Source organism: Microcoleus sp. FACHB-831 (assembly GCF_014695585.1).
Lineage (GTDB): Bacteria > Cyanobacteriota > Cyanobacteriia > Cyanobacteriales > FACHB-T130 > FACHB-831.
Genome location: NZ_JACJON010000084.1, coordinates 1 through 57,671, shown reverse-complemented (window position 1 = coordinate 57,671; position 57,671 = coordinate 1). Strand labels below are relative to the sequence as shown.

Here is a 57,671-nt window from a genome sequence, read left to right as displayed (position 1 = left end):
TCGGATGATTTCTGCCAGACGCGCTCCTCGGAGTTCGCCAGTGAATACTATGTCTTTATTGTTTGCCGCCATGTCGGTTAGCTGCGAAGTGAACTGAGCAGTATCGCTGTTGCCACCGACAAGGGCGAGTTTCCATCCCTGGGGCTGGAGTTTTTGGAAAGCTTTAATGAGTAGATCCGGACACTTTTCGGGCACCAATCTGCCGAGGAATACTATGTAGCGCCCTTGGTTCAAGCCTAGCGACGTGCCCGTCGAAAATTTGGGCTCTGACTCACCCAGGCTAGACGGGGCGTTAGGAATGTAGAGCGTCTCTCTGCCATAGGTTTGCTTAAAGTAGGAGCGCAGATCCTCTGAAACGACTATTATTTCATCAGCAAAGCGTACTGCCGCGCGTTCACCTAGACGTATTAGGTAGCTAGAAGCTTTGCTCCATTTGGCACGTTGCCAGTCTAGGCCATGACAGGTAACAACAATTTTTGCCTTGGTGGTAATTCTTGGTAGCCAGCTAAACAGAGCCGGACCAATAGCATGAAAATGAATTATGTCATAACGTGTGCCACTCGATGCGATCGCTCCGAGTGCGGAACTCAGCAGAGCATCCATCCCCTTTAGATTCAAGCAAGGCAGAGAGACAACGCGAACGCCCTTAACGTCATAATGATGGAGTGCAATAGAGTCTGTATACGAGGAACGAGCAAACAAATCCACAGAATGGCCCTGTTCAACTATACGGGAGTAAATTTCTTCACAGTGGTGTTCGATACCGCCTTGTTTTGCGGGCAACCCCTTCGCACCAATTACAGCAATTTTCATGGTGATACACCTGTAAAAGTTTTAGAACCAATTTGGCTAATAGATAAAGAGTTCCGCTGCTGCCAGCGGTCTAGCATATCGTTGTAAATAGCACCCACTACAGTGCGGGCACTAAAAGGTTCGGCTGCCTTAACGCATGCCTCGATTGGATAATCGCTGGGATTCAGCAGTACCTTTTGCAGGGCATCTGCAACTGCAACTGGCGTGCGCTCCTGACAGACCACCCCACTCTCAGCAGACAGTAAGTTTGGCGTTTCACCGCATCGGGTCGTTACTACTGGTGTACCGCAGGCCAGTGCTTCAAGAACGACTAAAGGGAGACCCTCATAGGCGCTGGTTAGTACGAAGACACTGCAAACGCGCTGCAACTGTGCCAGTTCCGCCTGGGCTACCGGCCCAAGCATCGTTACCTGTTCGGACAGGCCAAGGCGGCCAATCTCAGAACGTATCTCATCCCTTAAATCTCCATCTCCCGCTATTATGAGGTGAACTTTTGGATCGTTTAGAGCGGCGATGGAGCGGAGCAGCAGGATGGGGTCTTTCTGTAAATGCAGACGACCCGCAAATAGAACAAAACGTGTATCCTCTGCCAAACCCATCTGTTGTGCAAGGATGCGCCTACCCTCCTCGCGTTTGTCTAAAGTTAAGGGGTAGCAAATTTCGTTGTCTACTGTGTTTCTGACGTAGGAAACGCGCTCCGCAAGCGCTGGGTAACGCTGTTTGTAAAGCTGAGCCGATTCGGTGTTGCACGAGAAGATTTGGTCAAACTGGCTAACTAGCAAGCGTTCGACAGCATAATACGCTGCTGGGAAACGCCGCCACAGGATCGCATTTTTATTGCCAGCGGCGTTCATCTGCTTGTGAATATCATTGTGAATAAAAAGAGTCTTCTCTCCAGGCCAGTTCATGGTTGCCAGAGCTGGTTCAAGCCTGTGAAAGTGCATGAAGTCAGAGGCGAGGGAACGACCCAACAGGGAAGCAGTATATTTAAGTGTGGTGGGTACCAGCCTTCTAACATTATCGTTTTCTAACACGAATAGAGGCATAAAGCGAATGGCTCGACCCGCAAATTCAGCTTCTTGCCATGCACCTATAGGCATCTGCGGATCGTTTCCTGTCCCTACCAATCGCAACTCAAACTCATCCGGAGCATATTTGACAAAGGTGCGGATGACTGTTTGAATTCCCCCAATGCTACTGCGCCAAGGGTTAAACTGGTAGAAGATAGTCAAAACAGGCTTACGCATAAAAAATGTGTAATTTTATTTAGCAAAGAGCATTTCGGTCAAGCTAAGAGGTGGATACCGCCGAACTTATGCAGCTTAATGAGGGAAAAATTGGCCTTTGTAAAGTCCTCACCCTGAATCGTTATCTTCAAATCATATTTGTATAATTAGCAATAATACGGAATATTTTTGGTAAACCTATAAAAATTTGATGAAGCTTAGATGCATTTTTTTGAATTTTTAGTGAAGCATAGCGGAAACCTGAGTAATTCTATTTATATTTAAGTGAACTAGACCACCAGCTCCTTAGCTTGGATCTGAGTTTGCTGGGTAGATGTGGTCGATGCGATGGCCCGATCCCTGTTATGCTGCATCGCTATTGAGGGTGCGCTCGTACCAGCCCAAGCATCGTTGTTGGCTTTATTGCTCACTTAGCATACTATATTAAGCAGCAACCAAGACTTATGGCGGGTAGACGATTACGACTATCTGTGAATTAGAGGGGTAACATATTTTTAAGCCTTCGCCTATTTCCAAACCCTGCCTCCCACGTCCGTGCCATCGGCAAGACTGTCCATCTAAGACCATGTTCATGCTAACGGTATTGGGGAACAATACTGAGGGTTAAGTGTCAATCAGCGCTATATAACCTGATTAGCGCCAATTTTTTCCCTTTGCTCTGATTAAAGAGCAGGTTTTTTCTTAAATCCTTTACTTCCCTTGGGAAGTCTGTCCCGGAAGTAGACAAACGGCTGTTTATTTTTAATCCCACATCTGTGGCGATCGCGGTAAAGTGTTATGTGAAATCTCGGAAATTATTCCTAGATGCAACCCCTGGCAATATTCAAAACTTATGACTTCTGGGAAAAGTATCTAATAAATACAATTGATACTACAATACAAGCATTCTAGTTCCACGACTCGCCCAAGCGCGTGCTGTTGAGCAAACTATCAACTTGCTTTAGCTTTGTAAATTTTCCGTTCGTTTGTATTAGGCTAGTAGCTTGCAGCTAGAGGAAATTAGCTATACTAACAACCGCCACCATAAGCCGGATGATACATCTAGAGCAACAGATTCCTGATATTCGCTATTAGGGCGACGCAAACAAGCAGGATGCAAGTGACTCGATTGTGTGGTGTATACTTTGTTTCTTACACAGTCCGAGGTGTCACCGCATTGCCGCCCATAAAATGAGCAACTACACTCTATAGGCAGAGTAAGCCCATCGCACAGGCTCCATTAATAAAGTCTGATTGAATAAGAATGTACCATTAAAAGTAAAAGCTGTAAAATAGCGCCAAAGGCCAAATACACAAAACCCTAAGACCACAAGCTAGCTATCAGACTGTTTCGACGGGAGTTAGAAAGCTCAACGGGAGTTAGAAAGCTTTAAGGCTTCGTAAAAAAAACACGGAAGGCGCAAAACTGATGTTTTTAGATAGCTTATCCGCAAACTCAAAGCTAAGACGGGAAATTCAAAGAGTTCGATGCTCATTGCTTGAATTTCTCTAAAATTCCTTATCCCGCCAACCCAGCGCTGGTATAGCGAAAATTCCCTTTTGGAGACTTATATGGAACCTAAAGAAAACACGGAAGATATAGATTTTAAAAAATACTGGCTTATTCTAAAACGGCGCTGGCTACCCGCATCAAGTATTTTTTTGCTTACTGTTATACTTGCAACTGCCGTCGCGTTTGTGAAAAAACCCACCTATGAAGCACAAGGAAGGCTTCTGTTTAAAAAGAAAAATGTAACTTCTTCCCTGACGCAAGCTGGAGAAAAAATAGGTGAGCTGGATACCCTAAATATGATGAATACTCCTCTGGATACAGAGGCAGAAGTAGTCCGTTCTATCCCGCTCATCCAAAAGACCATAGCTGCACTAAAACTAAAAGACAAAAAAACTGATACCCTTTTACCGCCTGAGGCTTTCTTAAACCAGCTGACTCTGAAACCTCTTAAAGGAACAGATGTTTTGCAGATTTCCTATAAAAGCAAGGATCCTAATGAAGCGGCGGCGGTAGTCAACCAGCTAATGAGTCTCTATATCGAGAACAATATACTCGCCAACCGAGCTGAGGCTGCGGCGGCGAGGGAATTTATTAGCAAGGAGCTACCTCAAATCCAGGACAGGGTGCGTAAAGCAGAAGCAGCTTTACGCAGTTTTAAAGAACAGAATAACGTTGTAGCACTAGAAGAGGAAGCAAAATCGGCTGTAAGTGCTATTGCACAGCTAGACAGCACAATGGCTCAAACTCAGGCGAAGCTTGAGGATGCAATTGCTCGGGGCAAGGAACTCCAGAACAAGATAGGTCTAAATTCGCAGCAAGCCATAGCCCTTAATTCCCTCAGCCAGTCTCCTGCGGTTCAACAGGCGCTTAAAGAATTTCAACAAGTAGAAGACCAGTTGGCTGTCCAGCGAACCCGCTACCAGGAAGAACACCCCGTAGTTGTTAACCTGAAACGTAAAGAAACAGCTTTAAAGGCGCTACTACAGGAGCGGGTAGATCAAGTTCTTGGCACTAAGCAGCAAGTTCCTGACAACAATTTGCAGATTGGGGAGCTGCAACAAAAACTGACGGGAGATCTTGTCGGTGCGGAGGTTGAACGCTTAGGTTTGGCTAATCAAGTAGCTTATCTATATCGCACCCAGTCCGCCTACAAAAAACGGGCTAATATCCTACCCAGATTGCAACAGGGTCAGCGGGATCTAGATCGTCAAGTGGAAGCAGCGCAATCTACTTACCAAATTCTTTTAAAAAATCTCCAAGAAGTACAAATTGCAGAAAATCAAAATGTGGGCAACGCCCGCGTGATTGCATCTGCTCTGGTTCCAGGAAAACCTGTTGGACCTGGAAAGAATTTAATAATAGGCGGGGGAGTTGCGGCTGGCGCACTGCTTTATATAGTGGCTGCTTTCCTTGTAGACCTTAGAGACCCATCCATCAAAACTGCCAAAGATCTAAGGCAGCTATTTAACTATACTGTGTTAGGAATGATCCCTTCGTTGAGGAAAAAAGTCACCCCTCGCCGGAGAAAATTACAGTCATTTGTTCCGCAACTGCCTGTTCGAGACACTCCTCATGCCGTTATCAGTGAAGCATACCGGATGCTTCAGGCTAACCTAAAATTTCTCAGCCCAGATCGAGAATTGAAAGTTATTGTGGTGACAAGTTCTGTTCCTAAAGAGGGCAAGTCTACAGTTTCGGCTAATTTGGCTATAGCTATGTCTCAATTGGGACGCCGGGTATTGTTAGTAGATGGAGATCTACACCAGCCGTTGCAACACCATATATGGGACTTAACCAATGCAGTTGGATTGAGCGATGTTATCGTTAATCAAGCTGAGTTCAAGATGGCTGTGAGAGAAGTTATGGATAACCTAGATGTTCTTCCATCTGGGGTAATACCTCCCAATCCCCTTGCTCTTCTAGACTCCCAGCGGATGGCATCATTAATTGATGATTTTTCTAAGAGCTATGATTTTGTAATTGTAGATACGCCCCCTCTTGTACTTGTGGCTGATGCTCTTAGTGTAGGGAAGATAACTGATGGTATTTTATTGGTAGCCAGACCAGGCGTGGTTGATACAGTTAGCGCAGCTGCTTCTAAAGCATTTTTGAAGCAATCAGGTCAGAAGGTTTTGGGTATAGTAGTCAATGGTGTAATTGTTGAAAACGAACCTGATAGTTACTTCCACCATGCAAAGGCATACTACCAGGGTTCTGCAACTGCGAAAGTGGCTAGATCTAAAAGTGAAAAATTTTCTAACCGTTCTTAAACGAGCTTGGGTGCAGAATTGTATGCTGAAGCGACGTAGTATTTGGAAAAATCATCTATCAGCTACTATGGTGCTGATGGTTGGCTCGATGATGCTCCAGCCCCCTACTTTTGCAAGAAAACCGCCTGCTTCAGTTAATAAGGTTACGGCTCCTAACTATTACATAGGTCCGGGTGACCAAATCCAGATCGCAGTGTTCGGATATGAAGAGTATACCGGGCAGCAGCTAGTTTTATCGGATGGAACAATCACTTTGCCACTTATTGGCACGGTCATAGCAGCAAATCGCACGCCGGGTCAGCTGACTAAAGAACTGACACTACGTCTGCGGCGCTATCTAGTAGACCCTGTTGTTAACATCAGCCTTGTTAACCTCCGACCAATAATTATTAATGTAGGAGGTGAAGTGCAACGGCCTGGAACTATTCAGTTACGCAGCGTTACCAATTTTGCTAGCAATTTTACCAATCCTACCGCTACTAATGCTGGGGTTAACTCTCTTCAAGCACCTACTGTGAGTTCGGCGTTATTGGAAGCGGGAGGAGTAAGCCGGAATGCAGACATTCGTAGAGTTGTTCTTAAACGTTATAGTCCTACGGGGAATTCTCCTACTATCACTATTAATCTATGGAACGCTATCTTTTCTGAAAATGCACCACGCGACCTAATCTTGCAAGATGGGGACTCGATTTTTGTTCCTAAGGTACGACCGGGTGATGCTCTTGACCGCCGACTGGTAGCACGGTCTACATTTGCGCCCAGAACTGTGCGAGTCCGGGTAGTTGGAGAAGTTAAAAAGCCGGGAGAGGTGGATGTACCGCCGAATAGTTCTCTTTCAAGTGCGGTAGCGATCGCTGGCGGGCCTACAGATAAAGCTAAACTTAGCCAAGTGATATTTGTCCGTTTGAATGATGATGGCCGTATTAACGAGCAAACCATAAATCTCAGCAATTTGAATGATAACTACCAAATACAGCAAGGAGATGTGCTTATAGTGCCTAAAAGTAAGACATCTACAGCCTTGGATTTCATGGGCAATTTGGGGGGACCTTTGGGTGTTTTGCTCAATATCTTCAGATGATAAAGTATCAAAGGGAATTTATAGATTTTTTGTAAGTCTTAAAGCGCTAAGGATGCCTTGCAATGATGTATAAAATAAAGATTGCTTTAATGTGGTTTTACAGCTTTTTAGAAAAAGATTTCTTTAAAATATGCTGGCTCGGCTCTACCTCCTAAAAGAATTCAGGAGTATATTTACCCGTTGGCTGTACTCCTCTGCCCCTAAAGACCTCCACAGCTAGCTCGCTGAATATTTTCTTAACCAAAAAGCCATTTTTCTAGAAGTCTCAGTTATAGAGCAGGAAGGTTTTATCCCTAATATTTGCTACTTCGAGGAACAAGCATGAGCCTGAAAACACAAGTCATGCGTGGCGGTGTCTACCTAGTACTGCGTCAGGGACTGGGAGTATTCATCAGTCTGGCAGGAGTGATGCTAGTTACCAAGGTCATCGGACCAGAGAAATACGGACTATATGCTGCCACCATCAGTATATTTTTGTATGTTCAGATGCTCAGCCAGTTGGGAATTGAGGTTTATTTGGTGCGGCGGGAAGGGGAAGAGGAACTAGGAGTATATCACCAAGCTTTCACCCTGCTGCTGCTGCAAGCAGCAGCAGGAATGCTTTTAGCTTTTTTGGCGCTTCCCTTAATAGAAAGCTGGGTGCGTCTGGAAGGGTTTCGCCCAGTGGCGCAAGTCTTGTTTCTGGGGCTTCCCGTCGTTCTGTTAAGTCAAGTACCGATGGCTCAGCTTGAGCGGAACCTGGACTATAAGCGGGTAGCTTTAATTGAACTTCTCGGGCAATTATTTTACTACGTGATTGCTTTCCCAATGGCTTTTCAGGGAGCCGGAGTCTGGGCGCTGGTGGCTGGATGGTGGTTACAACAACTCCAGTCTCTAGCACTACTCTATTGGAGTACGAAGTATCGTCCCCGTTTTGCTTGGGATTGGGTTTTAGTTAAGCATATGCTGGGATACAGTCTAGGATTTTCTACCTCAGTCTGGGTGTGGCAACTGCGTACCCTGATCAACCCCCTGCTAGTAGGTAGGTACGCTGGTGCCGAGGCAGTGGGATATGTAGCCTTAGCCATCCGCATCATCGACATTCTCAGTTTCGTAAAAACCGCAACCTGGCGGATTTCGATTGCCACCTTGGGACGCTTGCAGGGAGATCGAGAGCGGTTACAAAGGGCTGTCACTGAGGGCATGGGTCTTCAAATATTAGCTGTAGGGCCCCTGCTAGTAGTAGTCAGCTGGGCTTTGCCTGTGCTTATTCCTTTGGTATTTGGCGATCGCTGGCTTCCTGTAGTGGCGGTCTATCCTTATATCGCCTTGAGCAATCTGATCAACTCCATGTTTAATATGCACTCCTCAACCCTCTACGTTTTGCGGCGAAACTGGGAAGTTACAGCTTTTCACGTCGTGTATATGGCTCTTTTTGTAGGAGCAGCATTAGTGCTGTTACCCCGTTTGGAATTAGTGGGGTACGGCTGGGCTGAGATGGCCACTCTGGCGAGTTATATTGTCATCCACTTCTATCTAGTGCGGGACATTGGCAGTCCTGACTATCGGCTGGCTGGCTTGTGGTGTGCCACCTGTGGAATAGCTTTGTTTGCTTACCAGTTAGGATGGTGGGTAGTTTTGGGCTTAGTAGTGGTGGCATTTTTGCCCAGTACTCGGCTGAAGCTGAGAGATTATATTAAAAGTATCAAAGGAGTAAAGCAGGAAAAATCATCCGAAGCTTAACGCCATCATCAACAAAAACTTCATAATACTAGAAACTTGTCAAGAGTCCTTTTTCACCCCTCATCCCACTGAAAAGACATAGACTTGAGATTAATTCTAGATACTTTTACCAACCACTAAAGTCGTGAATCCACTCCTAAATTTTGCTGAAAAGAGATTTTCGGTTCTTGCGTTGCTAGTGTTTTCAGGATTATTAAACTTTGCTAGCTTAAATAATGCATCGGAGGGAACAGGCGGTTACGGTGTTTATATTCCTTCCGTGTTTGACCGGATAGTATCGCTGTTACAGTTAGGAGTCTATGCAGGTACAATTTTTCTAATTATTGCTCGGTTCAAAACTGTTGTTCGTCCAGCTTTGAGAGACTTTTTCTTATGGGGTTTAGTCGCAACGATCCTAATCTCATTTTTTTGGTCGGATTTCCCGTCTATTTCTAGAAAAGCTGGCACCAATGTGCTACAAACAACCTTGTTTGGACTGTATTTGGCTTCGCGCTATACCTTGAAAGAGCAAGTACGCATAATAGCGTGGGCGCTGGGTATAGGAGCAGTAATTACCTTAATGTACACCCTAGCTTTCCGGGGAGGCGGAATAGAAAGTGGAACTCATGCAGGAGCTTGGCGGGGACCTTTGTTACACAAAAACCTCTTGGCTCGCTTCATGCTACTACCGGCATTGTCTACTTTACTTGTGGCTCTGAACGTTCGCACAAATCGTTACTTGGTATGGGCTGTCTGTGGTATTAGCGTTGGCGTGATTGTACTTACAACTTCAAAAACTGCTTTAATTATTTTCCTAACTTTAATAGTTCTCTTGCCTTTCTATAGGGCTTTAAGGTGGAGCGACAACTTGGCTATTCCCTTCTTCATTACATTGATATTAATAGGTGGAAGTATAGCTACATGGGGCGTGGCAAGTTGGGATAATTTGTTATTCAGTTTAGGGAAAGATCCTACCCTCAGCGGTCGTACAGACATTTGGGATGCTGTGATAGAGAAAATTTGGGAGCGCCCTTGGTTAGGCTATGGTTATCAGGGATTTTGGCTAGAGGGAGGGGAGGCAGAATTTGTTTGGCGTGCAATTCGCTATAAGGTATACCACGCTCACAATGGCTTTATAAACTTGACGGTTGATCTCGGCTTTGTAGGGCTGTTTTTCTTTACGCTTAGTATTCTTTTCACCTACTTTAGAGCCATAAAATGGGTGAGGTCTACTAAAGAAACAGAAGATTTATGGCCCATAGCCTACGTGACGTTTTTACTAATGTATAACTATACCGAAAGCACAATTGTAGAACCGCACTCTCTGTTTTGGATATTATATGTATCAGCAACTTTATCATTGAAGCACCTCCCAATGTCGAATGCTAGGCCATTTGAGGAAGAGGTAAGAAACGAAGGATTAGTTGAATCAACCTAGTAAAGTTAGCAATGAATTTACCAATTTTTTTTCAATCAACCCCTATCCTAATTCCCCCCAGATAGGGGGAACGGGGGAATAGCAGTATCTTCAACCTCAAATAAAAAAATGTCTAGTCTAACAATTTTCCTCACGTCCCTATCTGGCGGTGGCGCTGAGAAAGTTCTGGTTAATTTGGCGCGTGGTTTTGTCGAGCAAGGCTTAAGCGTAGACTTAGTTTTAGTTACGGTGGAAGGACCTTACCTGTCTCTAGTACCGCCAGAGGTGAGAATTGTGGACTTGAAAGGTAAGCGGTTGTTATCAAGTCTCCCCGCCTTAGTACGCTATCTGAAAGAAAATAAACCTACAGCTTTGCTTTCGGCTTTGGAAGATACGAATATAGTAGCTTTGTGGGGTCGAAAGCTGGCTGGTGTATCTACAAGAGTGGTAGTGAGCGTACATAACACTCTGTCGCAGGAGTCGCAAAACTCTAAGCAGATCAAAAGGCGAATTTCACCTTACTTGGTACGCTCGTTTTACCCTTGGGCTGATGCAGTTGTTACCGTGTCTCAAGGGGCGGCTGATGATTTGGTGCATCTGGGATTACCAAAAGAGCAAATCAAAGTTATTTACAACCCAGTTGTTACCCCGGATCTGTTCAAAAAAGCCACTGAACTTGTCGAACATCCTTGGTTTGAGCCGGGACAGCCTCCAGTGATTTTGGGAGTGGGACGCCTAGAAAAGCAAAAAGACTTTCCTACTTTAATTCGCGCCTTTGCTCAAGTGCAGCAACAGCGTCCGGCGCGACTGATGATTTTAGGGGAAGGGACGGAGCGATCCCAGCTTGAGGCCTTGGTGCAGGAATTGGGTATAGCATCGAATGTGGCTTTACCTGGGTTTGTGGCAAATCCCTATGCTTATATGGCATCTTCAGCAGTATTCGTCCTATCTTCTTTATATGAAGGATTGCCTACTGTACTAATTGAGGCGATCGCTGCGGGAACCAAGGTAGTTTCTTGCGACTGCCCTAGCGGACCCGCAGAAATTTTAGCAAACGGGCAGTACGGTAAGCTAGTGCCTGTAGGCAATGCCAAGGCTTTAGCAGAAGCGATCGCTAGTACCTTAGATGAGCCTGTTGACTTGGAAGCACAGCGGCTCAGAGCTGATGAGTTCTCCTTGGAAAAGTCTGTAGCACAGTATCGGCAAGTATTGCGTGTGGATTAATACTAATCGTGTTCTTCCGAAGCTTACTGCTATAACTGGATCTGCTCAAACCAAACGCTCATAACAACATTAAAAGCATGAACAGCAATCCTAAAGTTAGCATCGCCATTAATAACTACAATTATGCTCGTTTCCTTCCAGAGGCAATTGATAGCGCCCTAAACCAAAATTATCCCCACGTCGAGGTAATTGTGGTGGATGATGGTTCTACTGATAATTCACGAGAAGTTCTTGCCAGTTATGGCGATAAAATTATCGCTGTGCTAAAGGAAAATGGCGGACAGGCTTCGGCTTTTAATGCAGGCTTTGCTGCGAGTACAGGGGATATTGTTTGTTTTTTGGATGCCGACGATACTTTTGTTTCTGAGAAAGCTGCAAGAGTAGTAGATGCATTAGGCGATCGCTCAGATTTAGGTTGGTGTTTTCATCCTCTTAAATTTGTGGACGAAAAGCTAGTAGAAATAAATACTAAAGAATCTACTAAAAGCGATCCCGATTTATTCCGCGAGTACGATTTGAGAGAGCTAACTAAAAGTGGTAGATTCTACAAAAACTTCCCCTACCCCTCTACATCCGGTCTTTGTTTAAAACGCTCGCTTTTACAACAAATCTTGCCAATGCCCGATAAAGCAGGAAGCACTTTGCTCAATGATGCTTTTTTAATCTATAGCTCGTTAGGGCTGAATAAAGGTATTGTCTTGGATCGGGAATTAAGTCTTTATCGGGTACATGGTAAGAACGCCAATGCTATTGGGAAAGAATCTAAGGGAAAATCAAAGGCCTACCAGCAAAGAACAGCCAAAATTAACATCCTTTTAGGCTATTGGATAGGAGTCAAATTTCCATCATTTTATGAGTTTTCTAACCACATGATAGCGACAGGAATGGGCGTGTATCTGCGTAATGGAAGAATGGATGCGGAGTTTGAAAAACTTGTTAAAACTCATTTATCTACTCGAAAACAGATAGATAAACTAAAAATCTATATTAGAGCTTTATATAATTTTGTAAAAAACCCTAAATATTAAAATTAGGCAATATAACTTCTCGCGCCCCATCACTTTGCTGGAAAGTAAATAGGGGATGAACAGAGACTTACACAAATAATTTATTGGGATTCATCAGCGTTGCTCTTTGGTTAAAAATTATGAAAATACCAAAATTTATCGCTTTGACAGGGTTGCCTGTTTTAGTGGGAATTATTGCTGGGTGTGCCACCAGCAACCAACAACTAGAAGCAAACAAAAGCCTTGGCATAGCATCTGTAGCCGCAGCGCCAATCTACTCGATTGGGGGAAATGGATATCGCTGGGCTAACGTTTCTATAGGTGGAGGCGGGTTTGTTACGGGTGTCTACCCCCATCCTTTAGAAAAGGATCTTGTTTATATCAGAACTGACGTTGGTGGTTTTTATCGCTGGAATGCAGCAGATAAAAGTTGGATTCCTTTAAATGACAGCTTTCCACTTGCCCAAAAAACTTATTACGGGGGAGAAGCACTAGCCGTCGATCCAAATGATGCGAATATTGTCTACATGGCGGCAGGTAAATACTCCGAGTGGGAGCCGAAAGGGTCAATTTTTAAGTCTACAGATCGAGGCAAAACTTGGACTAAGTTAAAGATAGACTTAGGGATGGACAGCAACTCCGAACAGCGATGGGCAGGAGAAAGGTTAGCTGTCGATCCATCTAACTCTAAAGTAATCTTTTTTGGTTCGCGGCACGATGGGTTGTGGAAGTCGTCGGACGCGGGGGCGACATGGGCTAGGGTTGCGTCTTTTTCCCCAAAGCTGGCAAAGGGGATTGGAATTTTAGGCATCGAATTTGACAAGCGATCGCCCGGTTTAGTCTACGCTAATGTCTATGGAGATGGAATATATAAATCTACTGACACGGGTGTTACTTGGAGTAAAATCCAGGGAAGTCCGACACAGGCGCAGCGAATGGCTGTTGCTAACAACGGCGTTCTCTATGTAACGCACATGGCTGGGATTAGCAAATATGCTAACGAATGGAGTAATATCACTCCAGGTGGCAAGTCTGTGTTTTTCAATGCCTTGGGTGTTAACCCAACTAATCCCAATCATTTAGTAGTAGCTTTAGGTCAAACAACTAGCAAAATCCTCTATAGTTCCTTAGATGGGGGAGCTAATTGGACAGAGAAACAGGCAAATATAAACCACACTGTTTCTTGGTGGCATGATGCCATGTTTGAATCATGGGTTTCAGCCATTGAATTCGACCCAAAAGTGCCAGGAAAAGTTTGGTTGACTAATGGTTCTGGAATTTGGCAAACAGACAATATCAACGCCAATCCAGTTACTTGGAATAATTATCAGCAAGGACAAGAAGAGATAGTCGCTTTCGCCCTAGCTGCACCTCCAAAAGGTGCTGTGTTATTGAGTGGCGTAGCTGATGTAGACGGTTTCAATCACAACAATGGACTTAATTCTTATCCATTGAAAAGGATGGGCGGTATAGGCCCTTGGCCTCAGCATACTTACGGTATTGCCTACTCCGAAAGCAACCCCTTGAACGTGGTGCGGGTTGGTGGTGTGGAGTGGGAACCAATTCACAATGGCGGAACAACTTCTACAGACGGCGGATTAACTTGGAAAAAGTTTGGGTCGTTTCCAGCAAAGGCGATGCCGTTGCGAGTGGCTGTATCGGCAAACAACCCCAGTAATTTTGTCATAACTCTCAGCGAGGCTCAGCCTTTGCAAACAACTGATGGCGGCGCTTCATGGAGTGCAGTGTCAGGGCTACCTAATGGGGCTAAAGGCCCCTGGTATTGGGGTGAGCCGTTGGTCGCAGATAAAGTAGATGGCAACACGTTTTACTACTACAGCGAAGGCAAAGTTTATCGCAGTACTGATAGAGGTGCATCGTTTGGCGTTGTCAACTCATCGATTAAAAGCGAGTATTGGGCAGATTTGTGGTGCAGGCTGAAAACAGTTCCAGGTGTGAAAGATGAGGTGTGGCTTAGTCTGGATTGGAATGGTTTGTACCGTTCAACAGACGGTGGCCAGACTATGACTAAGTTGCCTTCAGTAGAGAGGGCGCATTTGTTTGCCTTCGGCAAACCGCCGGATGGCAGCACCACACCAGCCCTTTATCTCTATGGCAAAGTTGCTGGTATGGGCGAGGGAATTTTTCGTTCTCTTGACAGAGGGCAAACTTGGGCGAGCATTGGCTCTCCCCAGAATCCTATCGGTGGTGAGCCAAATGTGATGGAGGCGAGTTGGCAGCAGTTTGGGTTGGTCTTCATTGGCACCAATGGGAGGGGGATTTACTACGGAACTCCAGACGGCACCCAGGGGCAGGCTGCTTCAGATTCCACCCAGCGGCGCGCGGTGGGTCGCTGAAAGCCTTTTGTCGCCCTTGCCTCTCGAAAACCAGCTAATATGATTCGTCTTTCACGTTTATGATACTTTTCATCAGAGCAAGAATCGCGCCGTAGTGGCGGCGCACGTCAAAGCGTTCTTTGGTCATGGGGCGGTATGCAGCAGCCGTCGCGCCTCGTCTCGTCATCGCCAGAAAGTGCGATCGCGACGGCTTGAGAGCGCAACGCGCCCAAATATGTAGCGATAATCGGCAGATGTGGGTTTGGATATAGAAGGCAAGTTGCTAGAAGTCGCCCAAAACCATTGAGATGCAGTTTTGAAGATAGTTACAGTCTGAATGCGTGGGATTTGTTTTCAGAGGGCTGAGGAGACGCGATCGCACGCTGCCCATTTTTTTAGTCTATTGACAAATACTGATACATATCTAGTAAACCCAATATTAAGAGCGATCGCTTCTATTCAAAAGCGGTGCGATAGCGCGATCGCTCCCCCTCAAAAGGGAATATCGTCGTAGCCGTCGTCATCCTGGAAAAAGTTATCATCATCCCCTGGCTGGTTCGGGCTTTCCAAATCCATTTGCATATCTATCCAACCCCTCGCCAGCAGTAGCGCTTCTTCCTCTGTCTTGGCGTTGTGGACGGGAATAACGCATTCGCCACCTGCGTTCCAAACCTGAACGCAGAACACTGGCCTTGCTTCAATGAGCCAACCCTTATATATTTCTGGTGAACTCATAGCTCTACCGTCCAAGCCCCTCAGACAACTTTATCTTTGACCCTAGCACGTCTACCACTGCTAGGGGGATTTTTAAGGTATGTTTTTTTAAAAGCCATTTTAGGGTCAATTATGACTACATCTGTCAACAAACTTTCTAGCTGGAAAAAGCACATCCAGCGCTTAATTATCTCCGTCGCCTTAATGTTTCTAGCAAGCACGGTAGTTGCTTCCCCCGCTAACGCCACTGGTGTTTATGAAATCCCAAAATTAGCCTTGGGCGATCGCACTTGGGTTTTCGATAAAGGCGAAGTCCTCAGCCGCCTCAATGAAGGCACTATTAGCAACGCTTTAGACAATTTAGCCAAAAAAACTGGCAACGAGGTGAGGATGGTCACGCTGCGCCGACTAGACTACGGTGAAACAGTGGAAAGCTTCGCCAAGCAGTTGTTTCAAAAATGGTTCCCCACAGAAGAAGCCGCCGCTAATGAAACCTTGCTGGTAATCGATACCGTCACCAACAACACCGCCATCTTTACTGGCGACAAAGTGAAATCTATCCTACCTGATGAAATTGCCTCAAGCATTGCTAACGAAACCGTACAAGTACCGTTGCGCGACGGTAACAAATACAATCAAGCCTTCTCGGATGCTAGCGATCGCCTGATCGCTGTATTATCCGGTCAACCCGATCCAGGCGCACCTAAAGTCGTTGACAAAGTTAATGTCGCCAGCACCTATAAATCCGCAGAAGAAACCGATACAGGAAACGCCACTATCTGGGTGATTGTCTTGTTAATTGCCGCAACGGTCATTCCAATGGCTACCTATTTCTGGTATGTGAAGTAACTATTTGCCTGCCAAGCTGACAATCATTTAACAACAATCGCTTCAAGATAGAAGATTTTTGTCGTTTCGGTATCGGTGGCACAGGCATCTTGCCTGTGTCCGCCAAATTCGGCTTTAAATGCTATGGCAGCTTAGTCTTGAACGTACTCTAAGCCATTAATTAAAGCAATTTCAGCCCGTAGAAACTCCCGCCCTAGATAAGCTGCATGATCTAGCAATGTTACGGGACAAGGCTGAGTTTCCTCAAAAATATTCACGCAAAGTTGTTTAGCCGTTCTCCCTGTAAACAAAGTGGAGAGATCGCGCTGAACTTTGCCCCGTGCAGGAATTACCTTCCCAGTTTCCGGGTCTACAGCTAAACCGCGATCGTCAATTACATTGGTGAAGTGCTTGGCGCAAATCAACTCAGCCTCCCGATCCAGATAAATAATGAAATAGCCACCTGGATCGAGTTTAATATCACGCCTAGAAAGTCTCTCATCAAGTGTCGCTAGGCTTTCAGCAGTTTGAGTCATCTTGAATTATTTAATTCCACAATATTAATGATACTGTTGCTCAATTGAAGATAGCAGACAAATGTAAATTTAATGCACCTTATCCCACTAGAAGATTAATTTTTTGCTCTCGTTTAGCAAATTAAAAAAGCCGGGTAGGCAATTCTAGGGCAAACAAATAGACTTTTTGGATAAGTAGGGCAAACTCCTATCTTGCACCATTATCAACTGGGCGGTTTAAACCGCGTTCAGACATACAAAACCCTTGATTTCACCTTGGTTCGTGCTGGCGGACTTTGTTTATATAGCCGCGAATTTTATTCGCTAAGCTTGCTGCAAGATGCGAATAAAGGGAAATAGGAAGGGGGAAAAGAATATTTTTCCCTTTCCCCCTTCCTAAGACCGAAATTTATGCTTTTAGTAAGATGCCTAATCAACTGTAGTGAGGCGTAGAGCGATCGCCTGCGATTAATCAATGGCAATTTCTTTGTCGCAATCTTGCTGTTTAAAAGGTAAATCCTGATTAATCGCGTCGATTTCTTCCTGCTCCATATCGTTTATTCGCTCGATATGATTGCAAAGAATCTGGCGCAGGCGCGGATTGTAAAACCGATGCATGCTGTGGTTGGGAGTAGCTGGGAAGCCGCGACGTTTTTTGTGACGCCCGCCAGCACCAGGATCGAACATTTTAATCTTGTTCTGGATCGCCCACTCAATTGGCGTATAGTAACAAGCATCAAAATGCAAGCTGTCAATTTCTTGCATCGATCCCCAATAACGACCGTACAAGCGATCGCCCTTATTTAGACAAAAAGACATCCCTATTGGTTGTCGGTCATTCTGCTCGTGGTAGGCTGCCACAAATAAAACCCGATGGGCATAATTTGGGTGCAGTTGTTCAAAAAAGCGCTTAGTTAAATACTTGCTACCCCACCAGCCAAATTTATCGCAGGTATCGCTGTAGAAGCTATACATCAAAGGAAACAGCGACTTGGGAATTTCTTCACCCGTTAGTGTTTTTATCTGCAAACCAGCTTTTTCTACAGCTTTGCGTTCGCGTTTGATATTTCTACGCTGATTAGCGTTAAAAGCTGCTAAATAATCGTCAAAAGTACTAAAATCATCGTTTTGCCAAATATAACTGTGGTGCAGCCATTTGATGAAGCCGTGACGTTCTAGGACTGGTTGCCAATCTGGGTCAACATAGAGGAAGTGAGCGCCAGAAATGTGGTGGCGATCGCAGAAATGGTCAATCGCCCCCACCATTAATTCTGTTATCTCATCCTCATCTTCACCCGGAGCAATCAAGAAACGATAGCCCTCAGCAGGCGTCATTGGTGACATCCCCAGCAGTTTCGGGTAATACTGCACTCCCAATCGATGAGCCAAATCTGCCCACTGATGATCGAACACAAATTCGCCATAACTATGGCCTTTGAGATATAGTGGCGCAGCAGCAATCAAGTTTCTGTCTCGCCATACCGTCAGATGGTTCGGCAGCCACCCTGCCTTAGCCCCTACACTGCCAGAAGTTTCCATATTGCTAAGCCACGCCCATTCCAGAAATGGCGTCTTTAGTGGCACAGCGAGGGCATCCCACTGAGATTGGTGAATTTCGTTGATATTGTTGACCCACGCGACCGAGTAACGAGGCTTCAGTTGTTCCACCATTGCGGCAATATTGGGGTAGACCTGCAAACTTAATTTAGGTTAATCGAAATTTCTTAATGTTGCAGGCGGTAGTGGAGAAAGACTTCTTGCTCAATAGTCTCGACGGACAATAATTCGAGCCTTGGAGCCAATTGGGGTAAAAAACCACCACCTTCGACTGGTGTTGTTGCTGCGGCGCCGCCCAAAATCAGCGGGCAAATTGTTAGCCAAAATTCGTCAATCAAATTTTCTACGAGTAGAGATGCAACTAATTTCCCCCCCCCGAGGATAGCTAAATTACGCAAACCCAGCGTTGCCAGTTGAGAATAAGCATCCGTCCAATTAATTTCGCCTTTGGGTGTTTCGGCAACAATAATTCGCTCGAATTCCTGTTGTCCTTCCCAGTTTTTAGCACCGCTTGCCCCTGCGATCAACCAACGGGGAACGGATTGACTAAAGAAGCGCAATTGGGGATCGATATTTGCCAAGCGCGAACAAACAATCTGCACTGGCTGGGGTGGTTTGCCTTGGTTTTGGCGCGTTTGGAGTAGAGTCGGGTTAGAAACGCTTAGCGTGGTACCGTAGGCGCGTAGCGTACCAGCACCGAATAAAACTGCATCAGCATTTGCGATCTGTTTTTCCAAGTGTGATTTATCATTTGGGGAAGAGAAGCGTGCGGGTGATGACGTAGCATCGGCAATCTTGCCATCGGCGGTCATTGCCAGAACAACAGTCGCGTGCGGTCGAGTCAAGGGAAAATTGGCGCTCATGGGTGGCGATCGCCCAACAATTGTGGATGTTGAATCTTCTAAGATGGAAATGATATCAAGTACACCTCAAGCGTAGCTCGTTAGTTTCAGGCTCCTATAAATGCTGAAACTGCGTTCAAGGTTAGTTTGGGCAATTTACTTATAATCCAAAATTGATATGAACCTTTATGAAGTAGGCATACAACTACCAGACCACCTCAAGCGTTTGGTAAATTGAGGCTAAACAAAACATCTTGTGTAGTAGTATCCGCTTTTAGCTGCCGATTACCACTAAAAGAAAGTAGGCTAATGATTATCCCCCTTAAGGCAGACTAATTGTTCAGCGATCGCTCTTGGGGTTTAAACTTCCTTTTTAGAGACGTTTTATGGCTAAGCCAGGTCAATCATCCTTTCGCAGCATCCTGCTGTCGCGCATTTTGCTTCTGAGCGTGCCGATTTTACTGATGGGGGTGATTGTTACCTACAGGAAAGCTCACTCTAGCATTCAGGAAACGGCGAGGCAAAATCTCACCGAAAGCGCCGTAAGAAAAGGTGAAAGGATTAGCGAGTCAATTACAGCGCTTTCCACCAACCTAGTCACAGCCAGTGAAACTGCTGTGCTACAGTCTGGTTCCCCAGAAGCCGCGCAAAACTTTTTAACCCAACTGGCAAAGCAATTGCCTACGCAAATTCAGTGCGTTCAATTGATTGAGTTGCAAACTGGGAAAATTCCCGCCAGTACTTGCGGAAATCGGGTCATTAGTGCGATTCCTGCAAATATATGGTCGCAAAAGCCTGCCCAATTGCTGTTAGATCGCTCTGTTGTTCATATAACGGCTCTGCTACCACCAGTCTCAGACTTACCTGAAGAGGAGCAACAGAACGAAACAGAGGGAAATAATTCACAAACACAACTCAGATTAGCCTTAAGTGCGCCAGTTTATGATAAAGACTCTAAACTCCGTTATGCCTTGAGCGTAGAGTCTGGTGTCTTACAGCAAGAGCCTCCCAAACGAGGTTCCCTGGCTGGATCGACTGTAGTGATTGACCAAGAGGGAACGATTTTAGCCCATCCTATAGCCAGCCGACTGGGACGCAAAATTGACTCAGAGGCAGATGGAGATCGGCTCAAAAGCGTGATGAGAAACGCGATAGGCGGCAAACAAAATTTTCTGCACCTATTTTCTTTAGAAAGAAACGGTGTGGAATTTCTAGCTGGATACACCGCGATTGACAGCCCAATTTCTAGCCAACCAAATCACAAATGGATTATTTTGGCAGTTACTCGGCGGGATAATGCCCTTTCTGACCTTAGAGAAATACGCACCGTTCTAGTTATTCTGACGTTTGGCTTGATTGCAGCCAGCATAATGGCAACACTGTATATATCGCGCGTTCTAGCTCGACCATTGGAGAAGTTGACAGACTATGCGCTCAAAACAGGTCACTTGCACTCGGTCGCTAGGGTTCCTCACAATTTCCAAATTCGCGAATTCAACCAACTCTCAGAAGCACTCGATAGTATGGTTGAGCGATTGAAAGCTTGGGCGGAAGAACTAGAAAACGCTTGGAAAGAAGCGCAAGCTGCTAATAAGTCGAAAAATGAATTTTTGGCTACTACTTCCCACGAGTTGAGAACTCCGCTGAATGCTATTATCGGCTGCATTCGCCTGGTACGAGATGACTGCTGCGACGACCGGGAAGAAGAACTAGATTTTTTACAGCGGGCTGACGATGCGGCGATTCACCTGCTGGGAATTATCAATGACGTTTTAGACATTGCCAAAATTGAAGCGGGCAAGCTGACTGTCGTAATGGAGCCAATCGACTTAAGAAAGTTGCTCAAGGATGCGATCGATCTACAATCTGTTCCGAGTCAACAGAAAGGTATACAGTTATATGCACCCGACCTAAGCCAGCCGATCGCTGTCCGTGCAGATCCCGCTAAACTCAGGCAGGTGCTAATAAATGTGCTTGGTAATGCCACTAAATTTACAGAAAAGGGCAGCATCACCGTTAGCGTCCGGGTAGAGGCTAAGCCCCCAGAGTCTTTGAATGGCAGTGGAACGCATCTAGAGAAAGGCCGCAGCCACTCCCGTGTGATAGTGACGGTTAAGGATACGGGGATCGGCATCGACCCGGCTCAACAGCACAAACTCTTTCGCCCCTTTGTGATGATTGATGGCACAACCACGCGGAGGTTTGGTGGCACAGGTTTGGGTCTTGCTCTGTCTCGCAATTTAATGGAACTGATGGACGGTACTATTACCCTTTCCAGCGATGGAGAAGGTAAGGGGACTATGGTTGAAATTTCTTTGCCTATGATTGAGCCGTCGCTGTTGGTACGCATTGAACCAACGCAGTTGAACGGCACTGCTGAGGTTAGCGATGGAAAAATGAAAAATTAAAATTCTTTTTTTACATTTTTCCTTGATGATTTTTAAGTTGTTGCTGGTGGAATTTTAACGGGAATTCCTCCCTGTTGTAGGGATTGTTGACAGCAGCAGAGTATTTGTACTAAAGTCGCGCCTACCCAGCCAGAAGAAATTTGGTCTGGGGTATTTTGGCGGACGCTACTAAGAAAGCGATCGCACACTTGTGCTAATGGTTCTTGAGATTTCAGTTCTATCACTTCACGGCTTAAACCCGTTGGCGTGTAATCACCTGCGCTGCCTAACTCAAAGTACCCTTTCTGTATGGTTAAGGGTGTTGGTTGTAATTCGTCAAAAATCAAGGTTCCCTTATTCCCCACAACGCTTAACCGTCGCTGTTTGTCAGGATTAAGCCAGCAAAGGTGAATAAACGCTTGAAAACCATCCGGGTAAGTAAGAGTAATCATTACTAAGTCAGAAATTGGGGATTGTTCGATTTTGGATTTTGGATTTTGGATTTTGGATTGTAAAGTTTCCCCTCCTTCTCCTCTCCCACTCTCCCCTGACTGCGGACTTTGGACTCCGAACTCCGGACTCCCACTCTCTCCCTGTAGCCAAACTCTTCCCGTTGCTTGCACTTGAAACGGCATTTGCCCCAGCCAGGTGTTGAAAATGTTGATATCGTGGACTGCTAAATCCCATAATGCGTCAACATCAGAGCGCACCGGGCCGAGATGGGTGCGTGAGGCATAGCCATAACGCAAGTTTCCCAGAATCCCTGACTGAATAACCTCTTTACCGCGAGCTACGGCTGGGTGGAATAAGTACGTGTGATCCACCATTAGCTGTCGCTGTTGTTGTTCTGCGAGCCTGCACAGTTCTAAGGCTTCGGCGGCGTCTAGGGTCAAGGGTTTTTCTGCAAGGACGTGCAGCCCCTGCTGGAGGGCGGCGGCAATCAGGGTGTAATGGGTAGCAGCAGGGGTAGCGATCGCCACCGCTTCAACATCCGCCATCTGGATCGCCGACTCCCAATCAGTTGCTAAATATACGCTCTCATCTAGTCCCAGGCGCTCTCTACAAGCCGCCAATCGCTCTGGATGGGGATCTACTACCGCCACCACACGCGCTTGGGGTAGGGCAAGAAAGTTGCGAATTAGATGTACTCCCCAACGCCCAGCTCCCAATACTGCAATTCCCGTCTTCATCTAGTTGTTGGTAATTTGTAATTGAGTCAAACGTCCGCAGGCCGGAGTCCGGAGTCTGGGGAAAAGGGTTGGGGATGAGGGAGATTAAACTCAAAACCCAATCTCTATTTCCCATCACCCAATATCCCTAAAAAAGCCTGTTTGGCAGCGGCTTGTTCGGCAGCTTTTTTAGAGTGTCCTAATCCTACACCCAGTTGCCGATCTTGCAGCCAGACTTCGGCTGTGAAACGTTCGTGAGAACCCGTACTGCGAACCGTTTCCCTGACTCGATAAATGGGCAGAACCTTATAGTGGGCTTGAGTCCATTCCTGGAGGGCATCTTTATAATTCTGAAGAGCTGGATCTAGGCGAATTTCCGCAGCCAGATGTTTGAAGTGTAAGTCCAGCCAAGGTCGCACGAGTTCCAAGGTGTGCGTACTCAAATAGAGCGCACCTAAGACGGCTTCAAAGGCGTCTGCCAGTCGCGATTCAAGACCTGCTTTATCGCCAGCAGCGCTGTCAGAAATTAGTAGGTAGCGATCCAATCCATAGCTATCAGCCAAAGATGCGAGGGTGCGATCGCTCACAATTACCTTACGAATCGCTGAAAATTCACCTACTGAACTCTCCGGATAGGTTTCCATCAAAAACTCCGATGCTGCCAACCTGACTACAGCATCCCCCAAAAACTCTAACTGCTCGTAGTTAGCTGTTGATGAAACTGTCGGATGTGTTAGCGCTAGGTCGAGTAGCTGCCACTTTACGGGCGCTGTCTCTGGCAGCCCTAGTTTTTCAATTAATTTTTGTAGTTGTTTTTTGCGGGGCGGATAACTGATGCTCATCATCTGACATCCTGCTACGAATGTCTACTATAGCAGCAGCCGGGTAGTTCATGGATAGGCCGCCCTAGCTAACTATTCTAATCAAGGCAACTTAACTAATCGAGAAACCTTTTATTAACCTGAAAGCAAGCTTGTACTCATTAAAATCGCCGCTTTTTTGTACAACTTTTTAAAAAATGTAATCTTTAGATTATTCCAACCCCGTATAAGCTAAAGCGATCGCGTTTTATACTTGCTTCCATTATTGTATTTTTTTGTAACCGTTTCTCCTTTATTAACCATAATAAATCTGCCTATCTAGATAAGCAAAAAATGCTGCTAAAACTGTAACTGCTAAAAACTCAAAATTAAACCACTAACAAACATCGCTGGTTTTTAATGTTTAATCGTTGCCTTTTTATTTTTTTATATTTCACCCGCTCCTAGACGGTAGCCTGTTTCATTCCCACGTCTAGGAGAAATCATTGCATCGATTTCTGCTTCAGGAGCCGGAAGTTTTCCGCCAAACTCCAAAGGTGGTTTTGCCAGTGGGGGAACTTTAGAATCAAGTGCTTTTTTTACTGTTCTAGGAACCCCAAGGTTATCGGCTAATTCGCTGTAGAGGTTTTCAACCTGAGCCATCAGTTCTCTTTGAACTGGTAACAGGTGGACTTCATCCATCAATTTTGTATGCAGACTAAGTAAGCGCGTCATTGGTTTACGCAGCTTGCCGATTGTTTGCTCTAGATGCCTAGCACGACGAAGCTGCAACACGACATCACCACTGATCTGAGCTTTTTGTTCGATGATAACAGCTAGCATGCTGGCGATCGCTATCACCGTCTGACCATCCTCTTTATTCCACTGGTTCGGTTCGCTACCCCCAACGGTGACAACACCGTGAATACGCCGACGGCCTTTTATCGGCCCAGCTAGCAGTGTTTTAGCTGTGGGCATCAGAGGCTCGATCTGACCGGAAGATTGCACATCCGCAATCGCAATCACTTTGCCCTGAGTAAAAGCTTGACCGCTAGCTCCCTGACCTAAACACGACATCGGCTTGCCTGTGCTGACGTTCCCGGTTGCTGAAACAAGCATGAACTGATCGCCTTGCAGGTTAAGGGCAATAACGGCATCGGTCGCCCCAAAAATCATCGATAAAATTTGCACTGCATCTCGTAATATGCAGGGCAACGGTTGATACTGTAACAGAACAGCAGAAAATTGATGCAACGTGGAAAGCTGCATTGAACGGCGATGGCTACTAAGTTCCGCTTCTTCCAGTTGCCCCAACATTCGTCTGTTCAGTTCGGCAATGTGAGCGCTTTGAGTAGCGTAGTTCCGCGTTAGTATCGGTTGGTAAAATGTCCCCATTACTTGGGAGATCAGCAACGAAACCCGTTCTATCACTTGCTCGTCGAAGAACCACACCCCATCAAAGGGCTTTGCTCCCGTATTTGTCTTGCTTCCTTCTATTTCTTGAGCCAATAGAGCAGCCCAGAAATCAGAGGTATTAACTAGCAAAAACCTTTCGCGTCCTAGAGCTGAAGTCGGTGACAGCTCAATAAATTCTATACCGGGAATTGAGGGCGGCTGAATGTCGGCAACACCAAATACGAATACCCGCCGACACAAGTCCCCTAAGCGCATATATCGTGGCAGTTGCTCGGAGAAATCAGAGAAACGCTGAAAGCCAGCGTAAAGATCTACGGTAAGTTTGTGATTTAGTATTTGATCTTCTATCAAATGGCTGATAACGTTCATCGTTGCGAGGCTGTGAACGCTCCGCAAGTCTTGATACTGGCTGGCAATCGAGCGAAACAATGATATGTCCACAAACCTTCACCCCGGGCAACTCTATAGTAAATTTTCAGCTATTAGTATGCTCTCTAGCTGACTGCCGATCTTATTCTTAATATGTCAATACAGTAAATTAAATCTAATTAATAGTCTAAGGCGACTACCTTTAGTTAATCTACACATTCACCTGCTCTGTTTTAAGGCTTTGTTAAGAGCAGGCAAACCAGTTGACTATTTACCTACGTTGAAAATTAAATATCCCTCGATAGGTTAGTATGATACCAGCGTTTTTGCCTCTGGCATAAGGAATATTTTAATCAATATAAAACTTACAATTTTGGGGCGGCACCTTTTGGGCGATCGCTTGCACTACAAAGCGTGGCTAAAATGTAGCCCTTAAAACGAAGCGATCGCACTATTGCGTCAGGTAAAGAGGGCTACTAAGTAATAGCCAGCGATCGCGACATTTAACTATTTATAAAAGAAAGGGAAAGAGTCGGTCATAAGCCGGGTTCTGTTATCTTGGCGGCGAACCAACCAAAACGGCGGTTATCTATCTGGGACGTTTGTTACCAAACGCCTCTAGCGGGTTTTCGTCGGAACTGGTAAAAGACCAACCGTAGCTCCTTCCTTGCTCCCAACCGGGGTTTACCGAGCCAGCACCTCTCGATGCTGCTGGTGCGCTCTTACCGCACCTTTGCACCCTTACCCCCTACAACTTTGGATTTTGGATTTTAGATTTTAGATTGAATCCAAAGTCTAAAATCTAAAATCGAGGGGCGGTATTTTTCTGTGGCACTATCCTCACGATCGCTCGCACTGGGCGTTACCCAGCAAGTTTGGTCTTTCGGGAGGCCGGACTTTCCTCAGACTCAGCCGTAGCTGAATCCGCAACCACCTCGCCTACTCTTTCCACGATCCAGTTTAATCGTTGATTTGACCTTGAGCAGAAGAAAGTTAGGATTTAAGAGTCATAAGTATAAATTCTTAATACAAAATTCGTAGCTATATCCATTGCCTTACTATTTAGCTTTCCAACGCAAAGCCTCCGTCCAAGGCTGTTTTTTGATAGTAAAGTCACAACTCACACTATAAGGAACTGCGCTACCCATCTGAGTTGCAGGATCGAAGACGCGCAGAACTAACCTGATAGAAAATTGGAAAGTTATGCTCTGGTTCAAAAATTCAGCGTATTGCTTCTTATCAGCAGCAGAACCTTTTTTAAGCTTGGATAGATCGAATAAAGGAGCATGGATTTTTAACGATCCATCTTCTCCTTGACGGCTGAGTACGTCCTCAGCTGTAATGCTTTCTTTCAGGGTTTTCCCAGCAGCAATAACGCTATCCACCTGGGATTGGAATAAATCTAGAGTCATGCCGGGAATTATACGGATAATGCGGCGCGATCGCCCGTACAAATCCGTCATCGAACTCTGATCCCAGTAGACGTAAAGCGTGTCTCTCTGAGATTTGTTCTCGATATTGATTTTTATCTCGCGCACTTGGTCAATTAGACACTCGTCAGGCACGCCAAATTTTAGAGCGAGGCGATCTTGAAGGTTTTGCTCTCTTAGTTGTGCATCTAAAGATTCCTGATTGATTTGGATAGTAGATTCATTCTTTAGAGAGTTGAGGGCGCGATAAATGACATAAGAAACTACAATGATGTAAAAACTTAAAATGAGTACATTGCGATCCGTTAGTATGGATTTTATTTTATCGATTATTATTTCTTCGTTCATCGTTCATTATTTGATTTTTATATAGACGAAGGGAAACGTATAATCGATAAATACTAATCCACCCACCGCTATTATTTATCCTTAATAGTTGAAACATTGTCAAACCAGCCGCGCCGCCAGAAGAAGTAGATAAGGCCCGTTGCGACCACAATCATCAACATCAAGCAAAAGGGATAACCCCAATACCAATTTAGTTCTGGCATATTCATTGGCGATTTTTCTGTGTCGAAGTTCATCCCATATATACCAGCTATAAAGGTGAGGGGAATAAAAATTGAAGATATTACCGTCAGCAGCTTCATAACTTCATTCATTCTGTTACCGACAGAAGATAGATAAACATCCATTAATCCTGAAGCTAGTTCGCGGTAAGTTTCCACCATATCGAGTATTTGAACCGCATGATCGTAACAGTCTCGCATATAAACTAGCACTTCCTTACTGATGAGATTGCTACCATCTCTAATCAGACTATTAATCGCATCGCGTTGCGGCCAAATAGCGCGGCGCAATACTAGCAATTCCCGCTTGATTTGATAAATTTTGTCTAGAGTGCTGCGAGTTGGCGCGGATACAACTTCATCTTCTAACGCCTCAAGTCGTTCGCCGTAGTCTTCCAGGACTGGGAAGAATCCGTCAACGATAGCATCTAACAGCGCGTAGGCTAAATAATCGGCGCCTTGAGTGCGGATAATGCCTTTTTTATTGCGAATGCGATCGCGCACTGGTTGAAAACAATCTCGGTCGGGTTCCTCCTGGACGGTAAGCAAGTAATGTTTCCCCAAAACAAAACTAACTTGCTCGGAGTAAAACCCATCTCCCCCTTCTTTTGGCATCACCATCTTGGCAATAATTACCAGATGTTCTTCGTAGTCCTCAACTTTAGGTCTTTGGGGCACATTAACGACATCTTCAACAACGAGAGGATGCAACTTAAAAACCTTACTCATCTGCCCCCAAGTCTTTTTATTGCCTAAACCAAGCACATCCACCCAAGAAACAGACTCGGTATCCAAATGAGGGGCACAGGCGGCTGGCGACTCCAGTTCCACCATAGTGCGGTTGGTTTCGTTGTAGTCAATTAAGATAATTTTGGGCGGTGGGGCATCGTCAGGAAGCCTTATAGTGCCCGGTATGCTACCCGGTTGGTCGTAAGAGTAACCAAACAACTCATCCTCATCATCTTCCTCATGGGCTTTGGTAAATACATCGTTAGGCTGAGGGCGTCTTTCTGACATAAGGTTCTATAAACGGTGGGTGATATTTGCAATCCTAATCTTAGGACAAGGCTAAGGCAATGAAGGTAGCCAGCGATCGCTACTAAAAAAGCAGCCTGCCCTTTGGACAAGCCGCTTTAATCAATTTTTATTGTAGAGACGGCGATAAGCTCTCGTTAGGCGATCGCATTCAGCAACACCCAACGGACAACAAATTACATCATCCCCATGCCGCCCATGCCGCCCATGCCGCCCATACCGCCCATGCCGCCCATGCCGCCCATGCCGCCCATGCCGCCCATATCAGGCGCACCAGCAGCTTTCTTCTCAGGCTTCTCGACAACTAAAGCCTCCGTCGTTATCACCATTCCGGCAATAGAACCAGCATTCTGCAATGCCGAACGCACGACCTTAGCGGGGTCAATAATTCCAGCAGCAATCAAATCTTCAAATTCATTGGTAGCTGCGTTGTAACCGACATTGATATCGGTTTCGCGCACTTTCTCGACAATTACAGAACCTTCGACACCAGCGTTATCAGCCATCTGACGCAAGGGCGCTTCTAAAGCTTTGCCCACAATGTCAGCACCCACCTTCTCGTCATTTTCTAGCTGATTTTTAATTGCAGCTATTTTCTTGGTGAGGTGAATTAATGTAGTGCCACCACCAGGAACGATACCTTCTTCTACGGCTGCTTTGGTAGCGTTGAGAGCGTCTTCAATTCGCAGTTTGCGGTCTTTGAGTTCCGTCTCTGTTGCTGCACCCACTTTAATTACAGCGATGCCGCCAGCAAGTTTGGCAATACGTTCTTGCAGTTTCTCTCTGTCGTAATCAGAGTCAGTTTCTGCTAGCTGCTTGCGAATTTGGACAATCCGCTTTTGTACGTCTTCTGTCTTTTCGCCAGCGACGATAATGGTGTTCTCTTTATCAATGGTGATTTTGCGAGCAGTTCCCAGCATCTCCAGGGAAACTGCATCGAGGCTAAGCCCAACTTCTTCAGAGATTAGCTGACCGTTGGTGAGTACGGCGATATCTTGCAACATCGCTTTGCGGCGTTCGCCAAATCCAGGCGATTTGATTGCTGCTACGCTCAATACACCCCGCGCTTTGTTGACGACTAAGGTGGCTAAAGCTTCGCCTTCGATGTCTTCGGCGATAATCAGCAAGGGTTGACCGCCCCGCGCAACTTTTTCCAAGACTGGAATTAAATCTTGGATGGAGTTAATTTTCTTGTCGGTAATCAAGATGCGGACGTTTTCATATTCCACCACCATGCGCTCGTTGTCGGTGATGAAGTATGGGGAGATGTAGCCGCGATCGATCTGCATCCCTTCGACGACATCTAGATCCGTTGTCAGGGATTTGGATTCTTCAACGGTGATCACGCCGTCTTTGGTGACTTTTTCCATAGCGGTGGCAATCATTGCACCGACTTCTTCATCGTTACCAGCGGAGACGGTTGCGACTTGAGCGATCGCGCTTCCTTCTACTGGCTTTGCTATTGCCGCAATTTCTTCTACCAACGCAGCGATTGTTTTTTCAATGCCTCGTCGCAAGCTGACTGGGTTTGCTCCAGCCGCCACGTTCTTTAAACCTTCTTTGATCATCGCCTGTGCCAATACAGTCGCTGTCGTGGTGCCATCACCTGCGATGTCTTTGGTTTTGGAGGCGACTTCCTGCATCAGTCTAGCGCCAGTATTTTCTAGCGGATCTTCCAGTTCAATTTCTTTAGCAACGGTGATGCCATCGTTGACAATCTGGGGCGAGCCGAACTTCTTCTCTAGAAGGACGTTCCGGCCTTTTGGCCCCAAGGTAATCTTAACGGCGTCGGCCAGGGCATTCACACCCTGCTCTAGCGATCGCCGTGCTTCTTCGTTAAATGCAATTATTTTTGCCATTTCCAGTTTGTACGCGCTTCCATTAGACAATTTAGCACTCACTAGCAACGAGTGCTAAGGCTAAAATGGGGGATTTCCGCCCGATTTGAGCAAGAGAGGCTTGGGTGATTTCGCGAGTTGGATATAATTTCGCAGCGATCGCTTAGTTTGGGCGATCGCTCCCCAAAAACCAAATAAGCTCCAGAAAAGTTAAGGTTTGACCTTTGTAAGTCAAATACCTTCAAGTAAAAAGAAAAAATTCCTTCTTTTGCCTTTTTACTTTTACCAAGGATTGCCAATCATCGTGAAAGCCGCCCAATAGTAAGGATGCGACAGATCTTTGTTGCCTAACTTCGCTAGTTCCGGTGAGAGTAGCACATTGCCGCTAGAGGTGACAAGATAGCCTTTTTGCAGACGTACCTCTCCTTTGAGCATCGCCACTTGGGCTTGTCGTAACGCCTCTGCTTTAATGGGAGCTTTCTGCAATTTTTGGTAAAAATCTGTCATTAGGCCAAAAGTACCTTCATCGCTGACGTACCACAAACTAGCGATCGCCGACTTTACCCCCGCCTGTACAGCCAAACCAGCAAAGCCCAACTCTGCATCTTCATTACCCAAAGCCGAGCGACACGCACTCAACACCAATAACTCTACAGGGGGGTTGTGCAAACCAAGCTGGCGGATTTGGTCTAATCGCAGCTTGGTATCCCATAGTTGTATGTAAGATTGGCTAATCGCCCCTGAATTAAATTCACCGTGAGTAGCTAAATGGACGATCTGGGCTGGTTTTTGCTGGCGTTGCGCCTTTAAATTTTCCAAGGTGAAAGCTTCGTTGAGGAAGAATTTACCTTGCCGCAGTTCCTCGGTAATAGTTGCTAACTCGATGGGAACGGCGGGTAAGGGTTTTTGGCGTTGCGCTGCTGGAAATACACTAGCTCCCATAGCCAGAACAGCAGCCTTCTTAATATCGACATAAGTTGTATCGGTTAAGCTCAGGCTGGGCATCAAACCGACGCTATATTTCTCTACTAAGAACTTTTGACCGTCGTGGAGAGCCGCGATGGGAAGAGAACGCAAGCCGCTGTCCATAACAAAAACAAGATTCTGGATATTGAGGCTGTTTAAATCAGCTTCTATCGGTTCTATGAGCCATTTATAGAGTTTTCGAGAACTCGTGAGGTAGTTGTCTTTTCTGCTGATTTTGGTTATTTCACTGCGTAATTGGTTAGCGGCTTTAAGGACTTCCTGGCGCGTGACTGGCACCTGTTTGCGAATCGGTCTGCCACTCGAAGTTACTATTACTAATTCCAGGTTTTCGTTGTCTCTATTTGGACGCTTCGCTTTGATTGTGGATTGCGCGATCGCTCTCTGATTCGATGCTAGTTCTGGAAAATTTGCTTCTTCGCCAAACATAGAAGAAACAGTGTTAGGCAAAGCAGATCTCATTAAACTCTTAGAAGCCGATCTCGATGCGGTCGTTGCAGGAGCAAAAACTATATAGACGATCGCTGGTTTTATTTCCGTTACTGTTTGAATTCTGCTCAAGCTAGATTGAACTGTTGCCAGAGTAGCAATGCGAGTACTAGGAGTTTTACCAGCGTGTTGCTCAAACTGACGGGTAAGCGGCTCCTCCATTGCAGCTACTAGGGAGTCTAATTCTGCGTCAGGTAAGGTGACAGATGTTTTACTGGAATTAGGCGGTAGCGATCGCGGCTGTAGTGCTGTAGGTGCGTTAGCGCTAAAGGAGCGATTATCCTCTGAAGGTGCGTCGGACTGTTCTGCTTCTGGGCTGCGATCGCTATCAGACATATCTTTCTCCACCTTTAAGATGGGATCGTCCGACAGTCGAACGGTTACAGTTGGCAACGGCTGTGCTGTAGGCTGTACGATCGGTCGTGCGGACGGGGGTAAAGCTCCATTCGGCGTTGGTGACGGTGACGGCGTTGGTGACGGTGACGGCGTTGGTGACGGCGTTGGTGACGGCGTTGGTGTGGATTCAGTAATGATGTGAATATTGCCCAGAGTATAGCTATGCTCGAATGATTGATTCGAGATTTTTCTCTCACTACCGCTGGTAATAGCACCAACAGTACCGTTAGGTGGGGTAGTTGAGCGATCGCTCATTTGCACTTGGAATGGAGTAGTTCCTTTACCTCCATGTCGAATAAAAATCTCGCCGCCTTCCTTACCCCCGGCGGTAGAAATGCTTGCTTCTACTCCATTTTGGTCTGTTAACGTGGAGTTAGCCTGGAAAAATTCCGCCGTTGTAATGTCAACTTTACCTCCAGTGCCAACACTTCCACCTTGGGCATTAATGTAGCCAACTACAATATTTTTGTCCGATTTGAGAGTAACATTACCTGCTTTACCTTCGGCATCAGCAGGCGCGACACCCGTCTGGCTTGAGTCGATCTGTCCTGTTGTAATTCCCAGCTTACCAATAACATTTATATCCCCGCCTGATAAGTTTCCCGTTGAAGTAATATCGCCACTGGTGACACTTCCTTTTTCACTAGAAAGTGCGATCGCTGCTCCACTATCCTGACTGGAGCTAGAGTTGAGGTTGCGGGTATTGATATTGCCGTCAGTACTTTTAAGATTAATCCCCCCATTTGCGGCAATATTACCGCTATTAATATTGCCAATGTCTGTTATTTCCACCTTCCCAGCCGAATTGATATCGCCAGTCACAGTTCCTTTTTGACTAGAAAGTGCGATCGCGCTATCTGAACCGGAGCTAGATTTGAGGTTGATGGTATTAATATTCCCCTCAGTGCTGGTAAGACTAATCCCTAGACTGGCGGATATATTGCCCGTATTAATATTGCCAATGTCTGTTATTTCCACCTTCCCAGCCGAATTGATATCGCCAGTCACAGTTCCTTTTTGACTAGAAAGTGCGATCGCGCTATCTAGATTGGAATTAGAGGTTAAGTTGATGGTACTAATACTGCCGCCAGTACTTTTAAGATTAATCTCCTCATTGGCGGAGATATTCCCCGTATTAATGTTGCCGCTATCTGTTATTTGTACCTTACCAGCCGAATTGATATCGCCAGTCACAGTTCCTTTTTGACTAGAAAGTGCGATCGCGCTATCTGAACCGGAGCTAGAGTTTAGGTTGCGGGTATTAATATTTCCTCCAGCACTCGTCATACTAATCCCTAGACTGGCGGATATATTCCCCGTATTAATATTGCCCCCGTCTGTGATTTCTACCTTTCCAGCCGAAGTAATATCGCCACTGCTGACACTTCCTTTTTGACTAGAAAGTGCGATCGCGCTATCTTGATTGGAGCTAGAACTTAACTTGACGGTATTAATATTGCCATCAGTGCTGGTAAGACTAATTCCTAGATTGGCGGAGATATTCCCAGTATTAATATTGCCGCTGTCTTTGATTTCTACCTTTCCAGCAGTAGTTATGTCTGCTGCACCAACATCTTTAGCGCTGCTAACAGTCAAGTTATCTAAAGCCTTGGTGCTACCAACTACTCCTTGAAAAGCGATATTCCCAGTACCAGCACTTAAACTTAAATCTTGATTGCCATCTAATGTATTTTTGAAAGCAATATCACCATCTCCTGAACTGATGTTGACAGCACCAGAACTGCTATTGAGAAAAGTCGGGCCATCGAAAGCGATCGCGCCTCCATTCGAGACAATCGATGAGGTATTAATATTAATCTTCGTACCTTGAAAAAGTAACGGCCCGCCTAAGCTGAAAATATTGCCAGGGAGATTAATTTCACCACCGCTGCTGGCAAAAATAAGGCCATCGCTGCTAATATCGCCCGCCTGAATATTGCCGCTCGCTTTTACGCCTACCGTGCCAGTTGCATTAAATATTCCTGCAAAGAAGTCCTTAGACTCGCTAACAATAAAGTCGTCTAAAGGATTGATACTACCTACCGCCCCATTAAAGGTGATATTGCCTTTACCAGAGCTTAAGGTCAAATCTTGTTTGCCATCTAGAGTGCTTTTGAAGCTGATATCACCATCGCCTGAATTAATATTGACAGCACCCGTGCTGCTCGCTAGCTGTGTTGCGCCATCGAAAGTTATTGCACCTCCATTGGAGACAATCGATGAGCTAGTAATATTAATCTGAAGCCCTTGAAAAAGTAGCGCTCCCCCAGTACTGGTAATATTGCCGGGGATAGTAACCGTACCCCCGCTGCTGGAGAGACTGAGGCCATTACTTCTAACATCGCCCGTCTGAATGTTGCCACTGATTTTTATACCCACCGCGCCAGTTGCATTGATGCTTCCTACATTAATCTCTTTACCGCTGTTAATATTCAAACTGGCTAAAGCAGCAGTATCGCCTACCGCACCCTTAAAGTCGATATTCCCCGTTCCAGCATCTACACTCAAATTTTGAGCGCCATTCACCGACTGATTGAAGGCGATGCTCCCACCCCCAGAGTTAACGTTGACAGCACCCGTAGTGCTATTGAGTAACAGTGGGCCATCAATGTTAATCGCACCCCCATTCGACGCAATTGATGAGCCAATGACGTTAATTTTTGGTGCTTGCAGAATTACTGGCCCGCCAGCGGTTGAGATATTGCCGACAGTAATGCCACCTCCCGGCGTCGTAACGCGGTCAGCGCGGAAGGCTCTAAATTGACCCCCTATCATTGCAGTTCCGGCGATTTGGTGTTGATCGTTGATAACTTGTGCGTTGGTCAACTTATCCAACCCCGATCCTGGCTTAACTAACAAGTTGAGGTCGGTTATCGTGCCGTTGCTGTAGAGGACAGCACGACCGGGGTTGCCGCTGGCGTCACGCGATTCGCCAACTACTTCACCAAGATTATTGAGGCCTGAAGCACCGCTCTTAACGTCTCCAGGTAAGACGCCCAGGTTAGTTATCGTACCGTTACTGTAGAGGACAGCGCGATCGCCCCCCGTGCTGCCTGAAATCCCAGCCGCTTGACCCGACTTATTTATGGCATAGGCAAAGCTGAAAGTGCCCCCAGGCAAAGTCCCCAAGTCTTGCATTGTGCCATTGCTATAGATATAAGCGCGATCGCCTCCAGGACTACTCGATCGACCGACAATTTGACCGGAATCATTGATGCCATAGGCTCTGCTATAAGTGCCCCCAGGCAAAGCCCCCAAGTCTTTCATCGTCCCGCCGCTGTAGATAAATGCGCGGGGGCTATTAGGCCCAGTGCCAGTTGATTCACCAACCACCTGGCCGACACTATTTAGGCCATAAGCTTGGCTGTAACCACCAGTACCCCCAACCAGCGTGCCCAGGTTGGTCATCGCGCCGTCACTGTAAAGGAAAGCGCGTTCGACTTTGCCACCAGAATAACCAGCTATCTGTATCTGGCCAGCACTATTGCTATTGATGGCTGTGGCTTGGCTGTAAGTATCCCCAGGCAAAGTGCCGATGCCGTTCATCGTGCCATTACTGTAGAGGAAAGCCTGGCGGTCGAGGTTAGTATTATATGATGCACCAACCACCTGACCAGAATCATTGATGCTTGTGGCTTTGCTGTTAGTGGTTCCATTAAGCACACCGAGGTTCGTGGCGTTGTAGGTAAGTGTCTTAATATCCGTTCCCCCAGCATTGACAATCGGCGTAGAAACTGGATTTACCAACTTAGCCACTCCCGCCCGCAAAATTAAGGCGGGGCTGCTAGTCAAAATAGCAATATCTGGGTCGGTACCGCTCAGCGTTGTATCTGGCGTAGTGATAGTAATATTCCCAGCAGTAATGCTGCCTAGCGTTTCTATTTTCAAAGATGCCCCGGTGTAATCTCCCAAGGACACATCGCTCTCAGAACTGATAATCGGGTCATACCAACTGATAAAATTACCCGGCCCGCCTGCTAAATTAAGCATTGAGAATGGCCCAACGCTGGCAAAGTGCGAATCTCCTGAGATATTGCCATTGCTGACAAATGTCATAGCGCCACCACTCTGAAACGGCGTGCCTTTAGCTAGATGATTTAGCGCTAGAATATCAATCGCCTGATTGCCCTGAACGTAGAGATTTCCCCCCGATGTAGCTGAAAATGGCTGCGCGACACTATCGCGAATTTGCACAGTATTCGCTGCAACCAAGTTCATATCCCCGGTGGTAGAAACCTGGCTTTCTACTAATGCCAAATTGCGGACAGCTGTAATGGTTGCTGTGCCAGCGTGGGATGAACTGTTAACAATTACTGCATCTCCGGCTTCTACTTTTATGCCCGAACCTATTAGCTGAACCGTGCCGTCGCTGTTTGCTTGTAGGGTGTTTGCATTAGTCGCACCCCCGCCTGTTAGCAGTTGCGGTAAGGATAATATTGGCAATGTCCAGGAATTGGGTTTTTCTACTTCTAAACTCAACAAATGTCCCGGTTGAGAAATGCGTAACACGCTTTCGCCTGGCATTGCAGAAACTAATAGTTGACCCCCAGGTGCAGAAAGTTTGCCGCTATTTACTACGGTTCCGCCTAATAAGACTAAGCTTTGTCCTTCTTTTACTGCTAAATCGCCGCTGTTGATAATTGCCCCTGGCTGATTCATTGTGAAGGCAAAGGCGCTAGGCGTTCCTACAAGTGCAGCATAATTATTGTTGCCAGAAGCATTAAACCAACCTGTGCCAATGCCAATGCCATTAGCTGTGGTGGCGGTAAAAGCGGCGGGTACGTTCAGCCTAGCGCCACCACCAAAGACGATTCCCGCTGGGTTGGCTAGGAATAAGTTGGAGTTACCTCCAGTTACTTGAATTAAGCCATTAATAATGCAGGGATGACCATTAACGACCCGCGCTAAGATATTTTGAATTGCAGGATTAGAGAGAAAATTAGCAATTTCACCTTCTTTTAAGCCAAACTGCCCAAAGCTGTGAAACAGATTTCCCCCGTTTCCGGAAAGTGTTCCCCCACTGATATCGATGCGGTTGCCATTAGGGGTGACAAGGGTGGCAGTGCCGTCAGGTGCTGCGATAATTGATTGAGCAACTGCGGGCGTTGTGCTGTAAGCGTTGCTTAAGCAATAAATTGCGCCTGTTGCAGGAAGTATGACTTTGTAGAAACTTTGGCGTTTTGATGCAGCTTTCATGGGTAGATGCGTTAATTCCCTGTATAAACACTGAATTTTACAACGCTATCTCAAATTACGCGATCGCTTCCAAAACGTCTAGCGTTCGGCACGTTTATATGATATATTCTCCCGCTAGCTAGTGTGATATAAGCTACAATCTAACTTTAAAAGTTATTTTCTACACGTTAAAGCGAATTTCACACCCATAAAATACTTAAGATTACAGGCTATTACACATCTAATTTGCCATTGTTTAGGCTTAATATCGTGCGCTATTAACTTTATGATATAGGAACAAACAGCCACTTTTTGCCTTATTAAAAAATAAGTTGATTCACATTAATCTTAGAGAAAATACCTTATTTTGATAATTTTTATAAAAACATCTTTAACAACAAATAAAGTTCAAGTTTTATAATTACTTTAAATAAAATGAAACATCAAGAATGAAAATTATAGTTACAGGTGGCACGGGATTTTTAGGGAAGCACTTAGCCTTGAGGCTGAAAGCATTGGAATATGATGTCACCGTATTAGGAAGAAATCGCATCATCGGTCAAAAACTCGAATCTAAAGGATTACAATTCTTACCAATTGATTTAAAAGATTCCAGTGCCATAATTGAAGCTTGCAAGGGAAAAGATTATGTATTTCATTGTGGCGGTTTATTATCTCCTTGGGGTAAATATCAAGATTTTTATAATGCCAATGTATTGGGAACGCGCAACATCATCCAAGGCTGTCAAACTCATAAAGTAAAACGGCTAATTCACGTTTCAAGTTCTAGCGTTTATTTTGATTTTTGCCATCGTCTGAATATTTCAGAAAATACGCCATTCCCCTCAAAGCCAGCCAACGCTTACGCTAAAACTAAACAACTAGCCGAAAAAGAAATAAACGCCGCCTACAGACTCGGTTTACCTGCGATCGCTATCAGACCGCGAGCCATTTTTGGCCCTGGTGACACAAATCTTCTGCCTAGAATGCTCCGAGCAAGCGTTGCTGTCGGTGGACTGAACAAACACGCTAGCATCCCGCTAATTAATGAGGGGAAAGCGTTTGTTGATGTCACTTATATCGACAATGTAGTTGATGCTTTGCTGCTGTGCCAAAACGCCCCAGATAATCTGCTTGGCAGAACATTTAACATCACGAACGGGGAGCCGATCTATGTGGCTACCTTCTTTAAAATGCTGTTCACTAAACTTGAATATCCTTTTAAAATTAGACATATTCCATATAACCTTGCCTATTGGATAGCAGCAGCAATGGAACTGGCATCGCAAACAATTTTCTTGGGTAGAGAACCACTAATAACTCGTTTTACAGTGGAATTGTTGGCTAAAAATCAAACGCTAGATATAACGGCGGCGAGAGAAGAATTAGGTTATCAACCCCGTATTAGTGTCGAGCAAGGATTGGAAATTTTTGCGCGTTGGTGGAAGGAAAAAAGGCAAAATTAATAGTAGATGCAGCGGTGTAACCCCTTTATTTACTACCAATCAAATTTTTTGAATAATGTCCATCGAATCATCTTCATCCTTATGTCGATCGTTAAACTCCTTAAGCAACCTTTCAGCCTTCGCTATTAGTTCTTTTTCCTGTTGAGGGGGAAGTTCTGGCGCGGATGCAGGTGATGTTGATGGCTGATTATCTTCCGCAATGGCTGGATTCGGCTGAGCTGTATTATCTTTTTCTGGCAGCATGGTAGAGTTCCTGATTTTTATAAATATGTAGAGCGATCGCTCTTTGGCTCAATATTATTTTTATATATACTTGACACCAAAGAAAGCCAAGTTGATTGCATGGCACCAGTATCTTCCATAAGGTATAAACTAACTCCTCACCTTTAGGAGGAAATGTGGCTAATACACGCCTTCTGTCATTCAACCCACAAGCCCTTTACAAAAAAAGAGCGTTAGAATAGCAGCCGAGAATGGCTAACCCAAACTGACAGCAAATCTATTTATGAACTTCTTTACATACCTGTTGCACCTAGCTGGCTCAGGTGCTGGCGCTTACCTCACCGCTAGGCAAATACGGGACCCTTTGACACGACCAAACCTCCTTGCAGGATTTCAACTAGCAGAATCGGGTTCAGTTCCCTTTCTAGAAACACTGCGCGATCGCGCAGCCAAAGAAGGCGATACTTGGTTAGCCGAGAAACTCGACCGCCATGCAGCCGACGAACGCCGTCACGGTCAAATTTTTGCTCAAGCTCTCAAGCGACTAAACAAGCAAGTCATAGACTTCAAAAAGCTTGCGGAAAACCAGCCAAAGGAAAAAACTCAAGCTAACCGCCGCAGCCCTTTCTTTCAAGCCTATTTTGAAGGTTACTCGCCAGAAAGTTTCAAACCAGAAAACATTGACTGGATTGTATTTTTTGCCAGCACATACATTCTGGAACTCGACGCCAGCAAAGACTTCGTGCGTATGGCTAACGTCTTGCCAGAAGATGAGCCAAATAGCGCCAGCCTCAAAAAAGCACTTCTAAGCGTTGGACAAGACGAAACCCGCCATGCTGCTTATCTTTACGAGGCTCTAGAGCGTCGTCTCCCGGCTGCGGCTGTGGTGCAAGTTACAGACGATTGGCGGGTACGCAAGACGAATGCTCTACTAGCAATGGTCAGCAATCTCATCCAGAAAGGTGGGCAAACTCAGTCATTAGTTCAGGATGGCGTATCGCCAGAAATGTCTGATGAAAAACCTGAAATCGCTGATTTAAATGAGCATAGCACTGCTAAAAGTCTAGAAGCTGCATAAAGACTAAATTAAGGTGGGTAATCCCCACCTTACTACTTGCTTAAAGGTAATTTTGACCACCTAGCCAGCCAAGAAGGTTTGTTTCCCAAGCTGATAGCATATCCGCTCGCCTAAAAGCAAAAGCAAGACTACTCCCTTCTGACTACAAGATTACCTATTTCTTCTTGTTTCTTTCTTCGCTGTTCGTTAATAGGAATTCTTCTAGTGGGAAGGGAGCAAAAGAAAATTCTTTTTTCTGCCCTCGTTCCCAGGCATGAGCCTGGGAATGCTTTTTACTTTCTAGTTTCTAAGCCATGACCATACCCCCATCGACATTAATGACTTGACCAGTAATGTAGGCAGCCGCAGCATCGGCAGCGAGAAATCGAACTAGACCTGCGACTTCCTCTGCTTGACCGTAGCGACCCAAGGGAATGAATTTGAGGATTTCGTCTGATTTTAAACCCATCGTCATATCTGTGGCGATGAATCCAGGGGCGACTGCATTGACCGTGATGCCCCGGCTGGCTAGTTCTTTGGCGACGGTTTTGGTAAATCCAATAACTCCAGCTTTGGCAGCGCTGTAGTTGGCTTGACCGGGGTTGCCCATTTGACCTGCAACGGAGGAAATATTAATAATTCGCCCAGCGCGTTGCTTGAGCATGATTTTGCTAGCAGCGCGGGTACACAAGAAAACTCCAGTGAGGTTGAGGTCAATTACGGCTTGCCAATCTTCTGGCTTCATCCGCAGTAACAGCGTGTCGCGGGTAATGCCTGCGTTGTTGACGAGGATATCGACGCGCCCCCATTTTTCCATTGCGGCGGCGATTAGGGCGTCTACTTGGTCGGCTTTGGAGACATCAGCTTGAAGGGCGATCGCGTTTCCTCCCCCCTCAATAATCTCGTTTACTACTTTTTCGGCGGCTGCACTAGAACTGGCATAGTTCACAACTAAATTAGCTCCCTCGGCAGCTAACGCCAAGGCAACAGCTTGACCAATTCCCCGCGAAGCACCCGTGACGATCGCCACCTGTCCGCGTAACCTAGCCTGTGTTTCTGGCAATGCTTCCATTAATGAATCGCTCCCTTTATGCGTGACAAACTAGATTATATTAGGGCGATTTGCGGCCAATTTGTACGGGGAAATATTATTTAGACAATATCCGCGAAGCATTCAACATGAACCTCAAAACTTTTACCGTTACAGCAATATTTACACCAATCCTCATACTGCTAGCTGCTACATATTTCACTCCTTCAATAAAAGCCCAAATGTCTGCACCAAATCTACCTGTAACCGTTGAGCAGTCATTTATCCCTAAAGTTACTATCCAAACAGTCTACTATGAAATATTTGGCTTTACAGCCGAGCAATTACGCTCTCAAATGAATCAAATGGGGCCAGAAGATCCCCGCTTTGGTAAGCGTTTTTATGCCAATACGACAGCCTCTATACGTTTTGGTTACGGTTATTCAATTTTTGGTACTAGATGTCAAATTAGTTCAGCCAAAGTAAATTCATCTGTGATAGTTACCTTTCCTAAATGGAATATCCCTGCTAATGTTTCTCCACAACTAATAAGAAACTGGTCTAGATTTATAACTGCGTTGAAACTTCATGAGGATGGTCATAAAAATTACATTATTGAGGCTAGTAATAAGATATTGGATGCTCTAAAAGATTTGCCAGATTCTCCTAAATGCAACTCTCTCGGAGATCTAGCAAATGCTACGGGTCAAAAAATTATTAAAGAATATAACGAGCGAAATATACGCTACGACCGGACAACTAGACACGGCGCGACTCAAGGCGCTGTCTTTCCATAATTTTGCACTAGAATTATGCCATAAGACTAAAAGCCCTTTGCTCCTATGGCAGTTAAAAAACAGTTCAACAGTTTTGAGGATTTACTCTCTGGTGCCGACGTGCCCGTTTTGGTCGATTTTTACGCTACCTGGTGCGGCCCCTGTCAGATGATGGCTCCAATTCTAGAGCAGGTCAATACCCAGATGAACGATCGCCTCATGGTTGTAAAAATTGATACGGATAATTATCCAGATTTGGCTACTAATTATCAAATTCACGCCCTACCGACGCTGGTACTGTTTAAAAATGGCCAGCCAGTAGAGCGCATTGAGGGTGTGGTGCCAGCCGATAAGCTGATCCAGCATTTAAAAACTTTAGTCTAGGACTAGACCATAAAAACCTTTGCGGATGGCCGCTGAAGTTAGAATGAAACGAAGAATACAGGCGATCGCTCGAAGGCTTTACCCGATAATAAGCCTAGTGGCGATCGCTTTTTTGCTGAAAAATCTTTGTCTTGTCTCTCCAGCTAGAATTCTAGAAAATCAGGGATTATCGGCAGAGTAGGCGCAAAAATTTGGTAAAAAAAATAATTTTTGCTATTCCCCCAGCCTTGAGCCTATCATCCCAATAGCTCTAACCAGAGATGATAATTCACCAACACGTTAGCTAGGGGATTAAAAAAACCATGAAACTACAAATTCTAGCCACTGGTGCAGTGCTATTGAGCGCGATCGCATCCGCCAACTCAGCCAACGCCGCAGATCCCGTAATCGTCAACAGGTTGCTAACCACCAAACAATGTATAGGATGTATCCTCCCCAACGCTGACTTGAGGGGAGCCAATCTCAGGGGAGCTAACCTGAGTGGAGCCGACCTATCGCTTGCCGACCTCGGTGGAGCCGACCTAACTGGAGCCGATCTAACTGGCGCTAATCTCGAAGGTGCCCTCCTGACTTGTATTGACCAGCCTAACAACAAGCAGAAGTGTGCCGACTTGACTAAAGCCAACCTCAGAGATGCCAACCTCACAAGAGCCAACTTGATTAACGCCAATCTAAGTCAGGCCAATCTCCGGAATGCCAAACTAACACTTGCCCACCTAAGTTCTTTCTTTATTCGGGCAGACTTGAGGAATGCTGACCTAAGCGGCGCTCAAATGGCTGGTGCAGATCTTGATGGTGCGGACTTGCGGGGTGCGAATATGAACCCGGCAATTGGTCTGGATCAACAACAAGTGCCTACAAACCTGACAATTAACAAAAGTACCGGATCTGCCCTACCTGCCAATTTGAGCCGTGCTAATCTTAGGGGCGTCGATGTCAGCAAAGTTGACCTGACCAATGTCAAGATGGAACGTACCATCATGCCAGATGGCAAGGTTCGCCGCTAAATAAAATTTTAGAGACGCGGATATATCCGCGCCTCTCTTGCAGTTTGCCTCAAAGCTTTCAAAAGTAAAAAGTTTACTTTAAGAGCCGGAAGGTACGTCGTCTTTAGGAGTGCCTGCGGATGGGGGGGGTGTAGCCACCATCCCCTTATCTTCGGCTCGTTGCTCGCGTTTTTTGCGGTCTGCTTTCAGGACATCTTCTAGGACTACCTGCACCTGAGCCATTTTTTCCAAATTGCCACGATACAGATCTAAGTCTTTTTGTAACTTGTCGTCCGCCACGTGCAAGATGTTACAGATTTGCTTAAGTGCGTCAGTCCGTTGTTTTTCGTCTTTAACCAGGTCAGGATCTGCTAGTTCCAGGAGGCTATATAGACCAATAGCAAACAAACGACTGTACTTAAATTTAGGATTGTTAGCGATCGCCCTAACAGCATCCTGCAACTCAGCAGCTTCCCGAGGGGGAGAATCTGGGGTAAACCAGGCAATTAATTCTTGTGCAGAAAGACGGCTAGCTAGTGCTTGTAGCTGTTGGGCATCGTGTTGGTACTTCTTGGGATCTGCCTGCACTGCCTGACAGAGAGCCTCAAAAATAGAGTCTTTATCCCGTTCGGGCCGATATGCTTGCATAAACCTTTCAAAGGATGTCACCACGCCCAGCGCATAGATTGGGTCGTAGCTGAAATCAACATTTACTGAAAGCAAATGCATTTCCACCATCAACTCTTCTACCACCCGCCGGTAGATGGAGTTAATGGGACGGGTGTGAGTGTTATAGAAATCTCGCTTGGTATCCGAGACAGTGCGGACGTTATTCACGTAAAACATTTATGGCAACGTAACCCTATTGTCTCGCTTAAAGACACGTTTGCCAAGCGGGGCGATCGCACTTGCTCTCTTTGTGGTCTAAAATTCGGTATCTCCCCGCGCAGGCAAAAAATGCCGATCCCAGTGCCACTCAGCACTCTAGACACCGACACAACGCTTTCATACCATCTAGTTTAGGATTGTGGGGTTGAAGTTCTGAAACTACCTACTGGCGAGGCTCCCAAAATCTAAAATCTAAAATGTATAACTTATGACTTTTTCTCTTGAACTAATTGCCCTGGCAAAGTACATGGCTGGTGAATTTGATAATGGGGAACAGGCTGTAGCCGATCCTGCCTGGTATGTACACATCCGCCTCTGGCAGCGACCAGTCCATCTGTTTGCGGAAGACAGCATCACGCTTTTTGCCGAGCAAGCTAATATCCTCAAGCTAGACAACCCCTATCGTCCCCGGATCGTGCGGCTGCGTCAGAGCGATACCGACCCCGCACTTTTGCAGGTGAATTACTATATGCTGAAAGACCCTAATGCTGTTAGGGGTGGCGGTCGGAATCCAGCTTTAATCGAGGCACTAACTCCAGAACAAATGGAGTTCCTACCGAGTTGCACCCTGAACGTCAATCAGCGACGCTTAGACTCAAACAATTATCATTTTTCTACATCACCCGCAACGGCGGAGAGATGCTGCTTTAGTTATCAAGACCAAACCTACTATGTCGCCTTGGGATTTGAGGCAACACAGGAAGAATTTTTGACCTATGACAAAGGTATTGACCCCCAAACCGGACAGGCCATTTGGGGGGCACTACTTGGCCCCTTTCGCTATAGTAAACGGCAAGATTTTTCTGCCGAATTAGCTGTCTGACCCAAGATTTTAGATTAGGAATTTATTTAAGGGAACAACCAAAATCTAAAATCTAAAATCTTTCTCAGCTAGCTATACTCCGGGGGACACCTTCGAGAGCTTCTTCCTCGGTTTCAAAAATCTCGAAAACCGAATCCATCATCGTGACTTCAAACACTAGCTTGGCTTCTGGATGGACATTACAAATGCGGAAGCTGCCTTTGACTTTATCAGCGTCGCGCATTCCAGCCACTAGGGAGGTCAATCCAGAACTGTCGATAAAATTAACCTGACCAAGATTAACGACTACATGGCTGCTAAGTTTGGAAATACACTCTTGCAATTTCAGACGAAATTGCCAAGCAGTAGTGATATCTAGACGCCCGCTGGGCGCTAAGACGATGACTGTGGTGCCATCTTGGGTCGTGTGCGTTCTCTGATCTATGTGAATCACTGATACCTCCTTGCGGCGGCGGCTACCTTCTTTATATCTAAAGGGGAGCCGCATTTGGCTACTATTGCTGTTGTAAATGAAATCTTCAGTAGTCTAACTTTAACTCAGATATTCTTGGTAGCAGGAGTCCAGTTTGCCCAATCCCCAGGCTTCAAGAATATTTCATACAACTCTGCTTCTGGGGTGTTGGGTTCCGGTTGATAGCCGTATTCCCAGCGCACGAGGGGTGGTAAAGACATGAGAATTGACTCGGTGCGCCCGTTGGTTTGAAGACCAAAAATTGTGCCCCGGTCATAGACTAAGTTAAATTCGACGTACCTGCCTCGGCGATACAGTTGGAAGTTACGTTGGCGATCGCCATACTCCATTGCTTGCCGTCGCTCTACTATAGGCAGGTAAGCTGGTAAAAATGCTTTACCGCATTCTTGGACAAAGGCAAATAAATCTTCCCAATTGCGAGCCTCTAGAGTGCCTACTTCAGCACTATAAGCCTCTGCTGGCCCTGAAGGATTCGGCCCCCGGTAAAGAGTACCCTGACCATCTTGATAGTCAAAAAAGATGCCACCGACGCCCCGCGTCTCTTGTCTGTGCTTGAGATAAAAATATTCATCGCACCAGAGTTTAAATGCTGGGTAGTATTGGGGGTGGTGGCGATCGCAGGCTTGTTTGAGGGTGCGGTGGAAGTGGGCAACATCTTCGGCAAAGGGGTAGTAGGGCGTCAGATCGATGCCACCGCCAAACCACCATACTGGCCCTGCCTCAAAGTAGCGGTAATTGAGGTGAACGGTTGGGATGTAAGGATTGCGCGGATGCAGTACCATCGAAGTGCCCGTCGCGTAAAATCGATGACCTTCTGCCTCTGGGCGTTGCGTCAGAATGGATGGTGGTAGATGTTCCCCCCAAACCTCAGAAAAGTTAACCCCTCCCTGTTCAAAGACCGCTCCGTCGCGGATGACGCGGGAACGACCGCCGCCGCCTTCTTCTCGCTCCCAAGCATCTTCTTTAAATGTGCCAGCGCCATCTGCCGCCTGCAAGGCTTCGCAGATTTCATCTTGCAGCGATCGCATAAACTCGCTCACCCTCTCTCTCGATGACGAGGGGGGCAGAAAATTAGAAGTTGTGGTTTCGGTTGAAGAAGTCGCTGTCATAAACAAATTTTTCTGGCTACCCATCCCGGTACTTGACTTCTAGACTACCTTGGATCGCGCCAGTTTTAAATGACATTTTGGACTAATAATTGGTTGTTATTTAATCGCTAAGCATTGGAGTCCAGACCCTGATATGTTGCGCTAGTTACAAAGTATGCTAGAGGGGGGTTATAAGCTCAAGTCCTTTGCATAATATTAATACTTTGTAGGGCTGGCGCTGGAAGCGTGTCGTGATTTTCAATTTTTCCTTCAAGTTCATCGCTGGTCGAGAGAGTCTTAGGTGCGAGTTTTCCCTCTTAAGGACGTATCGCGTCCTGAGTTCTGCCTCAATAGATGTTCTATGGCAAAAATTAATCAATTTAGCTGATGTTTCGTGGAATCCGTTACTGAGTAGCACCAATGCTCCCTTGGGATTGATTGCCAAACCAGGCTTAATTTATCAGGTAGTAACTCGCTTAATTCCCATTCCTGTAAGAATTTTTGTTGAGCGCGTCAGCCCGATGGAGTTACTGTCTGTGCGATTTCTGGCACTCCCTGGAGTTGAAAAACGGGTAACGTATCAAGTTGAATCTACTGTTTGCGGTACTTACGTGTCTTATTCAGTCACCTTGCGCGGTTGGTTATCACCTTTGCTATGGTGGATGATCCGCCCTTATGCGGCGAGGGTGGCAGCCGAGTTAGCCCAAGCCGCGGAGGAAGTGGTTCTTTAAAGAACGATCGCGATCGCGGTTCAGTTTTAAGAGCGATTTAGGCTCCAGCCTGCAAAATAACCCACTTTCACAGTTATCTAATCTCGTCGGGTGTCTTAATTTACGCTTGCACCAGTTCTCTGAGCGGGTATCTATCCTTGGTGCAATGCCAAGATAAACTTTAGTGAGCTAAGCATATGCCCCCAGCCCCAGCCTCATGGAGACAACCAAACCGTTAAGATGCTTTAAGAACCCATGATAAAGTTACCCCAGTTGTAATAGCTGAGGTAAGGAATGCAATTGTCATATGCTAGATGCTGGATCGGTTTTAGAAGTGCTGCGACCCGTTCAAGACCCCGAACTTCGTAAGAGTTTGGTGGAATTGAACATGATTCGCAATGTGTCCGTTGACGCAGGCAAAGTCAGTTTTACTTTGGTGCTGACAACTCCCGCCTGTCCGCTGCGGCAGTTCATAGTTGAAGAATGCGAACAGACGCTTAAGAAGCAGTTACCTGAAGTAACCGATGTGGTTGTAGAAGTGACGGCTGAGACGCCCCACCAAAAGTCACTTCCGGATCGCACTGGGATTGCAGGTGTCAAAAATATTATTGCCATTTCCAGCGGTAAGGGTGGGGTTGGCAAAAGCACGGTTGCGGTGAATGTGGCGGTTGCTTTAGCGCAGGCAGGGGCTAAAGTTGGCTTGATTGATGCGGATATTTATGGCCCCAACGACCCAACGATGCTGGGATTGGCTGACGCCGGGGTAATGGTGCGGCAGGGTGCTAAGGGTGAAGAACTTGAACCAGCTTTTAACTACGGCGTTAAGTTGGTTTCGATGGGGTTTTTGATTGACAAGGATCAGCCAGTAATATGGCGCGGGCCGATGTTGAATGGTATTATTCGCCAGTTCCTCTACCAGGTGCAGTGGGGCGAACTGGACTATTTGATTGTGGATATGCCACCAGGAACGGGCGATGCCCAACTGACAATGGCCCAGGCTGTGCCAATGGCTGGGGTGGTTATTGTGACGACGCCGCAGACGGTTGCTTTGTTGGACTCGCGCAAGGGGTTGAAGATGTTCCAGCAGCTGGGAGTGTCTGTATTGGGGATAGTAGAAAATATGAGCTATTTCATTCCACCGGATCTTCCGGATAGACACTATGACATCTTCGGATCAGGTGGTGGTGAGAAGACAGCGAAGGAATTAGGAGTGCCATTGTTGGGTAGGATACCGTTAGAAATTCCTTTGCGGGAGGGCGGCGATCGCGGTATCCCCATTGTTGTAGGCTTTCCTGAGTCTGCTTCAGCTAAAGCACTCGTAGCGATCGCGTCTCAAATTGCCGCATCCGTCTCCGTCGCCGCTTTAACTTAAGGCAAAATACACTCATGCAAAAGGTAAAAGTAAAAATTCTTTCTTTTGCCTTTTTAATTTTTACTTTTTACTTATGAAGAAATGTTGCAAAGGTCGTTGAAAAGATCGGTGATTGGTAGTCGATGGCGCAGCGCGATCGCATCCTGGCAAGAGCTGGACTGGATGCTATTGCTATTAACCGTCGGCCTGACCGTATTTGGGGGGATAATGATCCGCAGCGCGGAACTAAGGGCTGCCGAGACAGACTGGTGGTGGCACTGGCTGATTGGCGGCATTGGCTTGACCCTCGCCTTATTTATCGCGCGATCGCGTTACGAAGTACTCATTCACTGGCACTGGATTATTTATGCCATTACCAATCTATCCCTGATAGCAGTAATGGCAATTGGAGCTAGTGCCAAAGGAGCGCAACGTTGGATCGCCATTGGCGGCTTCAACCTTCAACCTTCAGAATTTGCCAAAGTAGGCGTAATAATCACCTTAGCTGCCCTGCTCCACGCAAAGCCCGCATCAACCATTCCAGCTGTTTTAAGAGCCTTAGCAATTACAGGAGTTCCTTGGATATTAGTATTCTTGCAGCCTGACCTGGGAACCTCCCTAGTATTTGGAGCCATAGTATTGGGTATGCTCTACTGGGGTAATGCCAATCCAGGGTGGTTGGTGCTGCTGACTTCTCCGGTTATCTCAGCCATCCTCTTTAACGTGCATATTCCTGCATGGTTAATCTGGACGGCGCTCATGGGGGTCATTGCATGGCGCACTCTTCCTTGGCCCAAATTTGGTACCGCTGGAGCCATCCTGGGAAACCTTGTGGGAGGTGAAGTAGGACATATCATTTGGGGAGTTTTGAAAGACTATCAAAAACAGCGGGTGATTTTATTTCTTAACCCCGAAAAAGATCCCTTGGGCGGAGGTTATCACCTGATCCAATCTCGCATTGCCATTGGAGCAGGCGAATTTTGGGGACAAGGACTCAACAAAGGAACGCAAACCCAACTCAACTTTATCCCCGAACAACATACAGACTTCATCTTCTCAGCCATAGGAGAGGAACTGGGCTTTGTTGGCGGCTTGTGCCTGCTGTTCGTCTTCTGGTTGGTCTGCCTGCGTTTAGTCCTGATTGCCCAAAATGCTAGAGATAATTTTGGCTCTCTTCTAGCCATTGGCGTCTTGTCCATGATTGTGTTTCAGGTTATTGTCAACATTGGCATGACCATCGGCCTCGCGCCAGTAACTGGTATTCCGCTACCCTGGATCAGCTATGGGCGATCCGCCATGCTGACCAACTTTCTGGCTATTGGGCTTGTAGAGTCTGTCGCCAAGTATCGACACCGACTTAGGTTTTAAGCGTTATGAGTTATGAGGTCTAAATTAATTCAAAACTCATAACTCATAACTAAAAATTATTCCCTAAGTCCTATTAAGCTAGTAAATGCAAACCTATTGATGAAAGAATTATGATTTTGCCCGGATCGCCTGTTCGCGTCAAGAATGCCGAAGATACCTACTACGGCTTTAAAGGACTTGTCCAACGAGTTAGCGATGGCAAAGCTGCTGTTCTATTTGAAGGTGGCAACTGGGACAAGCTCATCACCTTCCAACTCTCAGAAATAGAACTTGTAGATACATCCGCTGGCCGCAAAAAAGCAAAATAGTTAATCGTTCATGGTTCATTGTGCATAGTTCGCGGCAGTTTGCTCTCGAACAATGCACAATGAACTTTTGAATAATAAATAATTAATTATGCGTCTTCCTCTACCACAATTTACAACGGGAAACCGCCATCCTAACTATATTGCAGAAGTAATTGAAACTGCCACGACGGAATTCCTAGCGCAGTGTCTCGACCCTGAAGATTTGAGCTTTCCAGTCATGCCTCCTTTTGGCAGTTGGGTCAAGTCTGTGGATGAAGAGTCGGGTAATCAAGTATTTGCCGTCGTTTACCATGCCACAACTAGCCCCATCGATACAGTTCACCGGGCAAGAGCTTTAGGGCTGTCATTGCAGGAACTGCGAGAGCAGCAACCCCAGATTTTTGCCATGCTTAAAACCGAGTTTCGAGCTGCTATCGTTGGATTTGAAGCACCCCACCAGGGAGCAAATGGTTCTAAAAGTTCCAGCGGGGCTATTTACCAATATTTGCCGCCCCGACCGCCGCAAATCCATCAAGCAGTTTACTGTTGCGAACCAGCAGAAATTATTCACTTCAGCGAACAACTGGATTTTCTAAGAACATTATTGCAGGTAATAGGAGCGCCCGTTGAGGCGCTGGCGGCAGCTGCCGTCCGCGATATTTATCAATTACGCAAAGCAGATCGGGAATGGTTAATTCAAGCTGGGCGGACTCTAAGTATCCTGCTTAAGGACGACTACGATCGCTTGAGATATATTTTGAGCCAAATACACCCATAGAATCTTTTTATTTTGGAGTTTTAAGTGTTGAGTTAAGAAAGTAGCTATTAATTTAAACTTTCTGACTGGCGCTGCTCCCTATGGAATCTATTTTGCACGTCCTGCATCAACCAATCGTTCCTTTCGCGATTTTGCTGGCGGTCATTTTGATCGTACCTATGCTCTTCGAGCGGCTGCGAGTGCCAGGATTGGTTGGTTTGCTGGCTGCTGGGGTAATTCTCGGCCCTAACGCTTTAGGGCTGCTTGATACCGAAGATAAGACTATGCAGTTGCTCTCAGACATCGGGTTAGTGTATCTGATGTTTGTTGCAGGTTTAGAAGTTGATATCGCACAATTCCGCAAAACCAAGCATCGCTCAATTGGGTTCGGCACTTATACCTTTTTGGTGCCCATGATTGTAGGGACGGCGGTGGGTCGTCTCTTCGCGTTTGACTGGAATGCTTCAGTTTTGATTGGCTCTCTCTTTGCCTCTCATACGCTTTTGGCTTATCCGATTGTTAGCCGCCTGGGCGTTGTGGCCAATGAAGCAATAACCGTAACAATTGGAGCGACTATCTTTACCGACATTGGCGCTTTACTGGTATTGGCTGTTTGTGTAGGGATTCATAAGGGTGACTTCACCGCTGCCAAGCTGTTTACTTTGTTGGCTTCGTTGATTGTCTACTCTGCGCTGGTATTGTTTGGTTTGGATTGGGCAGGTAAAGAATTTTTTCGACGCTCTGGGAACGAAGAGGGCAATCAATTTTTATTTGTACTGCTGGCGCTATTTCTAGCATCGTTGGGAGCCGAGCTGATTGGGGTAGAAAAAATTGTCGGAGCCTTCCTTGCTGGTCTGGCTGTGAATGATGTTCTTGGGGAAGGACCAGTTAAAGAGAAGGTGCTTTTTGTCGGTAGCGTCCTGTTTATCCCAATTTTCTTTGTGGATATGGGGCTGCTGATTGATATCCCAGCTTTTATTAAAACTCTCTCCTCTGTTTGGCTAACGCTGGCGATTGTGTTGGGTTTGATTGGGAGTAAGTTTTTAGCGGCTCTTTTTGCTAAGCTCACATACCGCTACACCTGGCAAGAAATGCTAGCTATGTGGTCGCTGTCGCTACCCCAGGTGGCGGCAACGCTAGCGGCTACTCTAGTTGGCTATCGGGTAGGGCTATTAACAGAAGGGGTGTTAAACAGCGTCCTGGTGTTGATGCTGGTGACGGCAACCCTGGGGCCAGTGATTACGAGCCGGGTAGCGGTCGGGTTGAGCGTACCGGAAACTAGGATTGAGGATGACATAAAGCTAGTTGATTGGGAATCTACCTCAGTAGAGCATCCCTTTAGAGTTGTTGTCCCCCTTTCCAATCCTCAGACTGAGCAACATTTAATCGAAATGGCAGCATTACTAGCGCGGCATGAAGGTGGGCGGATCGTGCCCTTAGCGATCGCTCACGCTCATGCTCATATGGATGCTCCCCAGTTAGAAATGGCATTCCAACGCGGTGAAATGCTAATTGAGAGAGCCAAAGATTTAAGTCTAAAGCTGGGCGTGACAGCAGAGGGGCTTGTGCGCCTTGATGACAAAATTGCTCAGGGTATTAGCCGTGCCAGCCGGGAACAAAAAGCGAGTTTAATTGTTATGGGCTGGGGCAACCGGACGGGCTTGAGGGCGCGGTTGTTTGGCAATGTTATTGATAGCGTCTTGTGGGCATCCCACTGTCCTGTAGCGGTAACGCGCTTGCTTGGTTCTCCTTCTGAAATTCGCCGCATCTTGGTGCCTGTAGAAAACTTAACAGAGCAGGCTGTGCGGCCAGTGCGGTTTGCCGAAATCTTGGCAGCGTCTAATCAGGCTGAGGTAATCTTGTTCCACGTCTGCAATACCAAAACCAAGCCTAGTAAGATAGCCTGGATGCGATCGCAGTTGTCTTTAATAGTTTCTAAATCTGCTCCTAACTGTAAAGCAGATATTCAGATCCTTCCACATGAAAACGTGGCTCAAGCGATTCTTACTGCTTCTAAGTCGGTTGATTTGATTGTATTGCGCTCTATACGGCAGCGCACGGCTGGTGGCTTAGAAATTAGCGATGTTACAACCCAGTTGATCCAGCAATTGACCTGCTCTATACTCATGCTGGGGGAACCAAGGCGACCCTCAACTGTTGCTGTTCCCAACCAGCCATCAAGCCTTGTAGATTCCAATGTTTCGATTTAATTGTTAGTAGTTAATGGTTTAAATTGATAGCTAATGAACATAAATTATCAATTTAAATTATTAACCACTAGCTTACGCATCTTTAGCCATTTGACTATTCACTTCTTCTTCTCTCTTTTCCAGTTGTTTCTCCTTCCGTTTGAGGTCTTCTTCTAAGGCTTGAATTTGTTCTTGACGTGCTTCCATTTCCATTGTCCGACGAGCTAATTCCTGACTTTGTAAAGTCAGATCTTGCCGCCATTGTTCTGCCCTTTCAGCTTCTTGTTGTAAAGATCCTGGGGTTATGCCGCTAGTTAGGTACTGCTGCACTAAATCCAAAACCCAATCTTTTGCATCTTTAATACTTAGAACCTGATTAGTATTATCAAGCTCTACCAGAACTAACAGATTTTCATTTAAGGAGTCAGCTTTGGCAACGGAAACAACATCTTTCTTCGCCATGACTACCCAAGAATCCTCACTTTGTTGACGGGCTAGCAATTGCAGGGCGACCCCATCTGAAAACTCATTTTTTTGCACTAAGGCCAGATGTAGCATTTCAATTAAAATTTAGTACATCTTTGAAGGATACTATTTTCTAGATTCGGTCTAATGGGTTAAAAAAACAACCCTAGAATTGGCAAAATTTAGCTAATTTGGGTCTGGTACTCGGTAAGCGATCGCTTGTATAAACGCGATTAATCTTGTTTCTACAATCTACACCAACCAACAATAGCTAGGTTGGATAAAAAGCCTAATTCATTATTCCAAATAATGATTGTGTTGGTTATCTTTCTCTTGTACCTCCGCAATTAATCGCGTCTCTAGGTTAAATTCAGCTGTAGCTGTATTCTCAGCGCGATTCTATTAACATAAATTTACAAGCTGTGTTGAGGTTTGGCAAGTTACTAAAGCTTACAGCCGCGATCGCACTTTTGGGCTGGCAAAAAGTCACAAATTGATTGGTCGCTGTTGTAACTAAAGACTAATTATCGGAACTATATGCTTAGATATTGCAGGCGGGGTGTGCGATTCGGAGGTTGAGTGCATACCTTCATCCGCGATCGCATCGCAATTCCACTTTGTTTGGATCTGCCCCCTCAGATAGGCGTATCCCAGATAGTTTCACCCACAGCTGTTGTTTAAATCATATATATGGAAGCGATCGCATCTCCACGCTGGCTAGTCCGCCGAGATATTGATGGATTCTTTGGGCTAGCACTCGACAATTTTATTCAAATTCTGCTGATCGTGAATCTATGCGGGGGAGTTCTCGGCTTCCCCCCTGCCTTGATTTACGGACGCATCCTGCCGGGAGTGGCACTCTCCTTAATAGTTGGCAACATCTACTACAGTTGGCTTGCTTATCAAGTGGGACAACGAGAGAATCGGGATGACATTACTGCACTTCCCTATGGCATCAACACAGTCAGCCTGTTTGCTTATGTGTTTTTAGTTATGCTACCAGTTAAGCTGGCAGCGATCGCTAAAGGCGTCTCACCCGAACAAGCAGCCGAACTAGCTTGGCAAGCAGGTTTAGTCGCTTGCTTGGGTAGCGGATTAATTGAATTGGGTGGTGCTTGGTTTGGCAATAACTTACGACGGATCGCACCCCGCGCCGCACTCCTCTCAACTTTAGGCGGCATTGCCCTTACCTTCATAGCCATCGGCTTCCTCTTCCGCACCTTTGCCAATCCAGTTGTGGGTTTAGTGCCGTTAGGGGTAATTCTGCTAACTTACTTTGGCGGAGTAAAATTTGCGATTCCTGGTGGACTGCTAGCCGTACTGTTAGGCATTGCCCTTGCTTGGGGAACCGGGTTAATGAGTTGGGATAACGCCCGTTTTGCCACCGCCTTACAACCGATTGGCCTTTATTTACCGGGCTTCTGGCTAGGAGAACTGTGGAATGGACGTGGGACGTTATTAGATTATCTCAGCGTTATCTTGCCAATGGGACTATTTAACCTAATCGGCAGCATTCAAAACTTGGAAAGTGCTGAAGCAGCGGGAGATAATTACCCCGCTACACCTTGTCTTGCTGCTAATGGAATTGGCACGATTGTCGCTGCTGTCTGCGGTTCTTGTTTCCCCACCACGATTTACATCGGTCATCCGGGTTGGAAAGCGATGGGGGCGCGAGTGGGATACTCTGTCCTCAACGGCGTGGTGATGTCTTTGCTGTGTTTGAGTGGCACTGTAGGATTGTTAGCCTACTTTGTACCCGTTGATGCGGGGATGGCGATTGTTTTGTGGATTGGCATTGTAATAGTCGCCCAAAGCTTTGAAGCAACACCATCTCATCATGCCCCGGCTGTTGTGGTTGGGTTGCTACCAGCGATCGCCGCATGGGGGGCATTAATTGCCAAACAAGCCCTACAAGCGGCTGGAATGGGTACGCCAGCCAATCCTTTGACACCAGCGTTGATTGATAAATTTAAAGCCTTCGACACCTTTATCGATGGAGCTTTTGCCCTCGAACAGGGATTTATTTTTAGCTCGATGCTTCTGGCTGGTATCACCGTCTACATTATTGAGCGAAATTTTCGTGGGGCAGCTTTTTGGTCGATAGCCGCCGCTTTAATGTCTTGGGTGGGTTTGATGCACAGCTACAACTGGGGAATTGCCGATACAGTCATTAAGTTGGGCTTTGGTGCTGGCAGTGCTTGGGCGGTTGGCTATTTATTGATGGCTATCCTGTTTTTCTATGCGGCGTGGCAGACACGCCATTCAGGGAGCGATCACCAATCTACCCTGGACGAGGGAAATCGAGGCGGAGTATTACACTGAACCACTTGCCAAGAGCAGTTATGGAAAATTTTCCATAACTGCTCTTGGCAAGTGAAAGTGCGATCGCACTGTTGCCCCTAAATGCTTACTGCCTACTTTGGCCTTATTATTCCCCTCACCGCACCTGCCGAGACTTAGTATTGCAGAGGATACTAGACCGGAATTGTTTTTTGGTTAGTTGCGATTTTTTGCGAATGGGACGAGGAACCTAGTTGGTAAAGGTATTTTCTCAAAACCTCTGCCATAGATATATTCTGGCTTTCAGCCTCAGCTTGTAAAAGACTAAATTCAGATTCCGTTAGCCTGACTTTGACGTACTTTGTTCGCATGGTTCTGGGAAAATTTTCAGTTGGGTACGTTAGAGGGTACTCTTGGGGGTATTATAGAGGGTACGCTTAACTTTACTAGGGCGTGGAACAAGTAGTGTTTGCTTGTGAAAAAGTAGCAGATGCCAGTCTAGCTTTGCAGGGTCGATAGGCTGCTGCTGTTACCCCAATTTTGAAAAAGGAGTCTAGGCAATGACTAGATTATCTAATTTTGCACGGCACTGTCATGTTCTGAAATAGAGAGCGTCTAGCAGGAATGGTTTGCCTGCCAGGGAAGGTAGTGGATTGTGGGCTATGTCTTAGTATTACGCGATGCGCGATCGCACTAAACACTCTCCACCTCCCTTTCATGTCCGCTCTCTAAATAACGAGTAGTTATCAAGCGCAAAAGATATTACCCAACTAATTAGGAACCGGGACTATAGTAATGGACAGTTCTAAGGGTTTATTAACTGGAATTATAACTGCTGAACCCATACCATCTGTATTCTCTCAAATAGATCCTAAAAGACTAAAACCCCATCCTCGCAATACCTCAATATATCGGGGTGAAGAAGAAGATGTAAGCGATCTGGTGGCTCTCATTCGCGATTCCGGGTGGGTTAAACCGCTGGTTGTCACCAATGACCGAACGATTATCAGCGGACACCGCCGCTGGAGAGCATTGCTGCAACTGGGTTGGCAGAGCATACCTGTAGAGGTGAGAGAATTTCCCTCAGAACTAGCCCAAGTGCAAGCGCTGCTGCTGGAAAATGCCAGCCGTTCTAAAACGGTAGAACAGAAAGTACGAGAAGCGGCGGCGTGGAAACAGATAGAAGACTTGGCGGCGCGTAGGAGGCAACTAGCTGCTCAGAGTAACTACAGTGGTAGAGCAGTTATGGAAAATTTTCCACAACTGCTCGGCGAACGAGGGACAACACGCGATCGCCTAGCTAAACTGGTCGGATTGGGCAGCGGTCGCAATTATGCCAAAGCCGCTAAAGTTGTGGAATATATAGATGAACAAACCTGGCTGGGAAATATAGAAGTAGCGCGATCGCTGCGTTCTACCTTGAACGAGCAAAGTGTAGATGCAGCCGTTAAGCTGATGGCAGTTATTAAAAATCCTACACAAAAGGAATCAAGCAGCAAGAGCAACAAACGCCCGACACCAAAGGATTCAACTAACAAGGTGCAAGCTTCGCCACTGCCGAGTTGCTGGAACTGCCAACATAAAGGTGAAGCAATCGGGAACGAAAGTTTCTACTGCTACAACTTGGGCAAAGTGAGTTTTCTGGAGAAAGACGGTGCTACGCGGGGTGAAGAATGTGAGTTATGGACTTACCGCGATCGCCAGGTTGAAAAATTCGACCAAAAAACCAGATATTCCACCCACTCAACAATTACCCTTACCTTACCAGCCCACTTGCTGCCCAAGCTTCAGGATGTCGCACGGGCGGAGGGGATGAGCTTGCCAGACTGGGCGACAAGTGTAATAGAGTCCGCAGCTAAGAGGATGTTTTAAAAGTCAAACTGAGTCAAAACTCATGCAAGTCGTCGAACCATAAGACGTATCATCGCAATATAAATAAAAGTTTCTGAAGTTTGTGGTAAGCGTTCATAA

45 protein-coding genes and 1 other RNA gene (1 of these 46 running past the window's edge) are annotated in these 57,671 nt (G+C 46.1%); 25 read left to right on the top strand and 21 right to left on the bottom strand.

Annotated elements, in window-relative coordinates:
- Positions 1–813 carry the 5' portion of a glycosyltransferase family 4 protein gene (locus H6F77_RS26955; RefSeq protein ID WP_190491995.1) on the bottom strand. The gene continues 405 nt to the left of window position 1, outside the view, so the window shows 813 of its 1,218 coding nt (coding positions 1–813); its start codon is at positions 811–813; its stop codon lies beyond the left edge, outside the window.
- Positions 810–2,060 carry a glycosyltransferase family 4 protein gene (locus H6F77_RS26950; protein ID WP_190491994.1) on the bottom strand — a complete coding sequence of 417 codons (1,251 nt, stop codon included), beginning with the start codon at positions 2,058–2,060 and terminating at the stop codon, positions 810–812. The genes H6F77_RS26955 and H6F77_RS26950 overlap by 4 nt, the downstream gene beginning before the upstream one ends.
- Positions 2,061–3,611: 1,551 nt before the next feature.
- Here H6F77_RS26950 and H6F77_RS26945 point away from each other — a divergent pair.
- From H6F77_RS26945 to H6F77_RS26915, 7 genes are all read left to right on the top strand, one after another.
- Positions 3,612–5,822, top strand: a complete 2,211-nt coding sequence (locus tag H6F77_RS26945) for a GumC family protein (RefSeq protein ID WP_190491993.1) — start codon at positions 3,612–3,614, stop codon at positions 5,820–5,822.
- Positions 5,823–5,844: 22 nt separating this feature from the next.
- Positions 5,845–6,903 carry a polysaccharide biosynthesis/export family protein gene (locus H6F77_RS26940; protein ID WP_190491992.1) on the top strand — a complete coding sequence of 353 codons (1,059 nt, stop codon included), beginning with the start codon at positions 5,845–5,847 and terminating at the stop codon, positions 6,901–6,903.
- 321 nt (positions 6,904–7,224) lie between these two features.
- Positions 7,225–8,625 (top strand): oligosaccharide flippase family protein, encoded by a 1,401-nt coding sequence (locus H6F77_RS26935; protein WP_190491991.1) that lies wholly within the window; start codon positions 7,225–7,227, stop codon positions 8,623–8,625.
- A gap of 124 nt (positions 8,626–8,749) precedes the next feature.
- The gene (locus H6F77_RS28785) at positions 8,750–10,042 is read left to right on the top strand and encodes an O-antigen ligase family protein (RefSeq protein ID WP_190491990.1); all 1,293 of its coding nucleotides are present in this window, start codon (positions 8,750–8,752) and stop codon (positions 10,040–10,042) included.
- 108 nt (positions 10,043–10,150) lie between these two features.
- The gene (locus H6F77_RS26925; RefSeq protein ID WP_190491989.1) at positions 10,151–11,245 is read left to right on the top strand and encodes a glycosyltransferase; all 1,095 of its coding nucleotides are present in this window, start codon (positions 10,151–10,153) and stop codon (positions 11,243–11,245) included.
- 77 nt (positions 11,246–11,322) lie between these two features.
- A complete protein-coding gene (locus tag H6F77_RS26920; protein WP_190491988.1) occupies positions 11,323–12,273 on the top strand; it encodes a glycosyltransferase family 2 protein in 951 nt (316 codons plus the stop codon).
- 119 nt (positions 12,274–12,392) lie between these two features.
- On the top strand, positions 12,393–14,609 hold the full coding sequence (locus H6F77_RS26915) for a hypothetical protein (protein ID WP_190491987.1): 2,217 nt from the start codon (positions 12,393–12,395) through the stop codon (positions 14,607–14,609).
- A 34-nt stretch (positions 14,610–14,643) separates the two neighbouring features.
- Here the strand turns inward: H6F77_RS26915 and H6F77_RS28625 are convergent, their stop codons facing one another.
- Complete coding sequence (locus tag H6F77_RS28625) at positions 14,644–14,775, bottom strand: hypothetical protein (protein WP_255515889.1); 132 nt, start codon at positions 14,773–14,775, stop codon at positions 14,644–14,646.
- Between the two features lie 150 nt (positions 14,776–14,925).
- Between H6F77_RS28625 and H6F77_RS26910 the strand changes: the two genes are divergently transcribed.
- Complete coding sequence (locus H6F77_RS26910; protein WP_190491986.1) at positions 14,926–15,102, top strand: hypothetical protein; 177 nt, start codon at positions 14,926–14,928, stop codon at positions 15,100–15,102.
- Here the strand turns inward: H6F77_RS26910 and H6F77_RS26905 are convergent.
- Positions 15,081–15,323, bottom strand: a complete 243-nt coding sequence (locus H6F77_RS26905; RefSeq protein WP_190491985.1) for a hypothetical protein — start codon at positions 15,321–15,323, stop codon at positions 15,081–15,083. The two genes, H6F77_RS26910 and H6F77_RS26905, sit on opposite strands and share 22 nt — an antisense overlap.
- 111 nt (positions 15,324–15,434) lie before the next feature.
- Between H6F77_RS26905 and psb32 the strand changes: the two genes are divergently transcribed.
- On the top strand, positions 15,435–16,151 hold the full coding sequence (gene psb32 / locus H6F77_RS26900) for a photosystem II repair protein Psb32 (RefSeq protein ID WP_190491984.1): 717 nt from the start codon (positions 15,435–15,437) through the stop codon (positions 16,149–16,151).
- A gap of 131 nt (positions 16,152–16,282) precedes the next feature.
- On the opposite strand, the gene H6F77_RS26895 is transcribed toward psb32, so the two are convergent.
- From H6F77_RS26895 to H6F77_RS26885, 3 genes are all read right to left on the bottom strand, one after another.
- Complete coding sequence (locus tag H6F77_RS26895) at positions 16,283–16,666, bottom strand: DUF4346 domain-containing protein (RefSeq protein WP_190491983.1); 384 nt, start codon at positions 16,664–16,666, stop codon at positions 16,283–16,285.
- A 447-nt stretch (positions 16,667–17,113) separates the two neighbouring features.
- Entirely contained in the window at positions 17,114–18,316 is a 1,203-nt protein-coding gene (locus H6F77_RS26890; RefSeq protein ID WP_190492052.1) for a GNAT family N-acetyltransferase, read from the bottom strand.
- A gap of 53 nt (positions 18,317–18,369) precedes the next feature.
- The gene (locus H6F77_RS26885) at positions 18,370–19,065 is read right to left on the bottom strand and encodes a RibD family protein (protein ID WP_190491982.1); all 696 of its coding nucleotides are present in this window, start codon (positions 19,063–19,065) and stop codon (positions 18,370–18,372) included.
- A 365-nt stretch (positions 19,066–19,430) separates the two neighbouring features.
- Here H6F77_RS26885 and H6F77_RS26880 point away from each other — a divergent pair, with 365 nt between their 5' ends.
- On the top strand, positions 19,431–21,452 hold the full coding sequence (locus H6F77_RS26880; protein WP_190491981.1) for a sensor histidine kinase: 2,022 nt from the start codon (positions 19,431–19,433) through the stop codon (positions 21,450–21,452).
- Positions 21,453–21,484: 32 nt separating this feature from the next.
- Here H6F77_RS26880 and H6F77_RS26875 read toward each other — a convergent pair whose 3' ends face one another.
- The 8 genes from H6F77_RS26875 to H6F77_RS28155 all read right to left on the bottom strand — a co-directional run bounded on the left by H6F77_RS26875 (position 21,485) and on the right by H6F77_RS28155 (position 37,122).
- Entirely contained in the window at positions 21,485–22,621 is a 1,137-nt protein-coding gene (locus H6F77_RS26875) for a Gfo/Idh/MocA family protein (protein WP_190491980.1), read from the bottom strand.
- A gap of 104 nt (positions 22,622–22,725) precedes the next feature.
- On the bottom strand, positions 22,726–23,442 hold the full coding sequence (rnc, locus tag H6F77_RS26870) for a ribonuclease III (protein WP_190492051.1): 717 nt from the start codon (positions 23,440–23,442) through the stop codon (positions 22,726–22,728).
- 405 nt (positions 23,443–23,847) lie between these two features.
- Positions 23,848–25,257, bottom strand: coding sequence for a DICT sensory domain-containing protein (locus tag H6F77_RS26865; protein ID WP_190491979.1), 1,410 nt, complete (start codon positions 25,255–25,257; stop codon positions 23,848–23,850).
- 452 nt (positions 25,258–25,709) lie between these two features.
- Positions 25,710–26,131: RNase P RNA component class A (gene rnpB / locus H6F77_RS26860), an RNA gene on the bottom strand.
- A 112-nt stretch (positions 26,132–26,243) separates the two neighbouring features.
- A complete protein-coding gene (locus tag H6F77_RS26855; RefSeq protein WP_190491978.1) occupies positions 26,244–26,963 on the bottom strand; it encodes a hypothetical protein in 720 nt (239 codons plus the stop codon).
- Positions 26,964–27,034: 71 nt separating this feature from the next.
- A complete protein-coding gene (corA, locus tag H6F77_RS26850) occupies positions 27,035–28,201 on the bottom strand; it encodes a magnesium/cobalt transporter CorA (protein WP_190491977.1) in 1,167 nt (388 codons plus the stop codon).
- A 194-nt stretch (positions 28,202–28,395) separates the two neighbouring features.
- Complete coding sequence (gene groL, locus H6F77_RS26845) at positions 28,396–30,078, bottom strand: chaperonin GroEL (RefSeq protein ID WP_190491976.1); 1,683 nt, start codon at positions 30,076–30,078, stop codon at positions 28,396–28,398.
- Positions 30,079–30,339: 261 nt separating this feature from the next.
- On the bottom strand, positions 30,340–37,122 hold the full coding sequence (locus H6F77_RS28155) for a CHAT domain-containing protein (RefSeq protein WP_242022647.1): 6,783 nt from the start codon (positions 37,120–37,122) through the stop codon (positions 30,340–30,342).
- A 428-nt stretch (positions 37,123–37,550) separates the two neighbouring features.
- Between H6F77_RS28155 and H6F77_RS26810 the strand changes: the two genes are divergently transcribed.
- The gene (locus H6F77_RS26810) at positions 37,551–38,567 is read left to right on the top strand and encodes an NAD-dependent epimerase/dehydratase family protein (RefSeq protein WP_190491975.1); all 1,017 of its coding nucleotides are present in this window, start codon (positions 37,551–37,553) and stop codon (positions 38,565–38,567) included.
- A gap of 39 nt (positions 38,568–38,606) precedes the next feature.
- Here H6F77_RS26810 and H6F77_RS26805 read toward each other — a convergent pair whose 3' ends face one another.
- Complete coding sequence (locus H6F77_RS26805; protein WP_190491974.1) at positions 38,607–38,810, bottom strand: hypothetical protein; 204 nt, start codon at positions 38,808–38,810, stop codon at positions 38,607–38,609.
- A 262-nt stretch (positions 38,811–39,072) separates the two neighbouring features.
- On the opposite strand from H6F77_RS26805, the gene H6F77_RS26800 reads away from it, so the two are divergent.
- Positions 39,073–39,867 (top strand): ferritin-like domain-containing protein, encoded by a 795-nt coding sequence (locus H6F77_RS26800; RefSeq protein ID WP_190491973.1) that lies wholly within the window; start codon positions 39,073–39,075, stop codon positions 39,865–39,867.
- Positions 39,868–40,153: 286 nt separating this feature from the next.
- Here H6F77_RS26800 and fabG read toward each other — a convergent pair whose 3' ends face one another.
- Positions 40,154–40,918 carry a 3-oxoacyl-[acyl-carrier-protein] reductase gene (gene fabG, locus H6F77_RS26795; protein WP_190491972.1) on the bottom strand — a complete coding sequence of 255 codons (765 nt, stop codon included), beginning with the start codon at positions 40,916–40,918 and terminating at the stop codon, positions 40,154–40,156.
- A gap of 107 nt (positions 40,919–41,025) precedes the next feature.
- On the opposite strand from fabG, the gene H6F77_RS26790 reads away from it, so the two are divergent.
- The 4 genes from H6F77_RS26790 to H6F77_RS26775 all read left to right on the top strand — a co-directional run bounded on the left by H6F77_RS26790 (position 41,026) and on the right by H6F77_RS26775 (position 43,043).
- A complete protein-coding gene (locus H6F77_RS26790) occupies positions 41,026–41,673 on the top strand; it encodes a DUF922 domain-containing Zn-dependent protease (RefSeq protein ID WP_190491971.1) in 648 nt (215 codons plus the stop codon).
- Positions 41,674–41,718: 45 nt separating this feature from the next.
- The gene (trxA, locus tag H6F77_RS26785) at positions 41,719–42,036 is read left to right on the top strand and encodes a thioredoxin (protein WP_190491970.1); all 318 of its coding nucleotides are present in this window, start codon (positions 41,719–41,721) and stop codon (positions 42,034–42,036) included.
- A gap of 43 nt (positions 42,037–42,079) precedes the next feature.
- Positions 42,080–42,217 (top strand): hypothetical protein, encoded by a 138-nt coding sequence (locus H6F77_RS26780; protein ID WP_190491969.1) that lies wholly within the window; start codon positions 42,080–42,082, stop codon positions 42,215–42,217.
- 121 nt (positions 42,218–42,338) lie between these two features.
- Positions 42,339–43,043: a pentapeptide repeat-containing protein gene (locus tag H6F77_RS26775; protein ID WP_190491968.1), complete on the top strand. Its 705-nt coding sequence runs from the start codon at positions 42,339–42,341 to the stop codon at positions 43,041–43,043.
- Positions 43,044–43,121: 78 nt separating this feature from the next.
- Here the strand turns inward: H6F77_RS26775 and psb29 are convergent, their stop codons facing one another.
- The gene (gene psb29, locus H6F77_RS26770) at positions 43,122–43,868 is read right to left on the bottom strand and encodes a photosystem II biogenesis protein Psp29 (protein ID WP_199321570.1); all 747 of its coding nucleotides are present in this window, start codon (positions 43,866–43,868) and stop codon (positions 43,122–43,124) included.
- A gap of 250 nt (positions 43,869–44,118) precedes the next feature.
- Between psb29 and H6F77_RS26765 the strand changes: the two genes are divergently transcribed.
- Entirely contained in the window at positions 44,119–44,733 is a 615-nt protein-coding gene (locus H6F77_RS26765; RefSeq protein WP_190491967.1) for a chromophore lyase CpcT/CpeT, read from the top strand.
- Positions 44,734–44,797: 64 nt separating this feature from the next.
- Here H6F77_RS26765 and H6F77_RS26760 read toward each other — a convergent pair whose 3' ends face one another.
- Both H6F77_RS26760 and hemF read right to left on the bottom strand, forming a co-directional pair.
- Complete coding sequence (locus tag H6F77_RS26760) at positions 44,798–45,166, bottom strand: STAS domain-containing protein (protein WP_190491966.1); 369 nt, start codon at positions 45,164–45,166, stop codon at positions 44,798–44,800.
- A 104-nt stretch (positions 45,167–45,270) separates the two neighbouring features.
- Entirely contained in the window at positions 45,271–46,314 is a 1,044-nt protein-coding gene (gene hemF / locus H6F77_RS26755) for an oxygen-dependent coproporphyrinogen oxidase (protein WP_190491965.1), read from the bottom strand.
- Between the two features lie 230 nt (positions 46,315–46,544).
- Here hemF and H6F77_RS26750 point away from each other — a divergent pair, with 230 nt between their 5' ends.
- The 6 genes from H6F77_RS26750 to H6F77_RS26725 all read left to right on the top strand — a co-directional run bounded on the left by H6F77_RS26750 (position 46,545) and on the right by H6F77_RS26725 (position 52,976).
- On the top strand, positions 46,545–47,024 hold the full coding sequence (locus H6F77_RS26750; protein WP_190491964.1) for an SRPBCC family protein: 480 nt from the start codon (positions 46,545–46,547) through the stop codon (positions 47,022–47,024).
- Positions 47,025–47,310: 286 nt separating this feature from the next.
- Complete coding sequence (locus H6F77_RS26745) at positions 47,311–48,375, top strand: Mrp/NBP35 family ATP-binding protein (protein WP_190491963.1); 1,065 nt, start codon at positions 47,311–47,313, stop codon at positions 48,373–48,375.
- An 81-nt stretch (positions 48,376–48,456) separates the two neighbouring features.
- On the top strand, positions 48,457–49,722 hold the full coding sequence (gene rodA, locus H6F77_RS26740; protein WP_190491962.1) for a rod shape-determining protein RodA: 1,266 nt from the start codon (positions 48,457–48,459) through the stop codon (positions 49,720–49,722).
- 110 nt (positions 49,723–49,832) lie between these two features.
- Complete coding sequence (locus H6F77_RS26735; RefSeq protein WP_190491961.1) at positions 49,833–50,030, top strand: NAD(P)H dehydrogenase subunit NdhS; 198 nt, start codon at positions 49,833–49,835, stop codon at positions 50,028–50,030.
- Between the two features lie 88 nt (positions 50,031–50,118).
- On the top strand, positions 50,119–50,787 hold the full coding sequence (locus H6F77_RS26730; RefSeq protein WP_190491960.1) for an HAS-barrel domain-containing protein: 669 nt from the start codon (positions 50,119–50,121) through the stop codon (positions 50,785–50,787).
- An 80-nt stretch (positions 50,788–50,867) separates the two neighbouring features.
- The gene (locus tag H6F77_RS26725) at positions 50,868–52,976 is read left to right on the top strand and encodes a cation:proton antiporter domain-containing protein (RefSeq protein ID WP_190491959.1); all 2,109 of its coding nucleotides are present in this window, start codon (positions 50,868–50,870) and stop codon (positions 52,974–52,976) included.
- Positions 52,977–53,048: 72 nt separating this feature from the next.
- On the opposite strand, the gene H6F77_RS26720 is transcribed toward H6F77_RS26725, so the two are convergent.
- Positions 53,049–53,513, bottom strand: a complete 465-nt coding sequence (locus tag H6F77_RS26720) for an HmpF-related protein (RefSeq protein ID WP_190491958.1) — start codon at positions 53,511–53,513, stop codon at positions 53,049–53,051.
- A gap of 597 nt (positions 53,514–54,110) precedes the next feature.
- Here H6F77_RS26720 and H6F77_RS26715 point away from each other — a divergent pair.
- Positions 54,111–55,742: an NCS2 family permease gene (locus H6F77_RS26715; protein ID WP_190491957.1), complete on the top strand. Its 1,632-nt coding sequence runs from the start codon at positions 54,111–54,113 to the stop codon at positions 55,740–55,742.
- Positions 55,743–56,495: 753 nt separating this feature from the next.
- Complete coding sequence (locus H6F77_RS26710) at positions 56,496–57,572, top strand: ParB/RepB/Spo0J family partition protein (RefSeq protein ID WP_190491956.1); 1,077 nt, start codon at positions 56,496–56,498, stop codon at positions 57,570–57,572.
- The last annotated feature ends 99 nt before the right edge of the window (positions 57,573–57,671 follow it).

Coding starts and splice junctions, on each gene's coding strand:
- trxA (WP_190491970.1), top strand. CDS start 41,719: ATGGCAGTTAAAAAACAGTTCAACAGTTTTGAGGATTTACTCTCTGGT.
- H6F77_RS26725 (WP_190491959.1), top strand. CDS start 50,868: ATGGAATCTATTTTGCACGTCCTGCATCAACCAATCGTTCCTTTCGCG.
- H6F77_RS26715 (WP_190491957.1), top strand. CDS start 54,111: ATGGAAGCGATCGCATCTCCACGCTGGCTAGTCCGCCGAGATATTGAT.
- H6F77_RS26875 (WP_190491980.1), bottom strand. CDS start 22,621: ATGAAGACGGGAATTGCAGTATTGGGAGCTGGGCGTTGGGGAGTACAT.
- H6F77_RS26910 (WP_190491986.1), top strand. CDS start 14,926: ATGCGTGGGATTTGTTTTCAGAGGGCTGAGGAGACGCGATCGCACGCT.
- H6F77_RS26800 (WP_190491973.1), top strand. CDS start 39,073: ATGAACTTCTTTACATACCTGTTGCACCTAGCTGGCTCAGGTGCTGGC.
- H6F77_RS26915 (WP_190491987.1), top strand. CDS start 12,393: ATGAAAATACCAAAATTTATCGCTTTGACAGGGTTGCCTGTTTTAGTG.
- H6F77_RS26890 (WP_190492052.1), bottom strand. CDS start 18,316: ATGGTGGAACAACTGAAGCCTCGTTACTCGGTCGCGTGGGTCAACAAT.
- H6F77_RS26730 (WP_190491960.1), top strand. CDS start 50,119: ATGCGTCTTCCTCTACCACAATTTACAACGGGAAACCGCCATCCTAAC.
- H6F77_RS26880 (WP_190491981.1), top strand. CDS start 19,431: ATGGCTAAGCCAGGTCAATCATCCTTTCGCAGCATCCTGCTGTCGCGC.
- H6F77_RS26735 (WP_190491961.1), top strand. CDS start 49,833: ATGATTTTGCCCGGATCGCCTGTTCGCGTCAAGAATGCCGAAGATACC.
- corA (WP_190491977.1), bottom strand. CDS start 28,201: ATGTCAGAAAGACGCCCTCAGCCTAACGATGTATTTACCAAAGCCCAT.
- H6F77_RS26950 (WP_190491994.1), bottom strand. CDS start 2,060: ATGCGTAAGCCTGTTTTGACTATCTTCTACCAGTTTAACCCTTGGCGC.
- H6F77_RS26920 (WP_190491988.1), top strand. CDS start 11,323: ATGAACAGCAATCCTAAAGTTAGCATCGCCATTAATAACTACAATTAT.
- H6F77_RS26855 (WP_190491978.1), bottom strand. CDS start 26,963: ATGAACGAAGAAATAATAATCGATAAAATAAAATCCATACTAACGGAT.
- H6F77_RS26745 (WP_190491963.1), top strand. CDS start 47,311: ATGCTAGATGCTGGATCGGTTTTAGAAGTGCTGCGACCCGTTCAAGAC.
- H6F77_RS26940 (WP_190491992.1), top strand. CDS start 5,845: ATGCTGAAGCGACGTAGTATTTGGAAAAATCATCTATCAGCTACTATG.
- psb32 (WP_190491984.1), top strand. CDS start 15,435: ATGACTACATCTGTCAACAAACTTTCTAGCTGGAAAAAGCACATCCAG.
- psb29 (WP_199321570.1), bottom strand. CDS start 43,868: ATGTTTTACGTGAATAACGTCCGCACTGTCTCGGATACCAAGCGAGAT.
- H6F77_RS26895 (WP_190491983.1), bottom strand. CDS start 16,666: ATGACTCAAACTGCTGAAAGCCTAGCGACACTTGATGAGAGACTTTCT.
- H6F77_RS26775 (WP_190491968.1), top strand. CDS start 42,339: ATGAAACTACAAATTCTAGCCACTGGTGCAGTGCTATTGAGCGCGATC.
- rodA (WP_190491962.1), top strand. CDS start 48,457: ATGTTGCAAAGGTCGTTGAAAAGATCGGTGATTGGTAGTCGATGGCGC.
- H6F77_RS26935 (WP_190491991.1), top strand. CDS start 7,225: ATGAGCCTGAAAACACAAGTCATGCGTGGCGGTGTCTACCTAGTACTG.
- H6F77_RS26780 (WP_190491969.1), top strand. CDS start 42,080: ATGAAACGAAGAATACAGGCGATCGCTCGAAGGCTTTACCCGATAATA.
- H6F77_RS26810 (WP_190491975.1), top strand. CDS start 37,551: ATGAAAATTATAGTTACAGGTGGCACGGGATTTTTAGGGAAGCACTTA.
- H6F77_RS26945 (WP_190491993.1), top strand. CDS start 3,612: ATGGAACCTAAAGAAAACACGGAAGATATAGATTTTAAAAAATACTGG.
- H6F77_RS26925 (WP_190491989.1), top strand. CDS start 10,151: ATGTCTAGTCTAACAATTTTCCTCACGTCCCTATCTGGCGGTGGCGCT.
- H6F77_RS26765 (WP_190491967.1), top strand. CDS start 44,119: ATGACTTTTTCTCTTGAACTAATTGCCCTGGCAAAGTACATGGCTGGT.
- hemF (WP_190491965.1), bottom strand. CDS start 46,314: ATGACAGCGACTTCTTCAACCGAAACCACAACTTCTAATTTTCTGCCC.
- rnc (WP_190492051.1), bottom strand. CDS start 23,442: ATGAGCATCAGTTATCCGCCCCGCAAAAAACAACTACAAAAATTAATT.
- H6F77_RS26905 (WP_190491985.1), bottom strand. CDS start 15,323: ATGAGTTCACCAGAAATATATAAGGGTTGGCTCATTGAAGCAAGGCCA.
- fabG (WP_190491972.1), bottom strand. CDS start 40,918: ATGGAAGCATTGCCAGAAACACAGGCTAGGTTACGCGGACAGGTGGCG.
- H6F77_RS26710 (WP_190491956.1), top strand. CDS start 56,496: ATGGACAGTTCTAAGGGTTTATTAACTGGAATTATAACTGCTGAACCC.
- H6F77_RS28155 (WP_242022647.1), bottom strand. CDS start 37,122: ATGAAAGCTGCATCAAAACGCCAAAGTTTCTACAAAGTCATACTTCCT.
- H6F77_RS28625 (WP_255515889.1), bottom strand. CDS start 14,775: ATGACGAGACGAGGCGCGACGGCTGCTGCATACCGCCCCATGACCAAA.
- H6F77_RS26720 (WP_190491958.1), bottom strand. CDS start 53,513: ATGCTACATCTGGCCTTAGTGCAAAAAAATGAGTTTTCAGATGGGGTC.
- H6F77_RS26805 (WP_190491974.1), bottom strand. CDS start 38,810: ATGCTGCCAGAAAAAGATAATACAGCTCAGCCGAATCCAGCCATTGCG.
- H6F77_RS26790 (WP_190491971.1), top strand. CDS start 41,026: ATGAACCTCAAAACTTTTACCGTTACAGCAATATTTACACCAATCCTC.
- groL (WP_190491976.1), bottom strand. CDS start 30,078: ATGGCAAAAATAATTGCATTTAACGAAGAAGCACGGCGATCGCTAGAG.
- H6F77_RS26885 (WP_190491982.1), bottom strand. CDS start 19,065: ATGAGCGCCAATTTTCCCTTGACTCGACCGCACGCGACTGTTGTTCTG.